This window comes from Streptomyces sp. SUK 48, assembly GCF_009650765.1.
Lineage (GTDB): Bacteria > Actinomycetota > Actinomycetes > Streptomycetales > Streptomycetaceae > Streptomyces.
Genome location: NZ_CP045740.1, coordinates 623,730 through 681,028, shown reverse-complemented (window position 1 = coordinate 681,028; position 57,299 = coordinate 623,730). Strand labels below are relative to the sequence as shown.

Genomic DNA, 57,299 nt, shown 5'->3' with positions numbered 1-57,299 from the left:
TGGATCAGCCGGCGCGCGTACGGCGCGACCGACTCGAAGTAGCGGCGCTGGGCCTCGGCGTAGATCGTGCCGAATGCCAGGGACGACTTCCCCGAGCCGGACACGCCGGTGAACACGGCCAGTACGTCACGTGGGACGTCCACGTCGACGCCCCGGAGATTGTGCTCACGGGCGCCGCGCACGCGGACGTAGGGATCATGGGGGCTGTGGTGCATGGAAGACACACCCTATCCGCCCCCGCCCGACCTGATCCAGACGAGAGTCCCTAAGGGCGCGGAGGATTGCCCGGGTCCTGCCGGGTGCCGAACTCGTCCCGCGCCTTGTCCTGAGCGGTGTCGACCTGCTTCTGGTACTTGTTGCCGGTGCGCTGGTCGATGTAGTCGCCACCCTTGTCGATGCCCTTGTCGGCCTGGCTTTCGTGGCCCTTGATCATGCCCTTGAGCTTGTCCATGAAGGACATGGCGGTCCTCCTCCTCGCGTGCGTTCTTGCCCTCCCAGGGTCACCGGCGCGGGCCCGCCTCGCATCTCGGGGCGCCGCCCCGGGGTCAGGGAGCGGGGGCGAAGAGCGCGGCCAGCGCCCGGTAGGAGTCCAGCAGCGCCGTACGGTCGTAGCCGCTGGTCGTGACGAGGACCTCGGCCGCGCCGGTCTCCTCCAGGATCGCCGCCAGCTCGTGCGCGACCTGGTCCGGCGTGCCCGCGAGCTGCCCGGCGAGCTGCGCCTCGTACGCCTCCCGCTCCCGCGCGGTCATGGCCCGTACCTCGGTCTCTTCGGCCGGGGCGAGCGGCGGGAAGGTGCCGTGCGTGCGGGCGTACGCCATCGACCACGCCTCCGGGACCAGCAGCCGCCGCGCGGCCTCCTCGGTCCCGGCGACCGCGACCGTCCCCGAGACCACCACGTACGGCTCGGCCGCCCAGGGGGAGGGGCGGAACCCGGCGCGGTAGCGCTCGACGCCGCGCAGCAGCCGCTCCCGGCCGCGCAGATCCCCGATGACCAGGGGCAGTCCGGCCCGCGCCGCGATCTCCGCGCCCTCGCCCAGGGCCAGCACGAACGGCGGCACCCGCAGGCCGTCCGCGGGCCGGGCGCGCACCCCCGTGGGGGACGCCCCGGAGAACCAGCCGAGCAGTTCGCCGAGCTGGGCCCCGAAGTCCTCGGCGTCCTCCTTGTCCCGGCCGAGCGCCCGGCGCACCCCGTCCGTGAAGCCCACCGAACGCCCGAGACCCATGTCGATCCGCCCCGGGAACAGCGACTCCAGCACCCCGAACTGCTCGGCGACGACCAGCGGCCGGTGGTTGGGCAGCATCACCCCGCCGGTACCCACCCGGATGGTCCGGGTGGCGGCGGCCACGGCGGCGGCCAGCACGGTCGGCGCGGAACCGGCGACCCCGGGCACACCGTGGTGCTCGGACACCCAGAACCGGTGGTAGCCGAGCGCCTCCGCCTCCCGCGCCAGCGCCACGGTGTCCCGCAGCGCCTCGGCGGGCGGGTGCCCCTGCCGGATGCGCGAACGGTCGAGGACGGAGAACCGGGTCCGGGCGATCACTGAACTGCTCACGTACGGTCCAACGCCCTGACCGCCCGCGGATTCCCGCGAGTGGCTAGGGTCTTGGTGTGAGCGACATTGGCGGGAGCGACGACAGCGCACGGCCGATCGCCGTGTTCGACCTCGACAACACCCTGGCGGACACCGCCCACCGGCAGCACTTCCTCCAGCGGCGCCCCAAGGACTGGGACGGCTTCTTCGGCGCCGCGCCCGCGGACCCGCCGCTCGCCGAGGGCGTCGAGCTGGCCCGGCGCAGCGCGCGGGACTGCGAGGTCGTCTATCTGACCGGACGTCCGGAGCGGTACCGGCGCGACACCCTGGACTGGCTCGCGGCGCACGAACTGCCCGCGGGGGAGCTGTACATGCGGGGCGACGCGGATCGCAGGCCCGCCCGGTTCACCAAGCTCGCGACCCTGCGCCGGCTCGCCCGGGGCCGCGAGGTGCGCTTCCTCGCGGACGACGACGCGATGGTGTGCGACGACGCGGAGCGCGCCGGATTCACCGTGGTGCGGGCCCGCTGGGCCGAGGAATCCGCCGCGCTGCGCGAGGCGCAGGAGAAGGAGGGCCGTACCTGAGACGGACCGGTCAGTCGCCGTCCTCGATGCGGAAGCCCACCTTCAGGCCCACCTGGTAGTGCTCGATCCGCCCGTCCTCGATCTGGCCGCGGACCTGCGTCACCTCGAACCAGTCCAGGTTGCGCAGCGTCTGGCCGGCGCGGGTGATGGCGTTGCGGATGGCCTGGTCGAGGCCCTCGTGCGAGGTGCCGACGATCTCGGTGACCCGGTAGGTGTGGTTCGTCATCGGGGGGCTCCTTGGGCCGGGGGACACGCCGTACTCCACGGTGCCGTATCCCGGCCCGCTCCGCGCGGCGTAGCGGGCGTCACCTCGCGTGATCGCCGGTAGCCCTTGACCTCGGCATTGGTCCATACCAAAATCCAGCCACACCCGTACGAGCCTGTGCGCTCGTCCCCCCACGTCGGGCCGTCACCCCTGTGCGCATGCGCCACGCCAGACAGAACAGGACCCCTCGTGAGATGTCGTCTGCTCGCCCTCGGCTGTGTCACCGGCTGCCTCGTCAGCGGCTGCGGGATGCTCCCCGGCACCCATCAGCGCGAGACCGTCACCGTGTGGCTGATGAAGGACAGCGCCTCGGCGGACTTCCTCGACCGCTTCACCAAGGACTTTGAACACACCCACCCGGACCTGCGCCTGGACATCCGGATCCAGGACTGGACCGGCATCGTGGCGAAGGTCCGCAAGGCGCTCGCCGAGACCTCCGCGGACGCGCCCGACGTGATCGAGGTCGGCAACACCCAGGTGCCGCTGTACGCCGACGGCGGCCGGCTCGCCGATCTGACCCTGGAGTCGATGCGCGACTGGGGCAAGGACAAGTGGCTGCCCGGACTCGCCGACCCCGGCAAGGACGGCAGCTCGCAGTACGGCATCCCCTGGTACGCCGCCAACCGCGTCGTCATCTACCGCAAGGACCTGTTCGCCCAGGCCGGTATCACCCGTCCGCCACGCACCCGCGCGCAGTGGCTCGCCGACACCGAGAAGCTCGACTCGGGCCCGGACCAGGGAATCTACCTCGCCGGACAGGACTGGTACACGCTCTCCGGCTTCATCTGGGACGAGGGCGGAGACCTGGCCCGCAAGGTCGGCGACTACCAGTGGAAGGGCACCCTGGACACCCCCGCCGCGCTGCGCGGCATGGACTTCTACCGGCGGCTCCAGGCGCTGGGCGACGGGCCCAAGGGCGCCGACGAGGAACACCCGCCCCAGGCCGGGGTGTTCGCCGGCGGCAAGGTGGCGCAGATCGTCGCCGTACCGGGACTCGCTCAGTCGATCGTGCGGCAGAACCCGGAACTCAAGGGAAAACTGGGCTACTTCCCGGTGCCCGGCCCGAACGCCTCCCGGCCCGGCGCCGTGTTCACCGGCGGCTCCGACCTCGTCGTCCCGCAGAACACCAAGGACCAGTTCGCGGCGACCGCCGTCATCGGGGCGCTCACCGGCGCCAAGTGGGACACCGAACTCGCCCGCACCATGAACTACGTGCCCAACAAGACCACGCTGGCCGCCGCCGTCTCCGGTGAGGAGGGGGTCGCCGCCATGGCCGCGGGCGCGGCACACGGCAGGGCGACCCCCAACACCCCTCAGTGGGCCGACGTCGAGGCCGACAACCCGATCAAGCAGTACATGACCAGGGTGCTCAACGGGGCCGACCCGGCGACGGAGGCCCGCCGGGCGTCAAAGCAGCTCACCGGGAAACTCACCCCGAACCTCTGAACCGTTCACCGTGCCGCCTGCTCGCGCGCCGCGCCGTCGCCTCACCGCGCCACGCTCAGCGACAGCGCGAACCGCTCCCGCGCGTCGGTCCACCAATGGGTCAGGTCGAGCCCGGCGGCGGCCAGTTCCCGGCTCACCCCTTCCTTGCGGAACTTCGCCGACACCTCGGTGCGCAGGTCCTCGCCCGGCGCGAACTCGACCGCGAGGCCCAGCGCGGGCACCTTCACGGTCTGGGCGGTGCGCGAGCGCAGACGCATCTCGATCCACTCGCGCCGGGCGTCCCACAGCGCCACATGCTCGAAGGCGTCCGGGTCGAAGTCGGCGCCCAGTTCGCGGTTGACGACGTTCAGCACGTTCTTGTCGAACGCGGCCGTCACCCCGGACGCGTCGTCGTACGCCCGCACCAGCACCTGCTCGTCCTTGACCAGGTCGGTGCCGAGCAGCAGGCCGTCGCCGGGTTCGAGCAGGGCGCGCACCGAGGCGAGGAAGGCGGCGCGTTCGGCGGGCAGCAGATTGCCGATGGTGCCGCCGAGGAACGCCACCAGCCGGGGGCCCGGCGTAGCGGGCAGGTCGAGCGGCGCGGTGAAGTCGGCGATCAGCGCGTGGACTTCGAGGTCCGGGCGTTCCGTGATGAGCGCCCGCCCGGCCTGGGTGAGGGCGCTCTCGCTGACGTCCACCGGCACGTACGCGGCGAGCGAGGTGAGGGCGTCGAGCAGATAGCGGGTCTTCTCCGAGGAGCCCGAGCCCAGCTCGATCAGCGTCCGGGCCCCGCTCGCGGCGGCGATCTCACCGGACCGGGCGGCCAGGATCTCCCGCTCGGCGCGGGTGGGGTAGTACTCGGGCAACTCGGTGATGCGGTCGAAGAGTTCACTGCCCCGGGCGTCGTAGAACCATTTCGGCGCCAGCCACTTGGGGTCGTCGGTCAGGCCGTGCTCGACATCGGCGCGCAGCGCGGCCTCCGTCGCGTCCTCGGGGAGGGTGCGGGTGACGTGCAGAGGGCTCACGTGCAGGTCTCCTTAGATGGTGCGGCGGCCGGTCGCGCCGCCGGGGCGAGCAGCACACCGGTGCTGTCCGCGGTGAGCACGGTGCGGTCCGGGACCTCCCGCCACAGCGGGTCGTCGTCGTAGGGCTCGGAGGCGACGACCGTGCCGTGGCCGGGCTCCGTGCGGTACCAGAGGCTGTCGCCCCAGGCGGTGGCGGCGATGGTGGTGCCGTCCGTCAGCAGCAGGTTCAGCCGGGAAGCGGGGGCGGCCTCCGCGACCTCGCGCACCGTCTCCGCCAGTGCCCGCTCCGGGGCGGCCCCGGTGCGCAGCCGGTGCAGCACCAGGGCCCAGACGAACGCCGAGTCGGTGCGCGCGGGCAGCGACAGCAGGTCGACCGGGGGCAGCGTGGCCACCAGCGGCGCCGCCGCGTCCGGCCAGCCCGGGACCGCCCCGTTGTGGCTGAACAGCCAGCGCCCCGCGGCGAACGGCGCCGCCGCGGCCTCCGCGTCCGCGCCCGCGAGGGTCGCGTCCCGTACGGCGGCGAGCACCGCGCCGGAGCGCACCACCCGGGCCAGGTCGGTGAAGGACAGGTCCGCCCAGATCGGCCCGGCCCGCCGGTAGCGGGCGGGCTCGGGGTCGCCGGACGCGTACCAGCCCACGCCGAACCCGTCGGCGTTGACCGTCCCGTACCGCTGCCGCCTGGGCGCCCACGACTGCCGGAACAGGCTGTACGGGGGCTCCGTCAGCAGCCGCCCCAGCGACGACTCGGGCCCCACGTAAGCGAGGTGACGGCACATCAGGCGCTCTCCGAACGGGCGGTGCGGAAGCCGGAGAAGATCTGCCGCCGGATCGGGTAGTCCCAGTTGCGGAAGGTGCCCCGGCAGGCCACCGGGTCCACGGCGAACGAACCGCCGCGCAGCACCTTGTGCGCGGAGCCGAAGAACACCTCCGAGTACTCCTTGTACGGGAACGCCTGGAACCCCGGGTACGGCAGGAAGTCGCTCGCCGTCCACTCCCACACGTCGCCGATCAACTGCCGCACTCCGAGCGGCGATTGCCCGGCCGGATAGCTGCCGGCCGGGGCGGGGCCCAGGTGCCGCTGGCCGAGGTTGGCGTGCTCCGGCCCCGGGTCGGCGTCGCCCCAGGGGTAGCGCCGGGAGCGGCCGGTGGCCGGGTCGTGCCGGGCGGCCTTCTCCCACTCCGCCTCGGTGGGCAGCCGGCGCCCGGCCCAGCGGGCGTACGCGTCGGCCTCGTACCAGCACACGTGCAGCACCGGCTCGTCGGGCGGCACCACCTCGGTGGTGCCGAAGCGGCGGCGCAGCCAGCCCTCGCCCTCCCGGCGCCAGAACAGCGGCGCGTCGATGCCGTGCCCCCGGATGTGCGCCCAGCCCTCCGGCGTCCACCAGCGCTCGGTGCCGTAGCCGCCGTCCTCGATGAACGCCTGGTACGCCGCGTTCGTCACCGGGGTGGTGTCGATCCAGAACGGCGCCACCTCCCGCGGATGCGCCGGGCGTTCGTTGTCCAGCGCCCACGGCTCGGCGGAGGTGCCCATGGTGAACGGGCCTCCGGGGACGAGGACTTCGGCCGGACCCGCGAACGGCGGACCCGGCTCCGGGGCCGGCGCGGTCAGCACCGCCGGGCCCGTGCGCAGCTGATGGGTGATCAGCATCGTCTCGTCGTGCTGCTGTTCGTGCTGCGCGATCATCCCGAAGGCGAACCCGGCCTCGGTCAGCCGGGTGCCCCGCAGCTGGGCGGACTCCAGCACGTCCATGACCCGCCCGCGCACCTCCGCCGCGTAGTGCCGGGCCTCCGCGGGCGGCAGCAGCGGCAGCGAGGGCCGCTCCGCGCGCGGATGCTCGAAGGCGTCGTACAGGCCGTCGATCTCGGGGCGCATCGCCTCCCGGCCGCCGACCGTCCGCAGCAGCCACAGCTCCTCCTGGTTGCCGATGTGCGCGAGATCCCACACCAGCGGGGACATCAACGGCGAGTGCTGCGCGGTGAGATCGGGTTCGTCCACGCACGTGGTCAGCAAGGTGGTGCGGTCCCGGGCGGTGGTGAGCGAGGCCAGCGCGCGCTCGCGCAGCGCCTCGGTGTCCGGCTCCGCGGTCGTGGCCTCGGCCTTGGGGGCGGTCATGAGGGGATGTCCTTCCTGCCCTGGGCGGCGGGGCCGCTCCCGGCCGGGGCGCCGCGGGTGCCGGGCAGCGCGTCCAGCAGATCATCGGCCGGGCAGCGGCCCCGGGCGACATAGCGCTCCAGGTACCCCGCCACGGCGTTCGTCACCTCGGCGCCGGCCCCGAGCCGGGGCAGCGCGTCGAGCGCCGCCGCGAAACAGGCGGCGGCCGCCTCCCGCAACTCCGGATCGGCGAGCCCGAGCCGGGCCGCGTCGCTCCACAGCGGATTGTGCGGGGCCGGCAGGTTCAGGGCCCGCTCGGCCAGGGGCTTCACACACCGGTAGGCGGTCTCGGCGGCCTGCGGATCGTCGAAGAGCGCCGCCGTCACCGCGAGCGGCACGATCCAGCCGTCCTCGCCCGGCTGCGCGTCGATCATCCGCAGCTCCAGATGACCACGCGGTCTGACCGGCGGGAACAAGGTCGTCAGGTGGTAGTCGAGGTCCGCCCGGGTGGGCGGCCGGGTCCCCTGCCCGCGCGTCCACTCCCGGAAGGTCAGCCCCTCGGGCACCTCCCAGGGCCCGCCGTCCCGGCGTACGCACATCACCGGGGTGTCCAGCACATGCCGGGCCCACGCGGACCGCGGCTCCTCGCCCAGCGGGGGCGCGCCCGCCCGGTCCGCGCCGATCCGCGCCCACATCAGCTGCCGGGTGGACAGCCAGCCGGTCGGCAGCCCGTCGGTCAGCGGGGAGTTGGCGAACGCGGCCACCAGGACCGCGCCCAGCTGGTGCGCGAGCCACCAGCGCCGCCCGTGCCCGAGCGGGCCCGGCTCCTCGTGGCCCGCGTCCACGCAGACCTGCACGGAGGCGGAGGCGCGCATCATGTGCCGCCCGGCCGGTCCGGTGCGGTCCAGGCAGGTCTCCATCGCGTCGTAGCGCGGCTCGCGCAGGAACCGGTCCGGGACGCGGAAGGGATCATGGCCGAGACCGACGAGGGCGAGGCCCTGCTCGTCGAGTACGGCGCGGACGGCCGCGAGGTCGGCGGAGACGGTGCCGACGCACTCCATCAGGGAGGCGGCGGGCGGCGAGCTCAGTTCCAGCTGGCCGCCGGGTTCGACGGTGAGCGCCGAACCGAGGGGTACGGCACGCACGGCGGCGTAGGCCGCGCGCAGCCGTTCGGGTGTCACGGGACGCTGTGGCAGGTCCCGCTCATGGATGAGCCACTCCAGCTCCACCCGAGGGTGCGGGGCGGCCCGGTCTTGAAGCAGATGCCCTGGACCAGGGCGTCCACCTCGGCCTCGGTGACGGCCGTACGGTGCTCCGTACAGTCGCCACCCTCGTCCTTCGCATCGGACATGTCGGGATCCTCCTGAGATTCCACCATGTCTGCGGTCCGGCGTTCCGTCGGCCGGACCGGCACTCGTCCCAGCCAAGACCCTCGGGCCGGATCGCACAAGAGCGCCCCTCGGGGCGGCCGGACCGGTCGTCCTCGTGACCGTGCGCGTCCGCGGCGGACTCCGGGGCCGGGAAACTCCGTTGCACCGCCCCACCAGCATCACCCAGGATGAGCGCATGAGCACAACGGGGGAGACCGCGCGGGCCGCGGTCATGGCGTCCACGGGGGTGGCGCCATGAGCGCGCGCCTGCGCGGTATCGCCGCGGAGACCGAACAGATCGTGGCCGCGGGCCGCTACCGGGTCCCGGGCGGCCGGGAGGTGTCCCTCGCGGACGCCATAGCGGCCGCGCGGACCGGCACCCGGATGTACGGTCCCGGGCCCGTCCCGCTGCCGTCGGCGCCGGGCCCGGACGCGGCGCCGGGCCCGGACACGGTCGTCGAGGTGACCGGCGAGAGCAGCATGGAGGCGGCCCGGCGGCTGGCCGACGCCCCGGTCGCCGTCCTGAACTTCGCCTCGGCGAGGAATCCCGGCGGCGGCTATCTGAACGGCGCCCAGGCCCAGGAAGAGGCGCTGTGCCGCGCCTCCGCGCTGTACACCTGCCTGCTGGGGGTCCGGGAGTTCTACGACCATCACCGTGCCGACCGGGACCCGCTCTACTCCGACCGGGTGATCCACACCCCCGGCGTCCCCGTCTTCCGCGACGATCACGGCCGGCTCCTCGCCGAGCCCTACCACGTGGGCTTCCTGACCGCCGCCGCGCCGAACGCGGGCGTCCTGCGGCGTACGGCACCCGAGCGGGCCGCCGAGATCCCGGCCGCCCTCGCGACCCGCGCCGAGCGGGTCCTGGAGACCGCCGCGGCCCACGGGTACCGGCGGCTGGTGCTGGGCGCCTGGGGCTGCGGCGTCTTCCAGAACGACCCGGCGCAGGTCGCGGGCGCGTTCCGGGAGCTGCTCGGCGCCGGAGGTCGATTCGAGCGGACGTTCGAGCGAGTGGTGTTCGGAGTACTGGACCGGACGCCCCGGGCGACGGTGCGGGCGGCGTTCGAGCGGGTGTTCGCTTCGGCCGCGGTGTGAGGCAGGGGGCGTTCCGGGGACGGGGCCGGTGGGCGCCCGTCCGCGACCTGACGCCCGCCACCCGGCCGGCGCCCGCCACCCGGCCCGCGGGCGTCAGGTCCAGCCGTACCGCTCGTGCAGCCGCTGCCGGACCAGGTTGAACCGCATCCGGTCCAGGGCGCATGCCTCGCGGCGCATGCCGTCCTCGTAGAGGCGCAGCACCCGGTCCACGTCGATCCAGGAGTCACGGCCCGAGCGGTCCCAGGGGCCGCTGCCGATGGCCACCCACTCCCGGTCGCCGTCGTGCTTCTTGCTGGAGAGCTGCACGGCCAGGAAGGTGCCCGCCGCCTCGCGGGCGACGACCAGTACGGGGCGGTCCTTGCCCCGGCCGTCGTTCTCCTCGAACGGCACCCAGGTCCATACGATCTCCCCGGGGTCCGGGTCGCCGTCGGGGGCCGGAGAGTACTCGGTGCGCACCCGGCCGACCTCGCGCGGGTCGGCCTCCGTGGTGGCGTGCGGGCCGCGGCGGCCGGGGACGTTCTCATCGGTGTCGGTAAACGTGCTCACGGGGGCACCCTAATGGCCCGTCCCGCAGGGGCAACGGGCGCCCGTCGTGCCCCGGTTGAGCCCTGTCCGGATCGGTCCGGATATGGGCCGGGACGGTCGGCGGGCCGGGGCGCGTCCGGGAGGCCCGTGCCGAGCACCCCCGTCCCCGGCGACGACCGGCGGCAGCACATCCAGCCGCAGCCCCGAGCCCCCGTCCCCGCGCGCCCCGGGGCCGCCCTGCTCACGCTCCGGCCCTCACCCGGCCGGTTCCGGTGGCCAGCGCTCGTACCAGCGCAACTCCGCCTCCAGCTGGGCCGCGAGCGACACCAGCAGCGGCTCGCTCCCCGCGGGCCCGAGCAGTTGCGCGCCCACCGGCAGCCCGTCCCCGGTGAACCCGGCGGGCACATTGACCCCCGGCCAGCCCAGCACGTTCCACGGCCACGCGTAGGGGCACGCGCCGATGATCGCCCGGTCCGTGGCCGCCCCGCCGAGCCCGTCCAGCGCGCCGATCCGCGGCGGGGGAGCCGCCGTGGTCGGGGTGAGGATCACGTCGTACGACCGGAAGAAGCCGCCGATCCGCCGTCGCAGCCCCGCCTCCGCGCGCCGGGCCGCCCGCAGCGGGGCCCCGCCGAGCAGCCGGCCGAGCCGGGCCGCGCCCCGCGTGCGGGCGTCGAGCAGCGCGGGGTCGGGGGCCTCGGCGACCAGTTCGGCGATCCCGGCGGTGGCGCGGGGCACGAAGGCCAGCCCGATCTGCCCATAGGGCGGGTCGTCCTCCGCCACCTCGTGTCCCAACGCGGCCAGTTGCCCGGCGAGTTCGGTGACCCGGGCGCGGATCTGCGGATGCAGCCGGGCCGGTACGGCGGTGAACGGCGGCTTCAGGGACAGCGCGACGCGCAGCCGGCCGGGATCGCGGCCGACCGCGTCCGCCACCGTCAGCGCGGGCGGCCGGTGCACGTCCCGGGCATGGCTGCCGCTCGCCGCGTCGAGCAGCAGGGCCGCGTCGGCGACCGTACGGGCCAGCGTGCCGTTGACCGTGATCCCCTGGAAGGGGTCGGGGCGCGGCCAGGTGGAGATGCGGCCGCGCTGCGGTTTGATGCCGATCAGCCGGGTCCAGGCGGCCGGTATGCGCACCGAACCCGCGCCGTCGGAGCCGAGCGCGGCCGGGACCAGACCCGCCGCCACCGCTGCCGCCGATCCGCCCGAGGAGCCGCCGGGGGTGTGCCCGGGATGCCAGGGGTTGCGGGTGTCGCCGAAGGCCCGCCCCTCCGTGAACGGCCACTGCCCCAGCTCGCAGGTGTTCGTCTTGCCGACGATCACCGCACCGGCCGCGCGCAGCCGCCGTACCGCCTCCCCGTCCTCGGCCGCCGGCGGGAAGTCGCCCGCGCAGCCGAACGCCGTCGGCTCGCCCGTCACGTCCGTGTCGTCCTTCACGGCGACCGGCACCCCGAGCAGCGGCCGGCGTCCGCCCGCCGCCAACTCCCGGTCGGCGGCGTCCGCTTCGGCGAGCGCGGCCTCGGCGCGCACGACCCGGAAGGCGTTCAGGAGCGGACCCCGGCCCGCCTCGATCCGGGCCAGGGTCCGCTCCACCAGCGTCCGGGAGGTCACCTCCCCGGCGGCGAGCGCGCGGGCGGACTCGGCGAGACCGGGGGAGCGGTCGGGCGTCATGGGCGAGTACCTCCGGGAGGCTCCGGACACGGGGTCTACCGAACGGTAACGTCAACAAGCGGGGGCTGGGGAGAGGGGAACCCTGCCGGGCCCCGGTCTCACCGCGCCCAGAGCCGCCGCAGCCAGTCGAGCCGGGCGGTGCGCGCCGCGCGGGACAGGGCCGCCTTCGGGGCGAGGGTGTCGAAGCCGTGGAACGCGCCCGGCCAGACGTGGAGTTCGGCCCGGCCGCCGGCCGCCCAGAGGCGGGACGCGTGGGCGACCGTCTCGTCCCGGAAGGTCTCCGCCGAGCCGACGTCGAGATAGGCGGGCGGCAGCCCGGACAGGTCGGCGGCGCGGGCCGGGGCCGCGTACGGGGAGACGTCCGGGCCGCCCCTGCGCGTGCCCAGCAGGGCCGTCCAGGCGGTCTCGTTGGCGGTGCGGTCCCAGAGTCCGCGGCCGGTCATCTGCCGGCCGGAGACGGTGTCGTTGCGGTCGTCCAGCATCGGGCTCATCAGCAACTGGCCGAGCAGGAAGGGGCCTTGCCGGTCCCGGGCGAGCAGCGCGGCGGCCGCCGCGAGTCCGCCGCCCGCGCTGGCCCCCGCGACGACGATCCGCCGCGCGGCGCCGCCGATCTCCGCCGCGTGGGCGGCGGTCCAGACGAGGCCCGCGTACACGTCCTCGACCGGCGCCGGGTGCGGGTGTTCGGGGGCGAGCCGGTAGTCGACCGACACCACCACCGCGCCCAGTTCGCGCGCCCAGTCCAGCGGGACCTCCACCCCGGCCCGGTCGGTGCCGGCCATCATGCCGCCGCCGTGCACGTGGTAGAGCACCGGCAGCGGGGCCGTCGTATCGGCCGGGCGGCAGACCAGCAGCGGGACCCCGGGGGCGCCCGGCGGTCCCGGTACCGCGTGCTCGCTCACCTCGAAGGCGCCGCCCAGGGTGAGGTCCGGTGCGGCCAGGGAGGTGCCGCGCCGGGCGGCGTCGAGGTCCTCCAGCCGGAAGCCGGGCGCGGCGGCGTCCCCGAGCGACTCCAGGCACGCGGCCAGTTCCGGGTCGAACGGGGGCGGGACCAGGGGCACGGCTTCCTCCTCGGGCGGCTGACGCGATCACGGCCGTACGGCCATCGTCCGCATACCCCTGACCGGCCCCGGAAGTCGAGCGCGACGCGGAGTCGTTCCCCCGGCTGCCCCAAGGGAACCGCGGGGGCCGCGAGGCCGAGCGGCCCCGAGGCGAAACCCGTAGGGGCCGGAGGCCGCTCGGCTCCGGCCCCTACGGGCGGTTCGGGTGGGGCTCAGGCGGCCGTCACCTCCGCCGCGGTGCCGTGCAGGCGCGCCACGACCTCGGTCAGCTGGGCGGCGACCTCGGTGTCGTCGGCCGGGTGGATCTCGGCGAAGCGGGTCATGGAGCCGGGGATCGAGAGCTTGATCTCCTCGATCACCCTGCCGCCGGCGATGCCGACCGCCTTGCGGGTGTCGTCCTGCGCCCAGACGCCGCCGTACTGGCCGAAGGCGGTGCCGATCACGGCGACGGGCTTGCCGCCGAAGGCGCCGGCGCCGTACGGGCGGGACAGCCAGTCGATGGCGTTCTTCAGGACGGCCGGCATGGTGCCGTTGTACTCGGGCGAGAACAGCAGGAAGGCGTCGGCGCCCTGGGCGGCCGCACGCAGGGCCGCGGCGGCGGCCGGGACGGCGCCCTCGACGTCGACGTCCTCGTTGTAGAAGGGCACCTCGCCCAGGCCCTCGAAGAGCACGACCTCGGCGCCCTCGGGGGCGAGCTTGGCGGCCGCCTCGGCCAGCTGACGGTTGTGCGAACCGGCACGCAGGCTGCCGACGAGCGCGAGGATACGAACAGACATGGGAAATCTCCAGGGGCTGAAACATCGCCGTTACGATCCGGACCAAGGTCCGTTTAAATTTCTACCACCCTAAACGGACCGGGGTCCAGTTCTGTTCCCGGTGCTTTACCCTGTCTTCATGTCCAGCGCGCCGCAGCCCTTCCCGACGCCGCAGGAGCCCTCCGACGCGCCACCCCTGCTGGAGCTCGGCACGGCTCCCGAGGAGCCCTGCCTGCGCGCCGACGCGGCCCGCAACCGGGCCCGGCTGCTGGAGGCGGCCGCCCGCCTGATCGCGGAGCACGGCGTGGCCGGCGTCACCATGGAGGCCGTCGCCGCCGCGGCCAAGGTCGGCAAGGGCACGGTGTTCCGGCGCTTCGGCGACCGCACCGGGCTGCTGACGGCCCTGCTCGACCACTCGGGCCGGCGACTCCAGGCCGACTTCCTCGGCGGACCCCCGCCGCTCGGCCCCGGCGCGCCGCCCCTGGAGCGGCTGCGGGCGTTCGGCATCGCGGTGCTCTACCGCTCGGCCGAGCAGCTGGAACTGCAACTCGCCGCCCAGCCCGAGGCGTGCCGCCGCTTCTCCCACCCCGCGACGCAGGCGCTGCGCACCCACGTCACCATGCTGCTGCGCCAGATCGTGCCGGACGCGGACTGCGAACTGCTGTCCCAGACCCTGCTGGCCTCCCTGGACCCGGCGCTCATCCACCATCTGACGCGGCAGCGCCAGATGCCCATGGCCCGCCTGGAGACGGCCTGGGTGGACCTCGTCGCACGGGTGACGTGCACGCGGCCGCCCGCCTGACAAGGGGTCGAACAGCCTGTGCGTGCACGGGAGTTGGTCCAAAAGCGAATCACATTCCCCCGCCCGCCACCCGCGCGGACGGCTCTGCCAAGATGCGGCTGTCATGGTGCAGATACCGAACACTCCCACGAGTGCCGATGTGGCCCGCCTGGCCGGCGTCTCGCGCGCGACCGTGTCCTACGTGCTCAACAACACCGACACCGTGCGGATCAGCGAACCCACCCGGCGGCGCGTCCACGAGGCGGCGCGAGAACTGGGCTATGTCCCCCACGCGGCCGCCCGCAGCCTGCGCGCGGGACACAGCCGTACCGTCCTCATGCCGGCCCCGGCGATCCCCTTCGGACCCCTCTACAGCGCGTTCCTCAACGAGGTCCAGAGCGCCCTGGGCCGGCTCGACTACACCGTCGTCCAGTACGGCTCCTTCGGCCTCCAGGGCGACGAAGCCGCCCGCGCCTGGGCCGAGTTACGCCCCGTGGCCGTCCTGGTGCCCGGCACCGGGATCGGCCCGCGCGGCGTCGCCATCCTCAAACGCTCCGGCGCCCGGGCGGTCGTCACCCTCGGCCCCGAACGCGTCGAGGGCGCCCACGCCCTGCTGATGGACCATGACGCCGTGGGCCGGTGCGCGGCCGCCCACCTGTACGAACGCGGCAGGCGCCGGATCGGGGTCGTCGTACCCGAGGCGCCCGGACTGGAGGTCTATTCCAGACCCCGGCTCGCCGGCGCCCGGCAGGCGCTGCGCGGCACCGGGGCGAGCGTCCTCGGCGTGCCGCTCACCTACACCGAGCAGGCCGCCGCCGAACTCGCGGCGGCGTGGCCCGATCTGGACGCGGTGTTCGCCTACAACGACGAGTACGCCATGCTGTTGATGCGGGCCCTCCAGGACGCGGGCCGGCGCATCCCCGAGGACGTGGCCGTGATCGGCGCCGACGATCTGATGCTCGGCCGGCTGCTGCGGCCCCGGCTGACCACCGTCCGCATCGAACTGCCCTCGGGCCGCGACCTCGCCGCCCTGGTCGACCGCGCGGTGCGCGACCCGGCCGGCGAACCCGAGGTGCACCGGGTCCTCGGCTCCTCGGTCGTACGGCGCGAGTCCACCTGAACGCGGGCCGCCCCCGAGTGAACCCGGGCCGCCCCCGAGGCGGCTACTGCGCCTGGCCCTCCTGGGCGGCGATGCTCTTGCGGACCTCGTCCATGTCCAGCTTGCGGGCCTGGCCGATGACGTCCGTGAGGGCCGCCTCGGGCAGCGCGCCCGGCTGGGCGAACACCGCCACCCGGTCCCGCACGATCATCAGCGTCGGGATCGACTGGATGCCGAACGCCTGCGCCAGCTCCGGCTGCGCCTCGGTGTCCACCTTGCCGAACACCAGGTCCGGATTCTCCTCGGCGGCCTTCTCGTACACCGGCGCGAACTGCCGGCACGGACCGCACCAGGACGCCCAGAAATCGATGAGCACGAAATCGTTGTCCGTGACCGTCTGGTCGAAGTTGTCCTTGGTCAGTTCCACGGTGCTGCTCATGGCCTGGTTCCCACTTCCTGGTCCGGGGGTGTGCCGACGGCGGAAACACGGCTGCTGGGCCGCCTATTCCGGGCCGAGCCCGCGCTGTGGCGGGCACTGCTGAGGCGCACCCGGATGCCTCTCGCGCACCGGGCGCCCGTGTGCGCGCTCGTACCCATGTGGCCGCAGCGCACACCACCCACCAGACTGACCCCATGACGGAAACGACGGAATCGGAAACCATCGCGTACGACGTCGTGGTGCTCGGGGCCGGGCCCGTGGGGGAGAACGTCGCCGACCGCACCCGCGCGGCCGGCCTCACCACCGCGATCGTGGAGAGCGAACTGGTCGGCGGCGAGTGCTCCTACTGGGCGTGCATGCCCAGCAAGGCGCTGCTCAGGCCGGTCATCGCCCAGGCCGACGCCCGCCGGCTGCCCGGCCTCGCCGGAGCGGTCCAGGGCCCCCTCGACACCCCGGCCGTGCTGGAGCGCCGCGACAACTTCACCTCCCACTGGCAGGACGACGGGCAGGTCGACTGGGTGGAGGGCATCGGCGCCGACCTCTACCGGGGCCACGGCCGCCTCACCGGGCCGCGCACGGTCGGCGTCACCGTGTCCGACGGCAGTGTCACCACGCTCACCGCCCGGCACGCCGTCGTGGTCTGCACCGGCACCCGCGCCCAGCTGCCCGACCTGCCCGGACTCGCCGAGGTGCGGCCGTGGACCAGCCGGGAGGCCACCAGCGCGGACACGGCCCCGGGCCGGCTGCTCGTCGTCGGCGGCGGTGTCGTCGCCACCGAGATGGCCACCGCCTGGGCGGCGCTCGGCTCCCGGGTGACCCTGCTGGTGCGCGGCAAGGGCCTGCTCGGCCGCATGGAGCCGTTCGCCGGGGAACTGATCGCCGAGGCGCTCATCGAGGCCGGGGTGGACGTGCGTACGGGCGCCTCCGTCACGTCCGTCACGCGGGAGAACGGCACCGTGGTGGCCCTCACCCGCACGGGTGAGAGGTTCGAGGCCGACGAGATCCTCTTCGCCACCGGCCGCGTCCCGCAGACCGACGACATCGGCCTCGGCAGCGTCGGCCTGGAGCCCGGTTCCTGGCTGGAGACCGACGACACCCTGCGGGTCACCGGGACCGACTGGCTGTACGCCGCCGGTGACGTCAACCACCGCGCGCTCCTCACCCACCAGGGCAAGTACCAGGCCCGTATCGCGGGCGCCGCCATCGGCGCCCGCGCGGCCGGCACCCCGCTGCTGGACGGCCCTTGGGGTCCGCACGCGGCCACCGCCGACCACGAGGCCGTACCGCAGGTCGTGTTCACCGACCCCGAGGCCGCCGCGGTCGGGCTCTCCCTCGCCGAGGCGGAGGAGGCCGGCCACCGGGTCCGCGCGGTCGACGTGGAGTTCTCCTCCGTCGCCGGGGCGGCCCTGTACGGCGACGGCTACAAGGGCCGCGCCCGCATGGTCGTGGACCTCGAGGACGAGATCCTGCGGGGCGTCACCTTCGTCGGCCCCGGTGTCGGCGAACTCATCCACTCGGCCACGCTCGCCGTCGCGGCCCACGTCCCGATCAGCCGCCTGTGGCACGTGGTCCCCTCGTACCCGACCCTCAGCGAGGTCTGGCTGCGGCTGCTGGAGGCGTACCGGGACAACTGAGGGGCTTCTTACGGCAGTTCGAAGCCGAGGGTGGCCGCCGCCGTGGCCGGGGTCGGCTGGGACCACAGGGCGGCTACCGCCTCGTTGGTGGACAGCGAGCGCAGCTCGGCGCGGTCGAGGTAGAGCATGCCGTCGAGGTGGTCCGTCTCGTGCTGCACGATGCGGGCGGGCCACCCGGTGAACACCTCGTCCACCGGGCGCCCCTGCTCGTCCTCGGCGCGCAGCCGCACCTCGGTGTGCCGGGCCACCACCGCCTGCCAGCCGGGCACGCTGAGGCAGCCCTCGAAGAACGCCACGCGTGCCGTGCCGACGGGCTCGTACGCCGGGTTGACCAGCACCCGGAAGGGCAGCGGGTGCCGGCCCCGGATCTCGGCGATCTCCCCCGGCACCGGCGCCGGGTCCTCCACGACCGCGATCCGCAGCTCCACGCCCACCTGGGGCGCGGCCAGGCCCACGCCGGGCGCGGCGTGCATGGTCAGGCGCAGCGCCTCGACGAAGCGGGCCAGCAGGGCGGGGCCGAGCTGGCCGTCGTACGCCTCGGTGGGGCGGCGCAGCACCGGCCGGCCTGCGGCGACGATGGGCAAGGGGCCGCCGGCGGCGAGGAGTTCCTCGACCCGTTCGGCGAGCGGTGCGTGATCATTTTCGGATGCCATCGCGCCAGGATGCCATGGTGGCCCGCCCGGGCACGAGGCGGCCCGGCTCGGGCAGGCGGCAGCCGTCGCCTCGGCGCCCGGTACCGCGGGAAGCCGCCCCCGGCGCTGCGGCACGCCCCCTCAGTGCTGCGGCACGCCGTCCCGGCCCTGCGGGAATTCGCCCGCGAGCGCCGAGGCGATCCGCAGATGCCGCGCCGCCTCCTCGTGCCGCGACTGCCGTTCGAGCGTGCGGCCCAGCATCAGCCGGGCGTAGTGCTCCACCGGGTCGCGTGCCACGATCACCCGCAACTGGTCCTCGGCCCGCCGCAGCTGCGCCGAGTGGTAGTAGGCGCGGGCCAGCAGCAGCCGGGGCCCGGTCTGCTCCGGCACCTCCGCCACGAGGGCGGCCAGTACGCGCGCCGCCCCCGCGTAGTCCTTGGCCGCGAAGAACGCCTGCGCGCGCTCCCAGCGCTCGGCCGGGGTGCCGTGGTCGTAGTACGTCTCCGTCGTTGTCTCCATCGGGTGCCTCCTTCGGTTCCTCCCCGGCGGGCACAACGGCACCAGGTAGTTCAATATTCCACTACCTGTCTCCGGGGGGCGCGCCCGCGTCGGACCCACCTCGGGCCGGGTCCCGGGCCCACCTCGGGCCGACCCCGGACCCCCCGGGCCGACCCCGGACCGACCTCCCAAATATGGCGAATTGATAGCCTGTCACCTCCCGCATTCCCTATCCGCAGTGCCGAAGGAGAATGACGCATGGGCGTTCTGGAGACGATCCACGGCCCGCAGGACCTGAAGAAGCTCGACGCCGCCGAACTGGGCACGCTGGCGGGGGAGATCCGCGCGTTCCTCATCGACGCCGTCTCCCGCACGGGCGGGCATCTGGGGCCGAACCTGGGCGTCGTCGAACTGACCATCGCACTGCACCGGGTCTTCGAGTCTCCGAAGGACCGCATCGTCTTCGACGTCGGCCACCAGACGTATGTGCACAAGCTGCTGACCGGCCGCCAGGACTTCGCCGGGCTCCGCCAGGAGGGCGGTCTTTCGGGCTACCCGAGCCGCGCCGAGTCGCCGCACGACATCGTGGAGAACCAGCACGCCTCCGCCGCCCTGAGCTGGGCCGACGGCATCGCCAAGGCCGACCGCCTGACCGGCCGGCGCGACCGCTCGGTGGTCGCCGTGGTCGGCGACGGCGCGCTCACCGGCGGCATGACCTGGGAGGCGCTGAACAACATCGCCGCCGACAAGACGCTCCCCCTGGTCATCGTGGTCAACGACAACGGTCACTCGTACAACCCCACCATCGGCGGCCTCGCCAGCCACCTGGCCGCCCTGCGCACCACGGACGGATACGAGCAGTTCCTGGAGCGCACCAAGGCCGTCCTCGACCGCACCCCGATCGTCGGCCGCTCGGTCTACGACGCGCTGCACGGCGCCAAGAAGGGTTTGAAGGACTTCATCGCCCCGCAGGGCATGTTCGAGGACCTGGGCCTGAAGTACGTCGGCCCGATCGACGGCCATGACACCGAGGCGCTGGAGTCGGCGCTGTCCCGGGCCAAGCGGTTCGGCGGGCCGGTCATCGTGCACTGCATCACCGAGAAGGGCCGCGGCTACAGCTTCGCCGAGGAGTCCGACGAGCGTTTCCACCAGGTGAAGGTGATCGACCCCGACACCGGCAAGCCGGTCGCCGTCGCGGGCGAGGACTGGACCGGCGTCTTCGGCGAGGAACTGGTCCGGCTCGGCGCCGAGCGCGAGGACATCGTGGCGATCACCGCGGCCATGCGGAGCTCCACCGGTCTCGCGCCCTTCGCCGAGCGCTTCCCGGATCGCTTCTTCGACGTCGGCATCGCCGAGCAGCACGCCGCCACCTGCGCGGCGGGCCTCGCCACGGCGGGGCTGCACCCGGTCGTCGCCGTCTACGCCACCTTCCTCAACCGCTGCTTCGACCAGCTCCTGATGGACGTGGCCCTGCACCGCTGCCCGGTGACCTTCATGCTCGACCGCGCGGGCATCACCGGCGTCGACGGCGCCTCCCACAACGGCATGTGGGACATGGCCGTCCTCCAGGTCGTCCCGGGCCTGCGCATCGCCGCGCCGCGCGACGCGAGCCAACTGCGCGCCCAGCTGCGCGAGGCCGTCGAGGTCGCGGACGGCCCCACGGTGGTGCGCTACTCCAAGGGCACCGTCGGTCCCGGGGTGGCCGCCGTGTCCGCCGTGTCCGGCATGGACGTGCTCCGGGGCTCCGCCGAACAGGGCGCCGACGTCCTGGTCGTCTCCGTCGGCGCGCTCGCCCCGATGTGCCTGGAGGTCGCCGACCGCCTCGCCGAGCAGGGCATCGGCGCAACCGTTCTCGACCCGCGCTGGATCAAGCCGGTGAACGCGGCCCTGCCCGGCATCGCCGCCCGGCACCGGCTCGTGGTCACCGTGGAGGACGGCGTGCGGGCCGGGGGCGTCGGCGGTGCCGTAGCCCAGGCCCTGCGCGACGCCGAAGTGGACGTTCCCGTACGGGACTTCGGCGTCCCCGCCGAGTTCCTCGGCCACGCCGAACGCGGCCGGGTGCTCGCCCGCGTCGGCCTGACGGCCGCGGACATCGCCCGCCGCGTCTCGGGCGTCTTCGCGAACCTCGGCCGCGACGAGATCCTCTTCCCGGGCTGACCCCGAGGTTCCCGCCCCCGGGCCTTCGGGCCCGGGGCGCGGGGTACGGAGGCCGTCGCCGGACAGGGGCTGCGCCGGGGGGTCGGGGCGAGGCGGGGTGGGTCCGTCGCCGGGGGCGCGGTGAGGCTGGATCTGGGCGCGGATGGAGGTGGATGGGGCCGGGGCCGGATGTGTCCGGGTGTTCGCCCGCGTCGGTCCGATGGCTGCGGACGTCGCCCGCCGCGTCTCGCGCCTCTTCGCGGGCCTGGGCCGTGACGAGATGCTCTTCTCCGGCTGCGTCGAGTTGCCGGCCTCCGAGTTCCGGCGGGCGCGGCCGGCTGTCAGCGGTGGATCGGAAGCGGGGTCGTCTCCACCAGCCGCCGTCCCGTGCCGCCCCACCGCAGGGCGATGACCTCCGCCATGATGGCCACCGCCGTCTCCTCCGGGGTACGGGCGCCCAGGTCGAGCCCGATCGGTGCGGACAGCCGGGACAGCTCCGCCTCGCTCATGCCCTCCTCGCGCAGCCGCCGCAGCCGGTCCTCGTGGGTACGGCGGCTGCCCATCGCGCCGATGTAGCGGGCGGGCGTGCGCAGCGCCCGCTGGAGCAGCGGCACATCGAACTTCGGGTCGTGGGTGAGGACGCAGATCACCGTGTTCTCGTCCACCTCGGTCGACTCCAGATACCGGTGCGGCCAGTCCACCACCAGCTCGTCCGCGTCCGGGAAGCGGCGGCGGGTGGCGAACACCGGGCGGGCGTCGCACACGGTGACGTGATAGCCGAGGAACTTGCCGATCCGGGCCACCGCGGACGCGAAGTCGATGGCGCCGAACACCAGCATCCGCGGCGGCGGCGCGAAGGACTCCACGAACACGGCGACGTCGTCGCGCCGCTCCTCGCCCGCGCGCCCGACCCGCACCACCCCGGTACCGCCCTGCGCCAGCAGCCCCTGCGCCCGCTCCACCACGGCGGCGTCGAGACGGGCGTCGCCGAGCGTCCCCCGCGCACCGGAGGGCGTGACGATCAGCTGACCGGCGGGCGCGGCCGTGGGATCCGGCTCCGCGCCGCCGCCCTCGTCCGGCAGCGGTGACACCACCGCCACCGGCCGCCCCGCGCCCATCGCCGCCAGCACCTCCGGCAGCCCCGGAAAGCGCCCCGCGCCCGCCGGACGGACCAGGATCTCGATGATCCCGCCGCAGGTCAGACCCACCGCAAGGGCGTCATCGTCGCTGACGCCGTAGGTCACGAGCGCGGGCTCGCCGCTCTCCAGGACCTCGCGCGCCAGCTCGTACACCGCGCCCTCCACGCAGCCGCCCGAGACGCTCCCGATCACCTCGCCGTCCTCGGCGACCGCCAGCGACGAGCCCGCCTGGCGCGGCGCCGACTTCCAGGTCCGTACGACCGTCGCCACCGCGAATCGCTTGCCCGACGCGCTCCAGGAGGAGAGGCCCTCCGCGATGTCCCGCATCCGTGTGCCTCCTTCGGCGGCGACCGCCACCGCCACACCCACCGCATACCCGTCCGGGCCGCCGCGCAGGCCGTACGACGGGCCGGGCCTCGGCGTCCGGGCCCTGGGCCGAACGCCCGCGGCAGCGGATTCACCCGCCCGGCGTCCGGATCATGCGAAGGCCGTCCGTCGCATGTCAACGGCAGCTTAAGTCTTCGCTTAAGTGACCGCGCCCTCCCTGCCGAGCAAGTTAAGCAAAGGCTTAAGCAGCGATTGACACCCCGCGCGGACGGAGGCGCAATGATCTTTGGACAACGGCGCCCGACGCGCCCGGCTGCCCGCCGGGCGAGACAGGGGAGTGCGGCATGCAGGTTCCCGCTCCGTTCGAGTACCAGCGGGTGGGCACGGTGGACGAGGCGGTCACGCTCCTGGACCGGCTCGGCGACACCGCCCGGCTGGTGGCCGGCGGGCACAGCCTCATCCCGATGATGAAACTCAGGCTGGCCAATTTCGAGTATTTGATCGATATCAATGAGCTGCACGACGAGCTGGGCTACATCCGCGCCGAGCCCGGTCTGATCCGCATCGGCGCGATGACCCGGCACCGCGAACTGCTGGAGTCCGACGAACTCGCCGCCGCCTTCCCGATCTTCCGCGACGCCGAACGGGTGATCGCCGACCCGGTCGTGCGCAACCGGGGCACCCTGGGCGGCTCCCTGTGCCAGGCGGACCCCTCGGAGGACCTGTCGGCGGTGTGCACCACGCTGGACGCGTCCTGCGTCATCCGCGGCATGGACGGCGAGCGCGTGGTCTCCATGGAGGACTTCCACCAGGGCCCGTACGAGACCGCCGTCGGCGACGCCGAGATCCTCACCGAGGTCCGCTTCCCGGTCCGCCCGCGCGGCTCCAGCGCCTACGAGAAGGTCGAGCGGCGCGCCGGGGACTGGGCGGTCGTCTCGGCGGGCGCGGCGCTCTGGCTGGACGGGTCCGGGCTGATCGCGGACGCCCGGGTCGGCCTCGCCGCCGTCGGGCCGAACACCGCCGGCATCCCCGGGATCGCCGACGCCCTGCGCGGCCGGCCGGCCGCCGAGGAGCTGTGGGCGCGGGCCGGCGATCTCGCGGCCGAGTCCTGCTCCCCGGTCACCGACCGGCGCGGCGGCGCCGAGTACAAGCGGCATCTGGCCCGCGAGCTGACGATGCGCGTACTGCGCCGGGCCGCGGCCCGGATCAACGGACAGGAGGTGTGATCGTGCAGGTCACCATGACCGTCAACGGCGAAGAGGTCACCCGGGAGATCGAGGGCCGGCTGCTGCTGGTGCACTTCCTGCGCGACCACCTCCAGCTGACCGGCACCCACTGGGGCTGCGACACCAGCAACTGCGGCACCTGCGTGGTCTGGCTGGACGACGAACCCGTCAAGTCCTGTACGGTCCTGGCCGCGATGGCGGGCGGCCACGAGGTACGCACCGTCGAGGGCCTGGAGCAGAACGGCGAACTCGACCCGATCCAGCGCGGGTTCATGGAATGCCACGGGCTCCAGTGCGGCTTCTGCACGCCCGGCATGATGATGACCGCCCGCGCCCTGCTCGACCGGCACCCGGACCCCTCCGACGAGGAGATCCGCGAGGCCATCTCCGGCCAGATCTGCCGCTGCACCGGCTACGCCACCATCGTCCGCTCGATCCGCTGGGCCGCCGCCGAACAGGCCGGCACCCGCACCACCGCCGAGGAGCCCGAGCGGACCGCCGTACCGGCCGACCCCCGTGAACAGCCCGTCGGACAGCCCGTCGAGCAGTCCGTCGCGTCGGCCTCGGGGAGCGCCTCATGACCACCGTCGCCGCCAACGGCCGCCGCACCGCCTTCGTCGACAACGACCAAAAGCCCAACGGCCACGGCCGGATGCTGCGCAAGGAGGACCCCCGCTTCGTCCGGGGCCGGGGCCGCTATGTGGACGATCTCCAGCTGCCCGGCATGCTCCACCTGGCGATCCTGCGCTCCCCGTTCGCCCACGCCCGCGTCCTCTCCGTCGACACCACCCTCGCCGAGGCCCACCCCAAGGTCCGTCTGGTGGTCACCGGCGCGATGCTCGCCGAGAAGGGCCTGGCCTGGATGCCGACCCTGTCGAACGACGTACAGGCCGTCCTCGCCACCGACAAGGTCCGCTTCCAGGGCCAGGAGGTCGCCTTCGTCGTCGCCGAGGACCGGTACGCGGCCCGCGACGCCCTCGAACTGATCGACGTCGAGTACGAACCGCTGGACCCGGTGATCGACGTACGCACCGCGCTCGCGCCCGGGGCGCCGGTCATCCGCGACGATCTGGAGGGCAAGGCCGACAACCACGTCTTCGACTGGGAGACCGGCGACGCGGCCGCCACCGACGAGGTGTTCCGGCGCGCGGACGTCGTCGTCTCGCAGGACATCGTCTACCCGAGGGTGCACCCGGCGCCCATGGAGACCTGCGGCGCGGTCGCCGACTACGACGCGGTCGACGGCAAGCTGACCCTGTGGTCCACCACCCAGGCCCCGCACGCCCACCGCACCCTGTACGCGATCGTCGCCGGACTGCCCGAGCACAAGATCCGCGTGGTCTCCCCGGACATCGGCGGCGGCTTCGGCAACAAGGTGCCGATCTACCCGGGTTACGTGTGCGCGATCGTCGGCTCGCTGCTCACCGGCAAGCCGGTGAAGTGGATGGAGGACCGCGCGGAGAACCTGATCAGCACCGGCTTCGCCCGCGACTACATCATGCGCGGCGAGATCGCGGCCACCCGCGAGGGAAAGATCCTCGCCGTCCGCACCAACGTGCTGGCCGACCACGGCGCGTTCAACGGAGTCGCCGCGCCCGTGAAGTACCCGGCCGGCTTCTTCGGCGTCTTCACCGGCAGCTACGACCTGGAGGCGGCCTACTGCAAGATGACGGCCGTCTACACCAACAAGGCGCCGGGCGGGGTGGCGTACGCCTGCTCCTTCCGCATCACCGAGGCGGTCTACCTGGTCGAGCGGATCGTCGACTGCCTCGCCGCCGAACTCCGCATGGAACCGGTCGAGTTGCGGATGAGGAACTTCATCCGCCCCGAGCAGTTCCCCTACCGCACCAAGACCGGCTGGGTGTACGACTCCGGGAACTACGCCCCGACCATGGAACTGGCCAAACAAATCGCCGGATACGACGAGTTGCGCGCCGAACAGGCCGAGAAGCGGGCCCGCGGCGAGATCATGGGCATCGGCGTGTCCTTCTTCACCGAGGCGGTCGGCGCCGGACCCCGCAAGGACATGGACATCCTCGGCCTCGGCATGGCCGACGGCTGCGAACTGCGGGTGCACCCCACCGGAAAGGCCGTCGTACGGCTGTCGGTGCAGACCCAGGGGCAGGGCCACGAGACGACGTTCGCGCAGATCGTCGCCGAGGAACTCGGCATCCCCCCGCAGGACATCGAGGTCGTGCACGGCGACACCGACCAGACCCCCTTCGGCCTCGGCACGTACGGCAGTCGCTCCACCCCGGTCTCCGGCGCGGCCGCCGCCCTGGTCGCCCGCAAGGTCCGCGACAAGGCGCGGCTGATCGCCTCCGGCATGCTGGAGGTCTCGGTCGCCGACCTGGAGTGGGAGAAGGGCTCCTTCACGGTGGCGGGCGACCCGAACGCCTCGGTGACCATCCAGGACATCGCGATGCGGGCGCACGGCGCGGGCGATCTGCCGGAGGGCGTCGAGGGCGGCCTGGAGGCGCAGATCTGCTACAACCCGGAGAACCTCACCTATCCGCACGGCGCCTACATCTGCGTGGTCGACATCGACCCGGGCACCGCGAAGGTGACGGTACGGCGGTTCGTGGCGGTGGACGACTGCGGCACCCGGATCAACCCGATGATCATCGAGGGCCAGGTGCACGGCGGGCTCACCGACGGCGTCGGCATGGCGCTGATGGAGATGATCGCCTTCGACGAGGACGGCAACTGCCTCAGCGGCTCCCTGATGGACTACCTCATCCCGACCGCCCTCGAAGTGCCCGACTGGGAGACGGGGTTCACGGTCACCCCCTCCCCGCACCACCCGATCGGCGCCAAGGGCGTGGGCGAGTCCGCGACCGTCGGCTCGCCGCCCGCGATCGTCAACGCGGTGGTCGACGCGCTCTCCCCGTTCGGCATCCGGCACGCGGACATGCCCCTGACCCCCTCCCGGGTCTGGGAGGCGATGCGGGGCCGGCCCCTCCCGCCGATCTGAGCCGATGGCGCGCACAGGAGACGGTGACGGAGTCGAGGAGGTGACCGGGGTGCCCAAGACGGTGAGCGCGCGAGCGCTCGAACTGGCCCAGCGGCGCGTGCCGTTCGTGCACGCCCGCGTGGTGCGCGCTCAGGCGCCCGCGTCCGCGCACCCGGGCGACGAGGCGATCGTGTACGGCGACGGCACGATCGACGGATTCGTCGGCGGGATGTGCGCCGAGGGCTCGGTGCGCACGGCGGCGCTCGGCGCCCTCAACGGCGGCGGACCGCTGCTGCTGCGGGTGCTGCCCGCGGGCGAGGTGGCCTTCCCGGACACCCCGGGCGCCAAGGTGGTCGTCAACCCCTGTCTGTCCGGCGGGGCGCTGGAGATCTTCCTGGAGCCGGTGCTGCCGCCGCCGCTGATCGAGGTCGTCGGCACCACCCCGATCGCGGAGGCGTTCATCGCCCTCGCCGACGTCCTCGGCTACGCCACCGCGCGCTCTTTGCCCGACGGGCCGCCCGCCGAGTACACCGGAGCGGTGATCGTGGCCGGGCAGGGCCGGGGCGACGCCGAGGCGCTGCGCGCCGCCCTGGACGCGGACGTCCCGCACATCGCGCTGGTCGCCAGCCGCCGCCGGGGCGCCGCCCTGCTGGACGAACTCGGCCTCGGTGAGGCGGAGCGGGCCCGCGTGCACACCCCGGCCGGTCTCGACATCGGCGCCCGCACGGCACCCGAGGTGGCGCTGTCCATCCTGGCGGAGGTGGTGGAGTCCGTACGCGCGCGCGACGCGCCACCGCCGACGGCCCTGCCCGAACAGCCGGCCCAGGTCGTCGACCCGGTGTGCGGGATGACGGTCACCGTCACCGCCGGCGCTCCGCATCTCACCGCCGGGGAGAAGGAGTTCTGGTTCTGCGGCACCGGCTGCCGGGACCGCTACGCGGCGGGGCTGGTGAGCTGAGGCGTGAGCGGACTCTTCCCTGACGCCGAGGACGTACGGCGCCGCCTCGCCGAGGTCGGCCACCTCGTGGACGAGGGCACCGCCACCGCCCTCTACCTCGCCACCGTCCTCGACCGCCCGCTGCTCCTGGAGGGCGAGCCGGGCGTCGGCAAGACCAGCGCGGCCAAGTCGCTCGCCGAGGCCCTCGCCACCCCGCTGATCCGCCTCCAGTGCTACGAGGGGCTGACGGCCGGCGAGGCGCTGTACGAGTGGAACTACCAGCGCCAGCTGCTCGCCGTACGGCTCACCGAGGCACGCGGGGAGCGCCTGGCCGACGCCGACCTGTTCACCGAGGAGTTCCTGCTGGACCGGCCGCTGCTGCGCGCCGTACGCGAACAGGGACCGCTGCCGCCCGTACTCCTGATCGACGAGATCGACCGCGCGGACGACGAATTCGAGGCGCTGCTCTTCGAGTTCCTGGGTGAGTGGAGCATCACCATCCCGGAGCTGGGCACCTTCGCCGCCGCCCGGCCCCCGGTGGTGGTCCTCACCTCCAACCGCAGCCGCGAACTGCACGACGCGCTGCGCCGCCGCTGCCTCTACCACTGGATCGACTATCCCGGCCCCGAGCGCGCGGCGGAGATCCTGCGCCGCTCGGTGCCCGCCGCGAACGAACCGCTGATCGCGTCCGCCACCGCGTTCATCGGCCGGGTCCGCGCACTGGACCTGGACAAGGCGCCGGGCATGGCGGAGACGATCGACTGGGTCTCCGCGCTCGCCGCGCTGCGCGTGTCCCGGCTGGCCCGCCGCGATGTGATCAGCACCCTCAGCGCGGTCGCCAAGAGCCCCGACGACCGCACCGCCATCACCGGGGCGCTCGGCGAGCTCGGCTACCCCGAAGAAGCGAGGAGACCGTAAGCCATGAAGATCGACAACGAGTTCCGGGTGGACGCGCCCCTGGAGCGGGCCTGGCAGGCGCTCACCGATCTGGAGAGCCTCGCCCCCTGCATGCCCGGCGCCCAGCTCACCGGGGTCGACGGCGATGTCTACCGTGGGAAGGTGAAGGTCAAAGTGGGGCCGGTGATCAGCCAGTTCCAGGGCACCGCCCGCTTCACCGAACAGGACGAGGCGAGCCACAGCGCGGTCATCAGCGCCGCCGGCAAGGACACCCGGGGCCAGGGCAACGCCTCCGCGACCGTGCACGCCCGGCTGCGGCCCGACGGCACGGGCACCGCCGTGAGCGTCAGCACCGACCTCAACATCAGCGGGAAACTGGCCCAGTTCGGCAGCGGCATGATCAAAGAGATCTCCGAGAAGCTGTTCGCGCAGTTCGTGGCGAACGTGGAGGAGCAACTGCTGCACAAGCCGGAACCGACGGCAGCGGGGGCACCGGAGACAGCGAAGACACCGGCGACATCGGAGGCACCGGAGGCACCGGGGGGCTCTGCGGGGACCACGGCCCCGACCGCCGCGTCCGCGACCTCGTCCGCCACCAACGCCGAGCCGGCGGCTGCCGAGGGTCCGGCCGCCGAGCGGACCGCCGGCGGGCCGGCCGACGCCGACGCTCCCGCCGTACGGCCCTCACCGCCCTCTCGGCCCGCGTCCGCCGCCGCGCCCCGCACGGCCACCCGACCGCGGCCGCCCGTAGCGGAGAACGAGCCCCTGGACCTGATGCAGTACGCCGGGAAGTCGGTGTACAAGCGGCTCGTGCCGGTGGCCGTCGGCGCGGTCGTCGTCGGTGTGGTGATCTACTGGGCGGTGCACTGAGCCCGGCGGGGCGGTGACACCGGAGCGCGTGCGATGACGCCGGCCGAGCCGTTCCTGCCCGCCGTCGACCGGGCCGCGTTCGCCGTGGCGCTCGCCGACCGGCTGCGGAGCCGAGGCGTGCCCGTGGGCCTGACCGCGGCCCGGGACTTCGTGCGCGCGCTGGCCGCCGCATGGCCCGCGACGCGGTCCGCCCTGTACTGGACGGCCCGGGTCACCCTGGTCCGCGACCAGCCGTACCTCGCCCCCTTCGACGAGGTCTTCGACGCGGTGTTCGGGGACGCCGTGCTGTCCCTGGACCCGCAGGCCCGCCGCACCGGCCGGGGCGCCGTGCCGCCGGCCGGGGACGACGTACGCGCCCCGCTGCCCGCGGGCGCGTCCGGCGACCCGGTGGAGGACGCGGGGCTGCCGTGGGTGACGCTGCCGCCGGTGGTGGGGGCGGCCGAGCCGGGCGAGGAGCACGTACTGACCGTGCCGCAGCGGCTGCCGACCGGGCTGGCCGCTGCCGTGGACACGCCGTTCGAGCGGCTGGGCGAGCGGGAGGCGGCGCTGCTCGGGCAGTGGCTGGAGACGGGGCTGCGGCAGTGGCCGACGCGCCGCTCCCGCCGGTACGCGCGGCGTCCGGGCGGCCCCCGGGTGGCGATCCGGGAGACGGTGGCCCGCTCCCGGCGCACCGGCTGGGAACCCGTGCGCCTGGTGCGCACCGGGCCCCTGGACCGGCCCCGGCGGGTGGTGGTGCTGTGCGACGTGAGCCGGTCGATGCAGGCGCAGGCGGTGGCGTATCTGCATCTGATGCGGGCGCTCGCGCTGACCACCCGGGCCGAGGTGTTCGCCTTCGCCACCTCGCTGACCCGGCTCACCCGGGTGCTCGCGCACCGCTCGGCCGAGACGGCGTTCGAGGAGGCGTCGCAGCGGGTCGCGGACCGGTTCGGCGGCACCAGGATCGCGCACTGCCTGGAGACCCTGCTCGCCTCCCACCACGGGGGCGCGCTGCGCGGCGCGGTCGTCCTGATCGCCTCCGACGGCTGGGACGGCGACCCGCCCGAACGCCTCGCCGCGGCCATGGCCCGGCTGCGCCGCCGCGCCCATACGGTCGTCTGGCTCAACCCCCGCGCGGGCGCGCCCGGTTACGCCCCCCGTACGACGACGATGACCGCCGCGCTCCCGTACATCGACCTGCTCCTCCCGGCGGACACGTTCGCCGACCTGCTGCGGGTGGCCCCGGAGGTGGCCCGGCTGAGCGGACGCGGCGGCTCTCGGCGCTCATAGGACCGGACCGTTCTGGACCGGACCTATGTGACATGTGCAGGAAAGGGAGGCCGTCGATGCCGGCCGCCGTTGTCGACTCGCCCGGCCGCCTCGCCGACGTCCTTGCCGTACGCGAGGTCGACGGCTCCGAGGCGCCCGGCGCGGGCGAGGTCGTGGTGCGCATGCCGGCGTCGACCGTCCACCTCTCCGACGAGGTCGCCGTCTCGGGCGCCTACGGGACCCGGACCTCGTTCCCGCCGGTCCCGGGGTTCGACGGCGTCGGTGTGATCGAGGCCGCCGGGCCGGGCGTGCCCGCCGTGACGACGGTCGACCGGTTCCGCCGGCCGGGCGTGCGCGCCGTGGTGGTCAGGGCCGCGACGTCGGCCATCGGCGGCCACCTGGCGGAACTCCTGACCGAGCGCGGTGTCGCGCCGGTCGGGGTGGTGCGCGGAACGCCGGGGCGGACGGTTGCCGAGCCGTCCCGGTGGCGGGCCGTGCTCCGGACGAACGAGCCCGGGTGGCGGGAGCGGCTGCGGGCGCTGACCGGACCCCGGGGGACCGACGTGACGTACGACCGCGTCGGCGGCGAGTCGGGCGCCGACGTGTGCGCGCTCACCTCGGGCGACGGCGTGTTCGTCCACTACGGGCTGCTCTCGGGAACGCCGCTGCCCGCGCACCGCTTCACCGAAGCCGGGGGAGCGCGCGTGGAGTTGTCCCGGCTGCGTGCCACCGTCCATGGGGACGGCCGGTGACGGCTGCCCGAGCTGTTCGCCCCGGTCTTCGGCCAGCCGCGCCGGGGCCGGCCGCGCACGGCCGTCGCGCACCGCGTCGGACCCGGCGCGCTCGCCGACCATCTCAGGGCTCCCGCCGCCGGGCGCCCGGACGGGAAGATCCTGATCGAACCGCGGCGGTGACGCCGCGGCTCAGCTCCACAGCGTCACATGGATCGCCGGACGGAACCGGCCCGCCGTGACCCCCGCGCCGCGCAGCATCGCCTGGGTGGCGCGCGGAGTCGTGACGAAGCGGCGGAGTTCGGCGGCGGCCGGCGGGGCCTCGCGGTCGCCGAGGGCGAGGAGGTTCCAGGAGCCGCGCGCGGGCAGTTGGGGGCCGCCGATCTGCCGCAGGTCGCCGTCGGCGAGGTCCTTGCCGACCGCGAACGTCACCGCGAGCGCCACCCCGGCGCCGTGCTTCGCCTCGTCCACCGCCGCGGTGTGGCTCTGGAAGATCCGCTGGCGGTCCTCGGGGATCTGGAGCCGCCGCAGTACGGACGGCACTATCCCGGCCCGCCCCACCGCCGAGGGCCCGAGCAGCCAGGTCTGCTCGCGCAGCTCCGCCACCCCGGCCGGGCCGGTGCGGGCGGCGAGCGGGTGGCCGGCGCCGACGACCGCGATCATCTGGTAGTTGAGGAAATGCGTACAGCTCATCGTGGCGTCCACGGTGGCGGGCCGGGGCCCGATGGCCACGTCCACCGCCCGTTCCGTCAGCAGCAGCGGGAAGCGCTGCGGATCGTGCACGCTCAGTTCCACGTCGAGGTCGTCGGCCCGCCCCGCGAAGAGTTCGATCAGACCGGGCGCCGCGTACTCGGCGAACAGGCTCGACGTGGCGACCCGCAGCAGCCGCCGCCCCGAGCCGGCCTGCTGCACCTCCAGCACGGTCTGGTCCTGGAGGCCCAGCATCTGCGCCGCGCGGCTGGCGAGCCGCAGCCCGCCCGGGGTGAACGCCAGCCCGCTGCCCGTGCGCGTGAACAGCTTGTCGCCGAGCTCCCGGCGCAGATGGGCGATGTGCAGCGAGACGGCGGCCTCGGTCACCGCGAGGTCCGCCGCCGCTGCCTTCACGGAGCCGAGCCGGACGGTCGCCGAGAACGCCCGCAGCTGTGCCGGGGTCAACCAGAACCTCCCCTGATCACCACGGATCGCCTGTGCCTGTGCGGTGGGTGTGACCTGCGTCTCACTGCGTCTCAAACTACCGCACAGATCGTTCCGGGGCCACGAAACCGGCCGATTCCCCAGGGCCTCCGCCGTGCCCCTGCCGGCAGGGGCACGGGCGCCCCGTCCATGGGCCGTCCGGCCCCGAAATCCCGCCCGACAGGCCCCTGTGCCCGGCGCCCGCGCATGACGATGATCGGCGCATGCGAGGAAGGGAAACCCAGGAGTGATCGCCGTCGTCGGACATCCGGATCTCACCGTGCCGACGCTGGCCCTCCTGGAGGAGGAGCTGTGCTCGCGGCTGGCCGACCGCGCCCGCACCGGCCGCGCCGGACTGGTCCGGGCCGGCAAGGGCCTGCCCGTGGCGTTCGGACGGGCCGCGCGCGCGGCGGGGCTGGCCATGGTGACGGTGCTGCCCTCCCGCAGGGGGGTGCCCGCCGGCGTCCCCGAGCCGGACCGCACGGCGGCCGGCGAACTGCTGCTGCTCTCCCAGCTGGTGCGCCTGGTGGAGTACGACCCCGCCGACCGCGCCTCCTGCATCGGCGCGGACGAGGCCCTGGTCCGCTCCTGCGCCCGGGTGCTGGCCGTCTGGGACGGCTCACCCTCCAACGGCCGTGACGCCACAGCCCACTTGGTGGCCTACGCCCGCAGCCACGGCGTCGACGTGGAGGTGCTGTGGCCGCGCGGCGCCGCGCACCGGACCGCCCGGATCGACGTTCCTGCCGGAGGTCCGGATCTCGGACAACATGCCGGAGCCCAGGGCCGGTTCAGGCCCGCTTGACCTTCAGCGCTTGACCACCTCACGGTGTCGCAGTCGTCTGCACAGGGGATCGGCCGGTAGCTCGGTCGGTGCTACAGGGGCAGGGTGATCCAGATGCTCTTGCCCTCGCCGTCGGCGTCCGCGCGGACCACCGCGGTGCCGCCCAGCTGGAGGACCAGCTCCATCACGGTGGCCAGGCCGCCCGCTCCGGTGAGCGCGGTGCGCAGCTGCGGCCGGTGGGGGTGGCGGTCGTGCACGGCGAAGGCGAAGCAGTCGTGGGCCGCCGCGTAGATGACGGTGACCTCGGGGGAGACCTGGGCCGCGTGCCGGACGCTGTTGGTGACCAGCTCGCTGAGGATCAGCAGCGCCGGGTCCACGGCGCGGTGGCGCAGCCCGATGCCCCACTCCACGAGGGCCTGTTCGGCGGTCTCCCGCGCGACGCGTACCGCCGTGGGGACGGCGGGCAGGGTGAGCACATGGCGGTGGGGAAGGGCCTGAAGGGCCTGGGACATCATCGCTCCGTCGGGCCTCGGTGGTGGTCTGCCGTGTCGGCCGTCCCGTTCACCGGACGGCTTCCCCGCCGGTCGCCGGGGCGGCCGGCCGCGCGGGCGGCGCGGGCACGACGCCCGCCAGGTGGCCGCGGGCCGCCCGGATCGCCTCGGGGGTGGTGGCGAAGTCCCGGCCGTCGGGCCGCAGCAGCTCCAGCGCGCCGACCGAGTCGAGGACGCGCAGCTGTCCGGGCCGTATGCCGGAGGCCAGGACGACGATGCCGCGCCGGCGCAGCTTCTCCACCGCGTCCTTCAGCACCAGGGCGCCGGTGGCGTCGATGGTCGACACCCGCGACATGCGCAGGATCACCACCCGGACGTCGGCGACCTCGGTCAGCTCCAGCAGGAAGCGGTGCGCACCGGCGAAGAACAGCGGCCCGTCGAGCCGGTACGCCACGATGTGCTCGGCGAGCAGCGCGTGCTCCTCCGCGCTGTGGTCGCCCCGGTCCAGCGGCACCCGGTCGAGGCGGGCCTGTCGGGCCACGGCCCGCAGCGCGAGAACACCGGCCGCGGCGAGACCGATGATCACGGCGTGGACGAGGTCGAGGGCGAGGGTGGCGACCGAGGTCAGGGCGAGGATCACGGCGTCCGAGCGGGTCGCTCCGGCCATGGCCCTCAGCGAGCCGACCTCGACCATGCGCACCGCGGTGGCCAGCAGCACCCCCGCGAGGGCGGCCAGCGGGATCTTCGCGACCAGCGGCGAGGCGGCGAAGACGATCACCGCGAGGACCACGGCATGGGTGAACGCGGCGGTGCGGGAGCCGGCTCCGGTCCGTACGTTGACCGCCGTACGCGCGATCGCGCCGGTGGCCGGTACGCCGCCGAACAGCGGGGCGGCGATGTTGGCCAGCCCCTGGCCGAACAGCTCGCGGTCCGGGTCGTGCCGCTGCCCCACGGTCATGCCGTCCGCGACCGACGCCGACAGCAGCGACTCCAGGGCGGCCAGCGCGGCGACGGCCACGGCGGGCGCCACCAGGGAGCCCAGGTCGCCGAGGTGGAGGAAGGCGAGGGAGGGCGCGGGCAGCCCGGACGGCAGGGCGCCGATCGGCTCGGCCGCGTCCAGGCGGGCGAGCCGGGCGACGACGGTCGCGGCGATCACGGCGAGGACGGAGAAGGGGACCGTGGGCCGCCACCGGGCGCCGAGCAGCATCACCGCGGCCACGCCGAGCGCGAGACCCACGGCGGTCCAGTTCGGCGCCTGCGCGAACTCCTCGACCGCCCGCCAGGCCACCACCAGCACCTTGTCGCCCTCGGGCGGGGGCACGCCGAGCGCGTGCGGCACCTGCTGGAGCCCGATCACACAGGCGATGCCGAGGGTGAAGCCCTCCACGACGGGCGCGGGCACGTACCGCATGTACTTCCCGGCGCGCAGCGCGGCCAGCGCGATCAGCAGGACACCCGCCATCAGGCCGACGGTCAGCACCCCGGTGGGCCCGTACCGGCCCACGATCGGCACCAGGACGACGGTCATGGCGCCGGTCGGCCCCGACACCTGGAGGTTCGAACCGCCGAACACGGCCGCGACCGCGCCCGCGACCACCGCGGTGGCCAGGCCCGCCTCGGCGCCGAGCCCGGAGGAGACGCCGAAGCCGAGGGCGAGGGGGAGCGCGACGATCGCGACGGTGAGGCCCGCGAGGAGGTCCCGGCGCGGATCGCGCCGTACCGCCACGAGGTCGGCGCGGCCGGGCAGCAGGGAGGTGATCCGGGTGCGCACGGCCCGTGCGCCCCGGGTGAGGGCGCTGCTCATCGGGCGGAGACCTCGGCTTCCCGCAGTTCGGCGAGGAGTTCGTGCTGCCCGGTGAGCATCTCGGTGAGGATGCGGCGGGCGGCCCGCATCAGGTCGGCCACGTCACCGCCGGACAGCTGGTAGACGACCGTCGAGCCCTCGCGGGTGGAGGTGACGATCCCCGAGCGGCGCAGCACCGCCAGCTGCTGGGAGAGGCTGGAGGGCTCCACCTCTATGGCGGCGAGCAGCTCGCGGACCGGCCGCGGCCCGTCCTGGAGCAGTTCAAGGACCCGTATCCGTACGGGGTGGCCGAGCATCCGGAAGAACTCGGCCTTCGCCTGGTACAGCGGAACCGACACGATCCCTCGACTTCTCCTCGGCGAATACAACGAACATAGCATCTAACCAATTGCGAACTTTCGCAATTCTGCTATTCGGTTCGCCAGGGGTGCAGGTGTTCGCCGGGGGCGCAGGTGGTCGCCGGTTCTGGTGGGAGCGTCAGAGCGTCGGCGGCCCCGCCTCCACCCGCCGCAGCACCGGCTCCAGCCGGTCCAGATCGGGCCCGTCGGCGAACTGCCGCTCGTCCCACCAGGTGGCGCCGGCGTCCCGCAGCGGACCGAGCACGTCCCTGGCCCCGGCCGGGTCCGCCGGGGTGACCCCGCCGAGGACGAACTCGAAGGGGCGGTCGCCCTCGGCCGTACGATGCTCACGCACGTAGTCGATCAGCTCCCGCACCTCGGTCACGTCCGGGGCCCGCCCGTGCCGGGCGTTCTCGAAGAGCGGCGCGGCGCCGTCCCAGCGCGCCGCCCGGCGCATGGGCGCGCGGCGCGGCCAGAACCCGCCGATCCAGACGGGCGGGCGGGGCCGCTGGACGGTGGCGGGCAGCAGGGTCACGTCCCGGGCTGTGTAGTGCGGGCCCCGGTGGTCCACCGGCTCGCCGGACCAGAAGCGGGCCAGCAGTTCCAGGCCCTCGTCCAGCCGCCCGGCCAGCTCGCGCGGCGCGGCGGTGTCGCCGAAGCTCTCGTACTCGTCCTCGACCGGCCCGCCCAGACCCGCCCCGAAGATCACCCGTCCGCCGCTCACCTGGTCCAACGTGGCTACCTGCCGGGCCAGTTGCTGCGGACGGTACCGGGGCACCGGCGTCAGCAGCGTGCCCAGGCGGAGCCGGGAGGTCGCGAGGGCGGCCGCCGTCAGCAGCATCCAGGGGTCGCCGAAGGGCCGCCCCTGGTGGCGGCGGTGCAGCACGTGGTCCCAGACGAACAGCCCGTCCCAGCCCGCCTGTTCGGCGGCGACGGCCACGGTCGCGACGGCACGGGGGTCGGCGAAGTCGCCGAAGTTCGGTACGTTCACGGAGAAGCGCATCCCGACATGATGAGCAGCGCGCCGCCCCGCGGCAATCACCCCGGCCCGGGGCGCCGTCTCGGATGCCGGGCGCGACACCGGGCCGAACCGCTTCGCGCTATCCTGGTGACGCGGCGCGACCTCGGTCCCCGCACGGCGGTGGGTCCCGCCGTACCCAACCGCGGCAATGTCGCCGCCAATGGTCCCTCCTTATGACGAAGTGCGCCCTGGCATGCCCGGGCGTCCTGTACGAGGAGGCCCATGTGGCAGAGCGGACCGCGCTGAACGAAGCCACCGAACGCGATGCGGCCGGCCTCGTGCGGCCCGCACGGGCGCGTCGGCGCCTGCCGTGGCGCACCCAGGGACCCGTTCTCGCGGCCATCGCCGTCGGCGGCGCCCTCGGGGCCTGCGCCCGCTACGCCACCGCGCTGCTGTGGCCGACCGCGACCGGCGCCTTCCCGTGGACCACGTTCTGGGTGAACGTCGGCGGCTGCGCCGTCATCGGCGTCTTCATGGTCGTCATCACCGACCTCGGGGCCGGGCACCGCCTGGTCAGACCCTTCTTCGGCACCGGCGTGCTCGGCGGGTTCACCACCTTCTCCACCTACACCGTGGACATCGAGCGCCTGACCGACACCGGCCGGGCCACCACCGGCCTGCTCGACCTCGTCGCGACCGCGCTCGGCGCCCTCGCGGCCGTCTGGACCACCGCGCACCTCACCCGGCGCGTCATCGAGTGGAGAACATCATGACAACGACCGTTCCCGGCGCCCGGCTCACGGTCCTCGTCGGCGAGGACGACATGTGGCACCACAAGCCCCTCTTTGCCGAGATCGTGCACCGCGCGCACCGGGCGGGGCTGGCCGGCGCCAGCGTGTTCCGGGGCGTGGAGGGATTCGGGGCGACGTCCCTGATCCACACCAGCCGGCTGCTGTCCCTCAGCGAGGACCTGCCGGTGGCCGTGGTCATCGTCGACACCGAGGAACGCGTCCGGGCCTTCCTGCCCCAGCTCGACGAGCTGGTCGGGGAGGGCCTCGTGACCGTCGACCACTGCGAGATCGTGTGCCCGGGCGGCCATGACGAGAAGGAGAGTTCGTGAACTGGCTGCTGGTCATCGCCGGAGCCGTGGTCGGCGCCCCCCTGCGCTACCTGACCGACCGCACCGTGCAGTCCAGACACGACACCGTCTTCCCCTGGGGCACCTTCACCGTCAACGTCGTCGGCAGCCTCGTCCTCGGCCTGATCACCGGGGTGGTCGTCGCGGGCGGGGTGTCCTCGGACTTCCAGCTGCTGATCGGCACCGGGCTGTGCGGGGCGCTGACCACGTACTCCACCTTCTCCTACGAGACGCTGCGGCTCGCGGAGGACGGGGCGCGCTTCTTCGCCGCCGCCAACGTCGTCGCGAGCATCGTCGCCGGACTCGGCGCGGCCTTCCTGGGCGCCGCCCTCGCCCAGTCCTTGTGGGCCTGATGCGACCCTCCGCTCCGACATGGTGTTTTAGAGTGTCTGGCGCCCCGTTCGGACGACAGGACCTGTGAGGTATCCGCGAACATGTCGACGCAGACGTTTGAGTTTCAGGTGGAGGCCCGTCAGCTGCTCCAGCTGATGATCCACTCCGTGTACTCGAACAAGGATGTCTTTCTGCGCGAGCTCGTCTCCAACGCGTCCGACGCGCTGGACAAGCTGCGCCTGGAGAAACTGCGGGACGACGCGCTCGACGTCGAGGTGTCCGACCTGCACATCGAGTTGGACATCGACAGTGACGCCCGCACGCTCACGGTGCGGGACAACGGCATCGGTATGTCGTACGACGAGGTCGGCCGGCTCATCGGTACCATCGCCAACTCCGGCACCGCCGAATTCCTGCGCGAGCTGCGGGAGTCCAAGGACGCGGCCGGTGAGGAGGGGCTCATCGGCCAGTTCGGCGTGGGCTTCTACTCCGGCTTCATGGTGGCCGACGAGGTGACCCTGGTGACCCGGCGGGCCGGCGAGAGCCAGGGCACCCGCTGGACCTCGCGCGGGGAGGGGACGTACACCCTGACCAGCGTCGAGGACGCGCCGCAGGGCACCTCGGTCACCCTGCACCTCAAGCCCGCCGACCCGGAGAACCAGCTCCACGACTACGCCTCCCCCTGGAAGATCAGGGAGATCGTCAAGCGGTACTCGGACTTCATCACCTGGCCGATCAGGATGAACGCCCAGGGCGCGGGCGACGACGCCGAGCAGGCGCCCGAGACCCTCAACTCCATGAAGGCGCTCTGGGCCCGGCCGCGCGACCAGGTCACCGACGACGAGTACCACGAGCTGTACAAGCACATCGGCCACGACTGGCGCGACCCGCTGGAGACCATCCGGCTCCAGGCGGAGGGCACCTTCGAGTACCAGGCGCTGCTCTTCGTGCCCGAGCACGCACCCCACGACCTGTTCACCCGGGACTTCCGGCGGGGTGTACAGCTCTACGTCAAGCGCGTGTTCATCATGGACGACTGCGAGGCGCTGCTGCCGCCGTACCTCCGCTTCGTCAAGGGCGTCGTCGACGCGGCCGACCTCTCGCTCAACGTCTCCCGCGAGATCCTCCAGCAGGACCGCCACATCGAGATGATGCGGCGCCGGCTGACGAAGAAGGTCCTCTCCACCGTCAAGGACCTGACGGGCGAGGAGTCGGACCGCTACGCCACGTTCTGGCGGGAGTTCGGCACCGTCCTCAAGGAGGGCCTGGTCACCGACGCGGAGAACCGCGAGGCCCTCCTCGCCGTCTCCTCGTTCGCGAGCACGCACCACGAGAGCGAGCCGACCACGCTGGGGCAGTACCTGGAGCGGATGCAGGACGGCCAGGACGACATCTTCTACCTGACCGGCGAGTCCCGCCAGGCCATCGAGAACTCCCCGCACATGGAGGCGTTCCGCGACCGCGGCATCGAGGTGCTGCTGCTCACCGACGCCGTGGACGAGGTGTGGGTCGACGCGGTCGGCGAGTACGAGGGCAAGAAGCTGCGCTCCGTCGCCAAGGGCGAGTTCGACCTCGACGCGAAGAACGAGGACGAGGGCGCCGACGAGGAGCGGGAGAAGCGCAACGAGGCGTACGCCGGTCTGCTGGAGTGGATGGGCAAGCGGCTGGAGGACGACGTCAAGGAGGTCCGGCTGTCCTCCCGGCTCACCGTCTCCCCGGCCTGCGTCGTCTCCGACGCGCACGACCTGACCCCGGCCCTGGAGAACATGTACCGCGCCATGGGCCAGGAGGTCCCCCGGGCCAAGCGCATCCTCGAACTCAACCCCGGCCACGCCCTGGTCAAGGGCCTCAACGATGCGTACGCCGAGCAGGGTGACGGCGCCGAACTCGCCGACACCGCCGAGCTGTTGTACGGCCTCGCGGTCCTCGCGGAGGGCGGCCAGCCGAAGGAGCCGGCCCGCTTCGTGAAGCTGATGGCGGAGCGGCTGGAGAAGGCGCTGTAGGGGACGTACGGGGAAGGTGACGGGGGAGAGGGCGACTGCCGCGCCGTCCGCGGCCGGTGGTCGCCCTCGTCTCCCGACGGCCCTAGGGTCTTTCGTTTGGATCAGGCCGGATCAGGGAGCGGGGTCTGGTGCCGTGGGTCGCAAGGCGGAGGAGGGCGACATGGCGGAGCCATGGCAACCGACGACAACGCCGCGAGGCGCGGTGCCAGGGCCCGCGAGCCCGGCATGATCCACACGAGAGGCCCTAGGCGTACGGGGCGAAGTGCGCCGGAGTGTGCGTGACGGGGAGTTCGGGGCGCCACGCGGTGAGGATCTGCGCGCTGCACACGAACAGGCCGTCGGGCAGCCCGTCCAGGGGGTACCAGGCCCAGTCGCCGACCCGCTCGTCCGGCTGGGTGGCCGGCTCGCCCCGCCACGCGGTGACGAGGGCGCCGACGGTGACGCGTACGACGTCCTCGACATGGTCGACCAGCGTGCCCAGGAGCCTGACGTCCTCGGTGCGCACGCTCAGCCCGGTCTCCTCGGCGAGCTCCCGTACGACGGTCTCCTCCAGGGACTCCCCGGGCTCCACGGTGCCGCCCGGGAGTTCGAGGGTGCCGCGCTGGTGGCGGCCGAGGAGGACGCCCCGCTCCCCGAGGACGATCGCGCCCACGCCGAGTGCGGCATGGGGGACGGGGGGCTTGGCGGAGCGTTCGCGGCTGGTGCGGGTGTCGGCGTCCGGTGCGGGCACGGGGAACTCCTGGGTGCGGGGGCGTGAGGACGGCACCTGCTGGGGTGCGGGGGCCGTCCTCATGGTTCTAGCAGTTCACCGGGTCGCCGTGTGGTCCGGACCGTCCTCGAACCGGCCGTCCTCGAACTGGGCCGGATAGAGGGTCGGTTCGTCCAGCGGCAGCTTGAGCCAGGCGATCATCTGCCGCAGCTGGTGGTACGCCCGCAGCCGCGCGTCGTCGCTGTCCTGCCGCTCCGCCTCGGCGATGGGCTCCCACAGCCGGTGCACCATCACCGGCCCCACCTCCAGCAGTCCTCCGCTGCCGCCGGTCGCCCAGCGCGCCAGCACATAGCGGGCGAGGGCGCCGACCGGGATGTCCAGGTTCTCGGCCATGCCCCGCAGGGTGGCGAGCGGATCGAGCCGGCCGTACAGGACGACATCCGACTTGAAGTTGGCGTGCGGGTCGTCGTCCGGCCAGTCGGCGTCCCAGCGGTGCAGCCGGATCACCGGCACCTCCTGCGTCCCCGGCACCTCCTGCGTCCCCGGCTCCTCGTGCGGCTCCGGTTCCCCGTGCCCCTCGTACTCCTCGTGCGGCCTGGTGGTCATCCGCCTCGGCCTCCCTCTCGGCGTCGCTCTCGGTCTCGCTCGCGGACTTCGGGCAAGGCATACCCTGACGCACCATGACCCTCCTCATCATCGGCGGCAGCGGCTTCCTCGGCGGGGAACTGGTCCGGCGGGCGGTGGCGGCAGGACACGCCGTCACGGCGACGTACGGCACCCGCCCGGGATCTCTCGCGGGGGCCGACTGGCTACCCCTGGACATCCGGCAGCCGGAGCAAGTCACCTGCGTGGTCCGCCGGTTACGGCCGACCATCGTGATCAACACCGCCTCCCGGACGTCCGACTGGGCGACGACGGCCGAGGGAGCCGTCCGGGTCGCGGCGGCCGCGCGGCGGCAAGGGGCGCGGCTGGTGCATGTGTCCAGCGACGCCGTGTTCTCCGGCGACCGGGTCCACTACGACGAGTCCGCCGCCCCGGATCCGATCACGCCCTACGGCGCCGTGAAGGCCGCCGCCGAGACCGCGATCCGCGTGCTGGTCCCGGAGGCCGTCGTCGCGCGCACCTCACTGATCATCGGCGACGGCGGCTCGCCCCACGAGGCGTTCGTGCACGAGCTGTCCGCCGGCCGCCGCGCCGGAGCGCTGTTCACCGACGACGTCCGCTGCCCCGTCCATGTCGCCGACCTCGCCCGCGCGCTGCTGGAACTCGCCTTCTCGGACCACTGCGGCATCCGCCATGTCGCCGGGCCCGACGCCGTCAGCCGGTACGAACTCGGCCTCCTGATCGCCCGCCGCGACGGACTGGACCCCGCCACCCTGCCCGCCGGCCGCCGTGCGGACTCGGGCGTCCCCGGAGCCCTGGACGTCCGGCTGGACAGCGGTCGTACCCGTGGCGCCCTGCGTACGGCGGTGCGCGGGGCCCGCGAGTTCCTCACCGCCGCACCCATGTCAGGCACCGGACTCCGCGAGCCTCCCCTGGAGTTGTGACCCCCTCCCGTAGTCGGGCAGCTCGATGTTCCCGGCCTTGGCGAACTGCGCCGCGAGCAGGTTCCGCATCGGCCGGCGGGTCATCTGCCGCATGGAGAGGTCCCGCAGCCGGATGCCGAGGCGGCTCGTGGGCGCGTATCCGGAGGCACCGCCCGGCGGGAGCCGCTGGGCCTGGTCGACGTACGGGCGCATGACCTCGTCGTAGCGGCGCAGCGCGGCCCGGTGGTCGCCCCCGGTTCTGGCCAGCTCACCGGCCAGTACGTACGCGCCGACCAGCGCGAGACTGGTCCCGAGGCCGGTCAGCGGGGTCGCGCAGTACCCGGCGTCGCCCAGCAGCGCGACCCGGCCGCGCGACCAGCCGTCCAGGCGGACCTGGCCCATGGAGTCGAGGAAGAAGTCCGGGGCGGTGCGCATCGCCCGCAGCAGGCGCGGCGCCTCCCAGCCGACGTGGGCGAAGCGCCGGGCCAGCAACTCGTGCTGGGCGGCGATGTCCCGGCGGTCGTAGGCGAGGGGCGCCGAGCGGAAGCTGAGGCCCGCCTTGATCTCGCCGGGCAGCCGGCCGGGCCGGGCGGAGGCGACCAGACCGGGCGGCGCGTTGTGCATCAGGTACCAGCCGTCGAGGTCCAGGTCGCCCGTGGCGGTGAACCAGGCCGTGTAGAGGCCGAGCGGACGGACGAACTCCCGCTCCGGGCCGAAGGCCAGCGCGCGCACCACGGAATGCGGCCCGTCCGCGCCGACGACCATCCCGAACCGGCGCGGCGCGGCCCGCTCGAAGGTGACCGTGACCCCGTCCGCGTCCTGCTCCAGCGCGGTGATCGTGTCGTCGAAGAGGTACTCCGTGCCGGGCAGACTCGCCTCGTACAGCAGGCGGGCGAGGTCGCCGCGGAGGATCTCGATCTCGGAGACGATCCCCTCGCCGCCGAAGCTGTCGGCGGGCAGCGCTGCGGTGACGCGGCCCGAGGCGTCGACGAGGGCGAGCCCGCGCTGGTCGACGCTCTCCGCCCTGGCCCGGTCCATCAGGCCCATGCGTTCGATCACGGTACGGCCCGCGCCGCGCAGATCCACGGTCTGCCCGCCCGGCCGGGGCGCCGGTGCCCGCTCCACGATCGTGACCGTGAAGCCCCCCTCGCGTAGCCAGTACGCCAGCGCGGGCCCCGCGATGCCGGCGCCGCAGACGAGTATCTCGTTGTCGGTCATGGTGGGAATGTACGGCGTACGCAACCGAGTGCGCAAGCGCCAAATCGCCTGCTGGTCAGGGGAGTTGCGGATCAGTGCACTAGTACGTACGGGCGTTGGAGTGGGGTCTTGCCGCCGTATCGCCCGGCGTCGCGGGCTTACGATGGCCGCCTTCAGTGCACTAGTGCGGAGGATGGCGATGAGCGGACAGGCGGTGTCGCGCTCCGGGCAGATCGCCGGCGAGTTGCGGCGGCGGATCGAGACCGGTGAACTGGCGCCGGGCGAGCGCGTGCCCTCGACCCGGGAGATCACCCGCCAGTGGGGGGTCGCCATGGCGACGGCCACCAAGGTGCTGACCGAACTGCGCCGCGAGGGGCTGGTCCACGCCGTACCCGGCGTCGGCACGGTCGTGACACCTCCGGCCCGCCCGGCGCGGCCCCCGCGCCCCGCCACCACCCACCAGGGTGGTCGGGGGGCCGACGCGGCCCCGGCCCCGTCGGCGCTCACCCTCGACCGGATCGTCACCGCCGCGGTCGCGGTCGCCGACGCGGAGGGGCTGGCGGCGGTGTCGATGCGCCGGGTGGCCGCCGAACTCGACGTGGCGACCATGTCGTTGTACCGCCATGTCGCCGACAAGGACGACCTGCTGACACGCATGATGGACACGGTCCTCGCCCGGCACCCGCTGCCCGCCGACCCGCCGCAGGAGTGGCGCGCGGCGATCGAACTGGCGGCCCGGCGGCTGTGGGACCAGTTCCGCCGCCACCCGTGGCTCGCCCCGGCCCTGTCGGTGACCCGCCCCCAGATGGTGACGTCGGCCCTGCCGTACAGCGAGTGGATGCTCCGCGTCCTGCACTCCCGCGGCCTGGACCTGCACACCGCCTTCACCGCGCACCTGATGCTGCTCAACTACGCCCGGGGCATCGCCGTGAACCTGGAGTCGGAGCGGGAGGCCGAGGCGTACAGCGGCCTCGACAGCGAACAGTGGATGGACACCCAGGAAGCCGCGCTCCTGGACATCCTGTCCACCGGCCGCTTCCCCGCCCTCTCCCGTCTCGCCGCGGCCGGCTACGACCTCGACCTGGACGCGCTCTTCGAGTTCGGACTCCAGCGGCTGCTGGACGGGGTGGCGGCACTGGTCGAGCAGGGCTGATCGCGCTCGCGCTCGCGCCGCACCGTGCCGGGCCCGTGCAGCGCGGTGCGGCCGTTCCGGCCCCGCGTCACAGCAGCCGCTCCTCCAGCAGGAGCGTGGCCAGTCCCGCCGGGCCGAGGATGTGCAGTGCGGGGCCTGAGGCGATGGTGCCGACGGCCAGTGCGTGGACCGGGGCGCCGGTGAGGAGGGTGTGGCGGAGCTCGCCGGTCAGCGGGTCCCAGAGGCGGATGCCGCTTCGGCCCGCGGAGGCGATCAGTGTCCGGCCGTCCGACAGGGGCACCGCGGCCAGCGCCAGGGTGTCGGAAGCTCTCCAGTGGGTGAGGAGAGAGCCGTCGGCCGTGTCCCAGACGAAGATCTCGGCCGATGTGGTCGCGACCAGCACCACCCCGTGGTGGCCGCGGACAGCGCACGCGTGCCGGAACTGCGACCGGTGATGGGCAGACCGTCTCAGCGTGGTGACGACGCGACCCGAGAACAGGTCGACGACTTCGATGCCGGCCATGCCCACCACGGCGATCAGGGTGGTGCCCGGCTCCCGCGCGGGAACGGGTGTCAGGAGGCGCGGCTGATCGGTGGCCGACCTGGGCAGGGCGCCGGTCTCGGGGCCGTCGACCGGACCCCACACCACGGAGCTGCGGCTTCCTCGCCCCTCCAGCCGGACCAGCAGCGGCACACCGGCCGCCGTCGTGACGACGCAGGACCGCTGGAGGCCGGAGCCGGTCTCCTGCGCGGGACGCACCTCCGTGCCGGACACCAGGTCCCAGACCGACCAGGAGCTGCGGTCCTCGACCATGACGTACGCGCCGCCGGGAGGCGACGGCAGGGGCTCGACCTTCCTGACCCGCCCGGTGTCCAACCGCTTCACCAGCCGCCCCGTCACGGCGTCGTGGACCTCCAGTCCGACGCGGGTGCCGAGCACGAGGACGTCGTCGGCTCCGTCGGGGCCCGGGCATCGCGTCCTGCACAGCGGCCACGGCTCCGCGGGGTACGACCCGAGGGGCGCCCGGTACAGCGTCTCCGCCAGACCGTCCCCGTGCAGCGTCGGCTCGTGGCCGGGTTGCCACAGCCTGATCCCCTGGGGACCGGCGGAGACGACACGCGGGCCGTTCGGGTCGTCCAGGACGGCGAGGGCGTCGATGGACGGGAGGTCGGCCTCGAAGGAGTTCTCCCGGTCGCTGTCGATGTCCCGCACGACGATGCGGTTGAGCCGGGTGTAGGCCACCGCCGTGCCACCGGGCAGCGCCGCCAGAGGTCGCCCCCGGAGCGCGGGGCAGGGAGCGGGTTCACCCCGGAAGGGGTCCCAGAGCCGCCATCGGACAGGTGCTCCCATCCGTACGACGAGCAGGTCGTCCTTCCCGGGTCTGGACACGGCGAGGGCCACGTGCGCCCGGTCGCCCCCGAACGGCGGATGCGGGGTCAAGCCCGAGAACGGGTCCCAGAGGCGGATGCCCTCCGGCGTGGGGAAGGCGACGAGCGCGTGTCCGCTCGCCCGTCGCACCACGGCCGACGTGCTGCGGCGGAAGACGGGGCCCGACCCCGGAAAACCCTCGGCCTCGACGACGCGGCTCTCGTCGACGCCGTGAGCGTTCGGCCGCCACACGAAGGCGCTCTGCGCCGTGATGACGAACAGCTTCCAGCGCGCGGCGCCGTCCTCCAGGACGTGCACGTCGTCGACGGCCGGCAGGGAGAGGGCGGTGATGGGCTGGGCCGAGCCGGGGTCGTACAGGGTCACGCCCCTCCTGTGCCAGGTGACGAGGAACGTCCGGCCCCCGGTCGCCCGGATGGTGCACAGGCCACGGACGGGAGAGCGGGTGTCGCCGAGCTCGGACACCAGGCGGCCGGTCGCCGCGTCCCAGATCCGCACGGACCCGGCCTCCGACAGCACCGCGACCAGTGCCCGCCCGTCCAGCGTGGGCAGGACCTGGAGGCTTCTCGTCCCCCCCTTAGTCGGGGCGAGAACGTTCACGCGCGCCGACCACCGGCCCCAGGCCAGGGTGGCCGGCAGGCCGGTCGGCGCCTCCCACGGCTCGCCCCGCACGCCCCGTTGGAAGACGATGCTGCCCAGGCGCGAGGCCGGGTCCACGGTCGCGTCGAGGTAGGGCTCGACCACCGCCGCCGCCGTGAGCATCCGGCGCCGCGGGTCCGCCGCCGGAAGCGGCAGCCCGAGGCGGGACCGCAGCGTGCCGGAGGTCTCCTGGGCCAGCAGTTCCAGGGGTACGTCGGCATCGTTCAGCATCTCCCCGAGGGTCGCGTGGTGGAGGAAATGCCTGCGGACGTACGGGTGCGGGTGCCGGGTTCGGGAGCGCCGGACCACAGCGGCCAGCTCGGCGGCGATCGAGGCGTGGGCCGCGGTGAACCGCTCCGCCGGGGTCGGCGCCTGCCGTGAAGGACCGGGCGGGACCGGCGACCGGGGCAGCAGCAGCTCGTGGTTGGTGAGCAGGAGGTCGGTCAGCCGCTGGTGGACCGGACGGTAGACCGTGCGGGCATCCTCCTCGGCCATGGCCAGATAGCCGGTGAGGCGGCTGTGGCGGAGGGTCCGCAGGGCGTGGTCGACGGCCTCGGTGCCGTGACCGTATCCATTGCCCGGCCGGGCCAGGGCGGCGGTGACGGCCGGCCAGACATCCGCCCAGGGCAGACCGGCGCCCGGCGCGAACGCGGTCGCGCGCAGCGCGGCGACCAGCAGGGTGTCCGGGACGCCGGTGCTCAGCGAGACGGCCCTGACGTCCTCACGGAGCAGCCCGGTGGTCCCGTCGGCGAGACGTGCCGGCCACCCGCCCTCGGCCATGTCCTGGCGGGTCTTCGCCCGCCGCAGCTGGTCGGCGGCGATCCGCGCGTCCAGGAAGGACGGCGCGACCGCGTCCGCGATGATCGTGGCGGCTTCGGCGGCTGCCTCCGACGCGCCGCGGTAGGGGCTGTCGGCCGGTGCGAGCAGCAGCGTGGCGGCGTAGGCCGCGATGTCGTCGGCGCAGTCGGGCCCGTCACTGCGCAGCACCCCGGGCAACAGGCCCTCGTCCTTCAGCGCCTCGGTCAGCCGCAGCAGCAGATGATCCGCGCGCTCGTCGAGCAGGGACCCGCCCGACGGGTATGCCACGTCCGGGGAACTGCGGACGCCGAGGAGGAGACGGACGAGACGGGCCCCGCCCGGACCGCGCAGGCGGGCGAGGGGCAGGACGACGTCGTTGAAGACGGCGAGGGGGTCACTGGCTTCGTCCAGCGCGTCGACGACCACGGTGACCGGCCCCGCGGCGGCGTCGGTCCGCCTGCGCACCTGTCGCAGCAGCGTCGGCAGCGGCAACTCCTCGGCCTGTCCGGGCGACGGCTCCTCGCGCCCGGGGCCGAGGCTGGTGACGAGGTCCTGGACGACCGCCCCCGCGGACTTGTTGCGGGCCAGCACCGCGACGTCCACCGCCCCGGCAGCCGGCCGCAGCCGTTCGGGAATTCCCGCCACCATGGCCGCGTACGACGGATCCGCGGCGAACCCGGGGTCGGAGAGGGTCACCAGACGGGCCAGGAGCGCGGACTTGCCGGAGCCGGCCGCGCCCGTGACGACGAGCACACCCTCGCCCGTGCGCAGGAAGTCGGTCAGTCGGCTCATCAGCTCGGCCCGGCCGCTGAAGTACCAGCCCGGGTCGTCGGCGGCCGCCCGCCCCGAGGCGCGCTCCAGCCAGAACTCGTCCAGGGCGCCCGGACTCGTGCCGGTGTCCGCGGACCGGGTCAGGGCCAGTTGGCGCAGTGCCGGGCGGGCCGCGGCGACCGGAGCCCGGTACCGCGGATTGGGCAGACAGGCGCTGGGGGCGCGCCTGCGCGAGTGCGGGACGATCCACTCGGCACGGACCAGATCCTTTTCGACGCCCCGGTCGTCCCATCCGACCTCGTCCAGGAGCTGCTCCCACTCCTGGAAGGAGAGATACGGGGCGGTGTACCCGGCCGTCTCGTCGCGCATGCGCTCGCACGCCAGCGCCACGCGCTCGGTGAACGAACCGACCAGCGGCCGCTCCTCGTGATTGCCGGCGGTGACCACGGCCGCTCCGTCGAACCCGTGGCGCTCCGCGGACAGGGCTTCGAGCAGGCTGGTCAGTTCCGTGCGCAGGGTGCCGGAGAAGCAGGAGTCGACGAGGACCAGCACGTGCTCGGACCAGCTGTCGAGCACCGCGGTGATGAGTTCGCTCGTCGGGAACGCCGTGGCGAACAGGCGATCCGGGTCGGTCTCGGCGAGCGTCAGGAAGTGGCGGGGCGCGACCCGGCGCATGCCGTGGCCGGTGATGTAGACGACGACGGCTTCCCGGTACCTGGCCGCGGCCAGATTCTCCTCGCGCAGAAAGTCGCGCAGTTCGCCGACCGTACGCACCGACGGCGCCCGGGTCACCTCGAAGCGGCGGGCGTCCTCGATGTCCGGGTCCGCCAGCCATCCCGTGATCCGTGCGACCTGGGCGTCGATGGCCTCGTCGAACCCCGGGGGGCTGTCCTTGTAACCGTCCAACGCGATCACGATCAGCCGCCGCCGGACGATTCCCGTCGGCTCTTGCGCGTCCACAGCTCTCCCCCCGCTCCGCGCGCGAGGTGCGGCGCACGGCCCGGTCAGCCTATCCGGAGCGGCCGGCCCCCCGCCCGCGGCTACGATCGGCCGGGCAGCAGCCCTAGTGGCGAACGAGGAGGGGGCACGGTGAGCGCACTGCGGATCATCGGGGTGCACGGCATCCGGCAGGGGGCTTCGGCCACGACGGAGGCGCTGAGCAGGAGCTGGCAGGAGTCCGTGGACGACGCGCTGGCCTGCGCGGGGCTCGCGGAGGCGGCCGGTCCGGTCGGCCTCACCGTCCCGTCGTACCAAGGTGTGTACCCGAAGACGGCCACCCGGTACATGCGGCTGGGCCCGGACGCCGCTGGTGCGGCCGAGGACGCGCCCGTGGACGAAGAGGAAGAGGACTTCATCCTGGAAGCCCTGGCCGCTTACGCCCCGTCCGCGGTGGCGGAGGAGCAGGACTCCCCGATGGCCGGCCGGACTCTGGGGGCGGGCCGGCTCACACCGCGGATCCTCAGACGGGCTCAGGCCGTGGACCGGGTGGCCGGCAAGGGAGTGACCGACCGTCTGCTGTGGCTGATCCGCGAAGCCCATGGCTACCTGCGGCAGGAGCGGACGGCGGCCGCGGTCCGCGCCGTGGTCCGGGAGGCGCTGGTCACCACGGGCGCCCGGATGGTCATCGCCCACTCGCTGGGCACCGTCGTGTTCTACGACATGCTCACCCGGGGCGAGGTTCCGCCCGCGCCGGACGGCGGCCCGGCGGTGGCGTCGCTGATCACCTGCGGTTCGCCGCTGGGCTGGCTCGCGGTGCGCAAGGGCGTTCACGCGGCCGGTGAACCGCTGTCCGTCCCGGCCGGGGTGGAGTGGACGAACCTGTACGCGGCCAACGACCCGGTGAACAAGGGCAAGGGCCTGTCCCACCTGGCGGTCGGGGTCACCGACGTCAAGGTCGACAACGGCAAGCTCAACGCCCACGACGTCCGCCGCTATCTCGACAAGCCCGCGGTCGCCGAACGCATCGGCAAGGCCCGAGGCCGCTGAACCGGCCGTCTGGGCCCCCACGTCGGCCCGAGTCCGCCGCCCCCTCCCCCAGAACCGCAGCCGACTCTGCTCACACCGCTGCGTCTTCTTCCCTGGGGAGCGTCGGCGCGTGGCGGCAGGCTGCTGGGAAAAGACGGCTGGGAGGCGACAGTGACTACAGGCCCGGCCCCTGCGGGGGCGCCGAACGACGTGGACGCCCGGACGGTGTCCTTCGCGCAGCGCCGGCTGTGGTTCATGGACCAGCTGGCGGGCTCCTCCAGCGGGTCGATGCTGCCGCTGGTGCTGCGCCTGCGGGGGCGCCTCGACGCCGACCGGCTGGAGCGGTCGCTGGGCGGGATCGTGGACCGGCACGAGGTGCTGCGCACCCGGTTCACCGCCGTGGACGGGGAGCCGGCGGCGGTCGTGGACGCGCCCGCCGCCTTCACCCTGCACCGGGTCACGGCCGACGGACCGGCCGATCTGTACGCCCGCTGCCTGGGCCGTCCCGTCGACCTCGCCGAGGAGCACCCGGTCCGCGCCACCCTCGCCCGGATCGCCGAGGACGAGCACCTGCTGCTGGTCGAGGTCCACCACATCGCCGTGGACGGGTGGTCCTGGGGCGTGCTGCTGACGGAACTGGCCGCCGGATACCGGGGCGAGGAGGTCGCCCCGCCCGCCGTGCAGTACGCCGCACTCGCCCACGCGCAGGCCGAACGGCTCTCCGGCGCCCGGCTGGAACGGCTGCTCGGGCACTGGCGGGAGCGGCTGACCGGGCTGACCCCGCTGGAACTGCCCACCGACCGGCCGCGGCCCCGGGTCTGGGACGGCTCCGGTGACGTCGTCCGCTTCGACCTGCCCGCCGACCTGGTCGCCGTCGTGGACGGGCTGGCCCGGTCCCGCCGCGTCACCCGCTACATGGTGCTGCTCACCGCCTACCAGGCGCTGCTCGGCCACTGGTCCGGCCGTACCGACGTCGCCGTGTGCAGCACGCTCGCCGACCGGGCCCAGCGCGGTGCCGCCGAGCTGATCGGCCCGCTGGTGAACACCGTCGTGCTGCGCACGGACCTGTCCGGGCGGCCCGCCTTCGAGGCCCTGCTGGAGCGGGTACGGCGCCGGGTGCCGGCCGATCTGTCCCATGCGGAGGCCCCCTTCGACCTGGTGGTCGGCGCGCTCGGCGGCTCCCGGGACCTGTCCCGGCACCCGCTCGCCCAGGCGTCGTTCACCCTGCTCAACTCCCCGATCCGGCCGGTGCGGATGGCGGACCTGGAGGTGGCGCTCGTCGAACCGCCGCTGACCGAGACCCCGCTGGACGTCTTCCTTGACCTGACCCTGCGCACGGACGGCAGCATCGCCGCCATCCTCCAGTACGCCACCGCCCTGTTCGACGCCGCCACGATGCGCGCGTTCGCGACGGCGTACACCGCCCTGCTGCGGGCCGTCATCGCCGAACCCGCCACCCCCGTGCACGAGTTGGCGCGCGCCCTGCCCACCGGACCCGGCGCGCCCGCTCGGCCCGGGAGCGACTGGCACCACGCACCCGACCGGCCCGCGGCTCCCGCCGACCCGGTCGCCTTCACCGGACGGCCCGAGGCGCTCGCGCTGCGCTGCGGCGACGACAGTGCCACCTACGCGGAACTCGATGCCATGTCCGGCGGACTCGCCGCCGCACTGCGCGCCGCCGGAGTCGGCGCGGGCAGCCCGGTCGGTGTCGTCCTGCGCCGCGGCCTGTGGTCGGTCGCCGCCATCGAGGGGATCTGGCGGGCGGGCGGGGTGTATGTGCCGCTCGACCCCGAACTGCCCGCGCAACGGCTCGCGTTCATGGCGGAAGAGGTCGGGCTCGCCTGCGTCGTCACCGCACCGGCCACGGCCGGCGCCGCCGCCCCGCTCGCGCCCGTCGCCGTCGACGTCACCGCCGTCACCCCGGACGCGGACGGGCCCCGCCACCGGCCCGACCCCCGCCAGCTCGCCCACGTCATCTTCACCTCCGGGTCCACCGGACGCCCCAAGGCGGTCGGCGTCGAACACGCCGCGCTCGCCTCGCACGTGGCCGCCGCCCGGCAGCGCCTCGGCATCACCGCCGCCGACCGGGTGCTGGCCTTCGCCTCCTTCTCCTTCGACGCCTCCCTCGACCAGGTGCTGCCCGCCCTCACCTCCGGCGCCACCGTCGTCATGCGCCCCGAGGAGCCCTGGCTGCCCACCCAGGTGCCGGAGATCGTCCAGCGGCACGAGCTGACCGTGGTCAATGTGCCGCCCACCTACTGGTCCGAGCTGGCCCTCTCCCTCGACCGCCGGCTGGCCGCCGCCCTCGCCCCGCTCAGGCTGCTGGTCCTCGGCGGTGAGGCGGTACCGGCCGACACCCTGGCGGTCTGGCGGGCCACCGTACCCTGGGTGCGGGTCTGCAACGCCTACGGGCCCACCGAGACCACCGTCACCGCCACCACCCACGACGCCGGGGAACCGCTCGCCGACAGCGTGCCTATCGGCCGTCCGCTCGGCGACCGGCGGGTGTACGTGGTGGACGCGGACGACGAGCAGGTGCCCGTCGGCGTCTCGGGTGAACTCCTCATCGGAGGCACCGAGTTGGCGCGCGGCTACCTCAACCGCCCCGCGCTGACCGCCGACCGCTTCGTACCGGACCCGTACGGGCCGCCCGGCGGGCGCCTCTACCGCACCGGCGACGTCGTGCGCTGGACGCCCCGGGGAGAGCTGGAGTTCGTCGGCCGCCGCGACGACCAGGTCAAGATCCGCGGCTTCAGGGTCGAACTCGGCGAGGTGGAGGTCGTGTTGCGCGCCTGCCCGCTGGTCGCCGCGGCCGCCGTCCGGCCCGACCGTGCCACCGGACAGACCCTGACCGGCTATGTCGTACCCGCCGCGGACGCCCCCTCGGCGCCCGAGCGGGCACAGCTGCGGACCTGGTGCGCCCGCTATCTGCCGCACTACGCCGTCCCCGCCGACTTCGTCGCCCTGGACGCCCTCCCTGTCGGTGTCTCCGGCAAGCTCGACCGGAGCGCCCTGCCCGACCCCGACCGGGGCCGCCCGGCCGACGACGCGGGCTTCGCCGCGCCCCGCGACGAGACCGAGCGGATCGTCGCCGAGGTGTGGGCCGATGTGCTGGGCCTGGAGCGGATCGGCATCGACGACAGCTTCTTCGACCTGGGCGGGCACTCCCTGCTCGCCACCATGGCGGTCTCCCGGATCGCCGGACGGCTCGGCCGGGACATCGAACTGCGCACCGTCTTCGAGTACCCGACCGTGCGCGGCTTCGCCCCGCGCGTGGCCGGCGCCCGCACCTCGGGCAGTGCCGAGGTGGTGCCCGTCGACCGCGCCCGCCCGCTGCCGCTGTCCTTCGCGCAGGAACGCCTGTGGTTCCTCGACCGCACCTCCGACCGCGGCGACTCCTATCTGCTCTGGTACAGCTGGCGGGTCCGCGGCGGGCTCGAACGCGCCGCCTGGCAGCAGGCGTTGGACGATTCCGTGGCCCGGCACGAGGTGCTGCGCACGGCGCTGACCGAGTCCGACGGCCGCCCCGTGCAGCAGGTGTGCGATCCGGTGGGCGTGCCCCTGCTCTGGGAGGCGGCGCCCGGGGGCGTGGACGAGGAGTCCCGCCTGGACGCCGTACGGCAGCGGGCCGCGGCCCTCGCCACCCGCCGCTTCGACCTCGCCCGGCCGCCGCTGCTCCGGGCCGGGGTGTGGGAGCTGGCCGACGACGACCACGTGGTCGTGCTCGCCCTGCACCACGCCGTCACCGACGGCTGGTCCAAGGGCGTCCTGCTGGACGAGCTGGCCCACCACTACGCGGCCCGGCGGGCGGGCCGGGCGGCCCAGCTGCCACCGCTGCCCGTCCAATACGGCGACTTCGCGGTGTGGCAGCGTGAACGCGCCGAGAGCGGCGCGCTGGAACCGCAACTCGCCTACTGGGAAAGGGTGCTGGCGCGGACGCCCGCGCTGGAGCTGCCCACCGACCGGCCCCGGCCGGCCGCGTTCACCGGACGGGGCGGCGCCGTCGAGATCGACCTGCCCGCCGAGCTGGTGCACCGCGTGGACGCCTTCGCCCGGGAGCGCGGCGCGACCCGGTTCATGGTGCTGCTGGCCGCCGCCCAGGCCGTGCTGGCCCGCTGGTCCGGGCAGACCGACGTGCCGGTCGGCACACCCGTAGCCGGGCGCGACCGTCTCGAACTGGAGCCGCTGGTCGGCTTCTTCGTGAACACCGTGGTGCTGCGCACGGATCTGTCCGGGCGGCCCACCTTCGCCGGGCTCGTGGACCGGGTGCGGGAGGTGGTGCTGGGCGCCTTCGGCCACCAGGAGGTGCCGTTCGAACGGGTCGTGGAGCGGCTCCGCCCCGCCCGCGACCTGTCCCGCAACCCCCTGTTCCAGGTGATGGTGGACGTCCAGGACGCCTCCACCGGCGGCTCGGGGCTGCCGGGGCTCGACACCGGTGACTTCCGGCTCCCCTGGGAGTCGGCCAAGTTCGACCTGACGGCCACCTTCGTGGTGCGCCCGGACGGGTTCGCGCTCAACGTCGAGTACGCCGCCGACCTGTTCGAGCCGGCCACCGCCACCCGGTTCGCCCGCCATGTCGGACGCCTGCTGGACGCCTTCCTCACGGAGCCGGACACCCGGGTCGACGCGGCACCGCTGCTGTCCGCGGGGGAGCGCGACCTGCTGGTGGCGACGGCGGGGCGAAACGTGCCGGCCGCACCGGCGTTCCGGGTGGCGGGCCGCCCCGAGGACCCCGCCGTGGTGTGCGAGGGTGCCGGTCTCGACTACGCCCGGCTGGACGCCCTGACGGGCGGACTGGCCGCCGGCCTCGCCGCCGGGGGAGTGGTCCCCGGCGACCCCGTCGGCGTGTGCGTCGGGCGTGGCGTCTGGTCCGTGGCCGCGATGCTCGCCGTCTGGCGGGCGGGCGGAGTCTACGTCCCGCTCGACGCCCTGCTGCCCGAGGACCGGCTCCGGTACATGCTCCGGGAGGCCGGGGTGCGGCACGTCGTGGCCGACGCGCGCACCGGCGCCAGGGTCACCGCGCTCGGGGTGCGCGCCACCGCCGTGGAGGACGTACGACCGCTGCCCGACGGCCCCCGCCACACCCCCGACCCGGACGACCTCGCCTACGTCATCTTCACCTCGGGCTCGACGGGCCGCCCCAAGGCCGTCGGGGTCGAGCACCACGCCCTCGACGCCCATGTGGCCGCCGCCCGCGAGCGGTTCGCGCTCCGGGCCGAGGACCGGGTGCTCACCTTCGCGTCCACCTCGTTCGACGCCTCGCTGGAGCAGATCCTGCCCGCGCTGAGCACCGGCGCCACGGTGATCGTGCGCCCGGACGAGATCTGGGCGCCGGAGGAACTGGCCGCCCGGGTCGCGGCCGAGCGGGTCACGGTCATGGAACTGACCCCGTCCTACTGGGCGGAGCTGGTGTCCCACCTGGACCGGCTCGCCCCGCGGCTCGCCTCGCTGCGGCTGCTCGTGACCGGCGGCGAGGCGCTGCCCGCCGACCCGCTCACGCGGTGGTTCGGGCACCTGCCCCAGGTGCCCGTGCTCAACACCTACGGGCCCACCGAGTCGGTGATCTCGGCCACCGCGCACACCGTCGACGGCGCCCGCGGCGGCCGGGTACCCATCGGCCGGCCCCTGGGCGGACGCCGTACCTACGTGGTGGACGCGCTGGGCGAACTCGTCCCCGAGGGCGTGCCCGGCGAACTCCTGGTCGGCGGGCACGAGTTGGCCCGTGGCTATCTGGGGCAGCCGGCGCTGACCGCCGAGCGGTTCGAGCCCGACCCGTTCGGGGCGCTCGGCGGACGGGTGTACCGCACCGGGGACGTCGTACGCCGACTGCCCTCCGGTGAACTGGAGTTCCTCGGCCGCAACGACGACCAGGTGAAGATCCGGGGCTTCCGTGTGGAGCCCAAGGAGACCGAGGCGGTGCTGCGCGGGCACCCCGGGGTGCGGGGCGCGGCGGTCGTCGTGCGCACCCTGCGCGGCGAGGCCGCCCTGGTGGGCTACGTCGTCGGCGACGGATTGTCGGAGGAGATCCTCCAGACACACTGCCGGGCCCAACTGGCCCACTACCTGGTGCCGTCGGCGTTCGTCCTGCTCGACGCGCTGCCGCTGACGGTACAGGGCAAGCTGGACACCGCCGCCCTGCCCGAGCCCGCGGCGCCCGAGCCGGAGACCTTCGTGGCGCCCCGCAGCCCGGCCGAGACGGTCGTCGCACAGATCTGGTGCGAGGTCCTCGACCTGCCCCGGGTCGGCGTCCACGACGACTTCTTCGCCCTGGGTGGCCACTCCCTGCGCGCCGTCGCCGTCGCCTCCAGACTGCGCACCGCGTTCGACTGCCCGCTCCAGGTCCGGGACCTGTTCGAGCATCCCACGGTGGGGCGGCTCGCCGCCGAGGTGGAGCGCCGGCTGCTGGAGCTGATCTCGCAGATGAGCGACGACGAGATCGACCTCTCCCTCACCGCCGATTTCTGAGGGCCTCCCGCCCGACACCTGCTTCCTCCCCATGAGTTCAGATCGGAGTGCCCTCATGACCACATCCGACGTGCGCCCGGGACCCGCCGCCCCGTCCGCCGCCCTGTCCCCGGCCGCCCGGCGCCTGCTGGAGCAGCGGCTGCGCGGACTGACCGGCGCCCGCGACGACGGTCCGGTCCGCATCAGCCCGCGCCCCGACCGCGTCCCGCTGTCCCCCGCCCAGCAGCGCCTGTACTTCCTGGACCGCCTCGACCCCGGCGCCGCCACCTATCTGCTGCCCGCCGCCTGGCGGTTCACCGGCCCGCTGGACGTGCCCGCGCTGCGTGCCGCCGTCACCGACCTCACGGCCCGGCACGAGCAGCTGCGCGCGGTCTTCCCCGAGCACGAGGGCCTGCCGTACCAGCGGATCCTGCCGCCCGACCCCGGCTGCCTCGACGTGGTGGACGCCGCCGCCCCGGCCGGCGCGGACCAGGAGCTGCGGCTGGCGGCCACCGTGCACGCCGCCGCGCTGCGCCCCTTCGACCTCGGCCGGGAGCCCGCCTTCCGGGCCACCCTCGTCCGCGCCGGCGACGACGATCACGTGCTGGTCCTCGGCATGCACCACATCGTCTCCGACGGCTGGTCCCTCGGCCTGATCGTCCGCGACCTGACCGAGCTGTACCGGGCGCGGACCGGCGACCGCCGCGCCGAACTGCCCGAACTCCCCCTGGACTACACGGACTACGCGATCTGGCAGCGGAGCGGCGACCAGTC

At 74.0% G+C, this 57,299-nt stretch carries 48 protein-coding genes and 2 pseudogenes (2 of these 50 cut by a window edge); 25 read left to right on the top strand and 25 right to left on the bottom strand.

The genetic code is table 11. The features are described from left to right. The 3 genes from GHR20_RS03035 to GHR20_RS03025 form a co-directional block, all read right to left on the bottom strand. A protein-coding gene (locus GHR20_RS03035) for an excinuclease ABC subunit UvrA (protein ID WP_153812102.1) crosses the window boundary here: on the bottom strand, positions 1–215 show its 5' portion. Its footprint begins 2,119 nt before the window's first position; only the first 215 of its 2,334 coding nucleotides appear in the window; its start codon is at positions 213–215; its stop codon lies off the left edge, out of view. Between the two features lie 50 nt (positions 216–265). Beyond that, positions 266–460 carry an antitoxin gene (locus GHR20_RS03030; protein ID WP_111584986.1) on the bottom strand — a complete coding sequence of 65 codons (195 nt, stop codon included), beginning with the start codon at positions 458–460 and terminating at the stop codon, positions 266–268. A gap of 85 nt (positions 461–545) precedes the next feature. Next, on the bottom strand, positions 546–1,553 hold the full coding sequence (locus GHR20_RS03025; protein ID WP_153812101.1) for an LLM class flavin-dependent oxidoreductase: 1,008 nt from the start codon (positions 1,551–1,553) through the stop codon (positions 546–548). Positions 1,554–1,618: 65 nt separating this feature from the next. Here GHR20_RS03025 and GHR20_RS03020 point away from each other — a divergent pair, with 65 nt between their 5' ends. After that, positions 1,619–2,116, top strand: coding sequence for a hypothetical protein (locus GHR20_RS03020; protein ID WP_153815802.1), 498 nt, complete (start codon positions 1,619–1,621; stop codon positions 2,114–2,116). Between the two features lie 10 nt (positions 2,117–2,126). Here GHR20_RS03020 and GHR20_RS03015 read toward each other — a convergent pair whose 3' ends face one another. Beyond that, positions 2,127–2,342: a dodecin gene (locus GHR20_RS03015; RefSeq protein ID WP_111584988.1), complete on the bottom strand. Its 216-nt coding sequence runs from the start codon at positions 2,340–2,342 to the stop codon at positions 2,127–2,129. Between the two features lie 228 nt (positions 2,343–2,570). Here GHR20_RS03015 and GHR20_RS03010 point away from each other — a divergent pair, with 228 nt between their 5' ends. Continuing rightward, the gene (locus tag GHR20_RS03010) at positions 2,571–3,827 is read left to right on the top strand and encodes an extracellular solute-binding protein (protein WP_153812100.1); all 1,257 of its coding nucleotides are present in this window, start codon (positions 2,571–2,573) and stop codon (positions 3,825–3,827) included. Positions 3,828–3,868: 41 nt separating this feature from the next. Here GHR20_RS03010 and egtD read toward each other — a convergent pair whose 3' ends face one another. From egtD to egtA, 4 genes and pseudogenes are all read right to left on the bottom strand, one after another. Beyond that, entirely contained in the window at positions 3,869–4,831 is a 963-nt protein-coding gene (gene egtD, locus GHR20_RS03005) for an L-histidine N(alpha)-methyltransferase (RefSeq protein ID WP_153812099.1), read from the bottom strand. Continuing rightward, positions 4,828–5,607 (bottom strand): ergothioneine biosynthesis protein EgtC, encoded by a 780-nt coding sequence (gene egtC / locus GHR20_RS03000; protein ID WP_153812098.1) that lies wholly within the window; start codon positions 5,605–5,607, stop codon positions 4,828–4,830. Before egtC ends, egtD begins: the two co-directional genes overlap by 4 nt. Continuing rightward, the gene (egtB, locus tag GHR20_RS02995) at positions 5,607–6,944 is read right to left on the bottom strand and encodes an ergothioneine biosynthesis protein EgtB (RefSeq protein ID WP_153812097.1); all 1,338 of its coding nucleotides are present in this window, start codon (positions 6,942–6,944) and stop codon (positions 5,607–5,609) included. Before egtB ends, egtC begins: the two co-directional genes overlap by 1 nt. Then, positions 6,941–8,274: pseudogene (gene egtA, locus GHR20_RS02990) on the bottom strand (ergothioneine biosynthesis glutamate--cysteine ligase EgtA). Before egtA ends, egtB begins: the two are co-directional and overlap by 4 nt. Positions 8,275–8,548: 274 nt before the next feature. Here egtA and GHR20_RS02985 point away from each other — a divergent pair. Then, positions 8,549–9,388: a TIGR02452 family protein gene (locus tag GHR20_RS02985; protein ID WP_153812096.1), complete on the top strand. Its 840-nt coding sequence runs from the start codon at positions 8,549–8,551 to the stop codon at positions 9,386–9,388. Positions 9,389–9,481: 93 nt separating this feature from the next. Here GHR20_RS02985 and GHR20_RS02980 read toward each other — a convergent pair whose 3' ends face one another. The 4 genes from GHR20_RS02980 to GHR20_RS02965 form a co-directional block, all read right to left on the bottom strand. Beyond that, positions 9,482–9,934, bottom strand: coding sequence for a type II toxin-antitoxin system PemK/MazF family toxin (locus tag GHR20_RS02980; RefSeq protein ID WP_153812095.1), 453 nt, complete (start codon positions 9,932–9,934; stop codon positions 9,482–9,484). A gap of 234 nt (positions 9,935–10,168) precedes the next feature. After that, complete coding sequence (locus GHR20_RS02975; RefSeq protein ID WP_153812094.1) at positions 10,169–11,578, bottom strand: amidase; 1,410 nt, start codon at positions 11,576–11,578, stop codon at positions 10,169–10,171. 98 nt (positions 11,579–11,676) lie between these two features. Continuing rightward, a complete protein-coding gene (locus GHR20_RS02970; protein ID WP_153812093.1) occupies positions 11,677–12,636 on the bottom strand; it encodes an alpha/beta hydrolase in 960 nt (319 codons plus the stop codon). A gap of 212 nt (positions 12,637–12,848) precedes the next feature. Further along, on the bottom strand, positions 12,849–13,412 hold the full coding sequence (locus GHR20_RS02965; protein ID WP_153812092.1) for an NAD(P)H-dependent oxidoreductase: 564 nt from the start codon (positions 13,410–13,412) through the stop codon (positions 12,849–12,851). A gap of 100 nt (positions 13,413–13,512) precedes the next feature. Between GHR20_RS02965 and GHR20_RS02960 the strand changes: the two genes are divergently transcribed. Beyond that, positions 13,513–14,193: a TetR/AcrR family transcriptional regulator gene (locus tag GHR20_RS02960; protein WP_187279188.1), complete on the top strand. Its 681-nt coding sequence runs from the start codon at positions 13,513–13,515 to the stop codon at positions 14,191–14,193. A gap of 103 nt (positions 14,194–14,296) precedes the next feature. Then, positions 14,297–15,292, top strand: a complete 996-nt coding sequence (locus tag GHR20_RS02955; protein ID WP_153812091.1) for a LacI family DNA-binding transcriptional regulator — start codon at positions 14,297–14,299, stop codon at positions 15,290–15,292. Between the two features lie 43 nt (positions 15,293–15,335). Here GHR20_RS02955 and trxA read toward each other — a convergent pair whose 3' ends face one another. Then, a complete protein-coding gene (trxA, locus tag GHR20_RS02950) occupies positions 15,336–15,710 on the bottom strand; it encodes a thioredoxin (RefSeq protein ID WP_111585000.1) in 375 nt (124 codons plus the stop codon). Positions 15,711–15,904: 194 nt separating this feature from the next. On the opposite strand from trxA, the gene GHR20_RS02945 reads away from it, so the two are divergent. Continuing rightward, a complete protein-coding gene (locus tag GHR20_RS02945) occupies positions 15,905–17,344 on the top strand; it encodes an NAD(P)/FAD-dependent oxidoreductase (protein WP_153812090.1) in 1,440 nt (479 codons plus the stop codon). Positions 17,345–17,352: 8 nt separating this feature from the next. Here the strand turns inward: GHR20_RS02945 and GHR20_RS02940 are convergent, their stop codons facing one another. Beyond that, entirely contained in the window at positions 17,353–17,997 is a 645-nt protein-coding gene (locus GHR20_RS02940) for a peptide deformylase (protein WP_153812089.1), read from the bottom strand. A 120-nt stretch (positions 17,998–18,117) separates the two neighbouring features. After that, on the bottom strand, positions 18,118–18,495 hold the full coding sequence (locus GHR20_RS02935) for a tetratricopeptide repeat protein (RefSeq protein ID WP_148025458.1): 378 nt from the start codon (positions 18,493–18,495) through the stop codon (positions 18,118–18,120). A gap of 237 nt (positions 18,496–18,732) precedes the next feature. Here GHR20_RS02935 and dxs point away from each other — a divergent pair, with 237 nt between their 5' ends. Next, on the top strand, positions 18,733–20,631 hold the full coding sequence (gene dxs / locus GHR20_RS02930; protein WP_153812088.1) for a 1-deoxy-D-xylulose-5-phosphate synthase: 1,899 nt from the start codon (positions 18,733–18,735) through the stop codon (positions 20,629–20,631). Positions 20,632–20,951: 320 nt separating this feature from the next. Here the strand turns inward: dxs and GHR20_RS02925 are convergent, their stop codons facing one another. Next, entirely contained in the window at positions 20,952–22,076 is a 1,125-nt protein-coding gene (locus tag GHR20_RS02925) for an XdhC/CoxI family protein (RefSeq protein WP_153812087.1), read from the bottom strand. A 344-nt stretch (positions 22,077–22,420) separates the two neighbouring features. Here GHR20_RS02925 and GHR20_RS02920 point away from each other — a divergent pair, with 344 nt between their 5' ends. The 8 genes from GHR20_RS02920 to GHR20_RS02885 are packed head-to-tail and all read left to right on the top strand — an operon-like array spanning position 22,421 to position 30,956. Beyond that, positions 22,421–23,302 (top strand): xanthine dehydrogenase family protein subunit M, encoded by an 882-nt coding sequence (locus GHR20_RS02920; RefSeq protein ID WP_153812086.1) that lies wholly within the window; start codon positions 22,421–22,423, stop codon positions 23,300–23,302. After that, on the top strand, positions 23,299–23,883 hold the full coding sequence (locus tag GHR20_RS02915; protein ID WP_275549590.1) for a (2Fe-2S)-binding protein: 585 nt from the start codon (positions 23,299–23,301) through the stop codon (positions 23,881–23,883). Before GHR20_RS02920 ends, GHR20_RS02915 begins: the two co-directional genes overlap by 4 nt. Continuing rightward, positions 23,880–26,276, top strand: coding sequence for an aerobic carbon-monoxide dehydrogenase large subunit (locus GHR20_RS02910; RefSeq protein ID WP_153812085.1), 2,397 nt, complete (start codon positions 23,880–23,882; stop codon positions 26,274–26,276). Before GHR20_RS02915 ends, GHR20_RS02910 begins: the two co-directional genes overlap by 4 nt. Positions 26,277–26,280: 4 nt before the next feature. Then, on the top strand, positions 26,281–27,213 hold the full coding sequence (locus tag GHR20_RS02905) for an XdhC family protein (protein ID WP_148025454.1): 933 nt from the start codon (positions 26,281–26,283) through the stop codon (positions 27,211–27,213). A 3-nt stretch (positions 27,214–27,216) separates the two neighbouring features. After that, on the top strand, positions 27,217–28,110 hold the full coding sequence (locus tag GHR20_RS02900; RefSeq protein WP_111585009.1) for a MoxR family ATPase: 894 nt from the start codon (positions 27,217–27,219) through the stop codon (positions 28,108–28,110). A 3-nt stretch (positions 28,111–28,113) separates the two neighbouring features. Next, positions 28,114–28,959: an SRPBCC family protein gene (locus GHR20_RS37240; RefSeq protein WP_153812084.1), complete on the top strand. Its 846-nt coding sequence runs from the start codon at positions 28,114–28,116 to the stop codon at positions 28,957–28,959. A 33-nt stretch (positions 28,960–28,992) separates the two neighbouring features. Next, positions 28,993–30,225 carry a VWA domain-containing protein gene (locus GHR20_RS02890; RefSeq protein ID WP_153812083.1) on the top strand — a complete coding sequence of 411 codons (1,233 nt, stop codon included), beginning with the start codon at positions 28,993–28,995 and terminating at the stop codon, positions 30,223–30,225. 56 nt (positions 30,226–30,281) lie between these two features. Next, positions 30,282–30,956, top strand: coding sequence for an alcohol dehydrogenase catalytic domain-containing protein (locus tag GHR20_RS02885; RefSeq protein ID WP_243877882.1), 675 nt, complete (start codon positions 30,282–30,284; stop codon positions 30,954–30,956). A 171-nt stretch (positions 30,957–31,127) separates the two neighbouring features. Here the strand turns inward: GHR20_RS02885 and GHR20_RS02880 are convergent, their stop codons facing one another. Then, positions 31,128–32,090: a LysR family transcriptional regulator gene (locus GHR20_RS02880; protein ID WP_148025450.1), complete on the bottom strand. Its 963-nt coding sequence runs from the start codon at positions 32,088–32,090 to the stop codon at positions 31,128–31,130. Between the two features lie 265 nt (positions 32,091–32,355). Between GHR20_RS02880 and GHR20_RS02875 the strand changes: the two genes are divergently transcribed. Continuing rightward, positions 32,356–32,910, top strand: a complete 555-nt coding sequence (locus GHR20_RS02875) for a hypothetical protein (protein WP_243877880.1) — start codon at positions 32,356–32,358, stop codon at positions 32,908–32,910. Positions 32,911–32,981: 71 nt separating this feature from the next. Here the strand turns inward: GHR20_RS02875 and GHR20_RS02870 are convergent, their stop codons facing one another. The 4 genes from GHR20_RS02870 to GHR20_RS02855 all read right to left on the bottom strand — a co-directional run bounded on the left by GHR20_RS02870 (position 32,982) and on the right by GHR20_RS02855 (position 36,525). Next, complete coding sequence (locus GHR20_RS02870; RefSeq protein WP_111585015.1) at positions 32,982–33,401, bottom strand: ATP-binding protein; 420 nt, start codon at positions 33,399–33,401, stop codon at positions 32,982–32,984. A gap of 49 nt (positions 33,402–33,450) precedes the next feature. Continuing rightward, entirely contained in the window at positions 33,451–35,184 is a 1,734-nt protein-coding gene (locus GHR20_RS02865; protein WP_153812082.1) for a SulP family inorganic anion transporter, read from the bottom strand. After that, positions 35,181–35,522, bottom strand: a complete 342-nt coding sequence (locus GHR20_RS02860; RefSeq protein ID WP_153812081.1) for a metalloregulator ArsR/SmtB family transcription factor — start codon at positions 35,520–35,522, stop codon at positions 35,181–35,183. Before GHR20_RS02860 ends, GHR20_RS02865 begins: the two co-directional genes overlap by 4 nt. 139 nt (positions 35,523–35,661) lie before the next feature. Then, the gene (locus tag GHR20_RS02855) at positions 35,662–36,525 is read right to left on the bottom strand and encodes an LLM class flavin-dependent oxidoreductase (RefSeq protein WP_153812080.1); all 864 of its coding nucleotides are present in this window, start codon (positions 36,523–36,525) and stop codon (positions 35,662–35,664) included. A gap of 191 nt (positions 36,526–36,716) precedes the next feature. Here GHR20_RS02855 and GHR20_RS02850 point away from each other — a divergent pair, with 191 nt between their 5' ends. From GHR20_RS02850 to htpG, 4 genes are all read left to right on the top strand, one after another. Continuing rightward, complete coding sequence (locus tag GHR20_RS02850; protein ID WP_153812079.1) at positions 36,717–37,256, top strand: CrcB family protein; 540 nt, start codon at positions 36,717–36,719, stop codon at positions 37,254–37,256. Next, positions 37,253–37,603 (top strand): DUF190 domain-containing protein, encoded by a 351-nt coding sequence (locus tag GHR20_RS02845; RefSeq protein WP_111585020.1) that lies wholly within the window; start codon positions 37,253–37,255, stop codon positions 37,601–37,603. The genes GHR20_RS02850 and GHR20_RS02845 overlap by 4 nt, the downstream gene beginning before the upstream one ends. Beyond that, positions 37,600–37,974: a fluoride efflux transporter CrcB gene (crcB, locus tag GHR20_RS02840; protein ID WP_153812078.1), complete on the top strand. Its 375-nt coding sequence runs from the start codon at positions 37,600–37,602 to the stop codon at positions 37,972–37,974. The genes GHR20_RS02845 and crcB overlap by 4 nt, the downstream gene beginning before the upstream one ends. Positions 37,975–38,055: 81 nt before the next feature. Then, the gene (htpG, locus tag GHR20_RS02835) at positions 38,056–39,957 is read left to right on the top strand and encodes a molecular chaperone HtpG (protein ID WP_153812077.1); all 1,902 of its coding nucleotides are present in this window, start codon (positions 38,056–38,058) and stop codon (positions 39,955–39,957) included. 244 nt (positions 39,958–40,201) lie between these two features. On the opposite strand, the pseudogene GHR20_RS02830 reads toward htpG, so the two are convergent. Further along, positions 40,202–40,660, bottom strand: a pseudogene (locus GHR20_RS02830) (NUDIX hydrolase); the annotation flags it as partial. Between the two features lie 102 nt (positions 40,661–40,762). Beyond that, positions 40,763–41,272: a DUF6027 family protein gene (locus GHR20_RS02825; protein ID WP_243877878.1), complete on the bottom strand. Its 510-nt coding sequence runs from the start codon at positions 41,270–41,272 to the stop codon at positions 40,763–40,765. 74 nt (positions 41,273–41,346) lie between these two features. On the opposite strand from GHR20_RS02825, the gene GHR20_RS02820 reads away from it, so the two are divergent. Beyond that, the gene (locus GHR20_RS02820) at positions 41,347–42,213 is read left to right on the top strand and encodes a sugar nucleotide-binding protein (RefSeq protein WP_153812075.1); all 867 of its coding nucleotides are present in this window, start codon (positions 41,347–41,349) and stop codon (positions 42,211–42,213) included. Here the strand turns inward: GHR20_RS02820 and GHR20_RS02815 are convergent. Continuing rightward, positions 42,175–43,410 (bottom strand): FAD-dependent monooxygenase, encoded by a 1,236-nt coding sequence (locus GHR20_RS02815; protein ID WP_153812074.1) that lies wholly within the window; start codon positions 43,408–43,410, stop codon positions 42,175–42,177. The genes GHR20_RS02820 and GHR20_RS02815 overlap by 39 nt on opposite strands. 178 nt (positions 43,411–43,588) lie before the next feature. Between GHR20_RS02815 and GHR20_RS02810 the strand changes: the two genes are divergently transcribed. Then, entirely contained in the window at positions 43,589–44,542 is a 954-nt protein-coding gene (locus GHR20_RS02810) for a TetR/AcrR family transcriptional regulator C-terminal domain-containing protein (protein WP_153812073.1), read from the top strand. A 67-nt stretch (positions 44,543–44,609) separates the two neighbouring features. Here GHR20_RS02810 and GHR20_RS02805 read toward each other — a convergent pair whose 3' ends face one another. Further along, on the bottom strand, positions 44,610–49,076 hold the full coding sequence (locus GHR20_RS02805) for an AAA family ATPase (protein WP_153812072.1): 4,467 nt from the start codon (positions 49,074–49,076) through the stop codon (positions 44,610–44,612). Positions 49,077–49,205: 129 nt separating this feature from the next. On the opposite strand from GHR20_RS02805, the gene GHR20_RS02800 reads away from it, so the two are divergent. From GHR20_RS02800 to GHR20_RS02790, 3 genes are all read left to right on the top strand, one after another. Then, positions 49,206–50,102 carry a hypothetical protein gene (locus GHR20_RS02800; protein WP_153812071.1) on the top strand — a complete coding sequence of 299 codons (897 nt, stop codon included), beginning with the start codon at positions 49,206–49,208 and terminating at the stop codon, positions 50,100–50,102. Between the two features lie 150 nt (positions 50,103–50,252). Then, on the top strand, positions 50,253–56,546 hold the full coding sequence (locus GHR20_RS02795; protein WP_153812070.1) for a non-ribosomal peptide synthetase: 6,294 nt from the start codon (positions 50,253–50,255) through the stop codon (positions 56,544–56,546). Between the two features lie 55 nt (positions 56,547–56,601). Next, positions 56,602–57,299, top strand: the beginning of a protein-coding gene (locus GHR20_RS02790) for a non-ribosomal peptide synthetase (protein ID WP_153812069.1). 6,592 nt of this gene lie beyond the right edge of the window; only the first 698 of its 7,290 coding nucleotides appear in the window; it begins with the start codon at positions 56,602–56,604; its stop codon lies off the right edge, out of view.

Bases quoted from the DNA above. Each gene is read 5' to 3' on its own strand.
- GHR20_RS02905 (WP_148025454.1), top strand. From the start codon at position 26,281: ATGGCGCGCACAGGAGACGGTGACGGAGTCGAGGAGGTGACCGGGGTG.
- egtB (WP_153812097.1), bottom strand. From the start codon at position 6,944: ATGACCGCCCCCAAGGCCGAGGCCACGACCGCGGAGCCGGACACCGAG.
- GHR20_RS02865 (WP_153812082.1), bottom strand. From the start codon at position 35,184: ATGAGCAGCGCCCTCACCCGGGGCGCACGGGCCGTGCGCACCCGGATC.
- GHR20_RS02845 (WP_111585020.1), top strand. From the start codon at position 37,253: ATGACAACGACCGTTCCCGGCGCCCGGCTCACGGTCCTCGTCGGCGAG.
- GHR20_RS02810 (WP_153812073.1), top strand. From the start codon at position 43,589: ATGAGCGGACAGGCGGTGTCGCGCTCCGGGCAGATCGCCGGCGAGTTG.
- GHR20_RS02825 (WP_243877878.1), bottom strand. From the start codon at position 41,272: ATGACCACCAGGCCGCACGAGGAGTACGAGGGGCACGGGGAACCGGAG.
- GHR20_RS02935 (WP_148025458.1), bottom strand. From the start codon at position 18,495: ATGGAGACAACGACGGAGACGTACTACGACCACGGCACCCCGGCCGAG.
- GHR20_RS02965 (WP_153812092.1), bottom strand. From the start codon at position 13,412: ATGTCTGTTCGTATCCTCGCGCTCGTCGGCAGCCTGCGTGCCGGTTCG.
- GHR20_RS02870 (WP_111585015.1), bottom strand. From the start codon at position 33,401: ATGTCCCAGGCCCTTCAGGCCCTTCCCCACCGCCATGTGCTCACCCTG.
- GHR20_RS02890 (WP_153812083.1), top strand. From the start codon at position 28,993: ATGACGCCGGCCGAGCCGTTCCTGCCCGCCGTCGACCGGGCCGCGTTC.
- GHR20_RS03030 (WP_111584986.1), bottom strand. From the start codon at position 460: ATGTCCTTCATGGACAAGCTCAAGGGCATGATCAAGGGCCACGAAAGC.
- GHR20_RS02940 (WP_153812089.1), bottom strand. From the start codon at position 17,997: ATGGCATCCGAAAATGATCACGCACCGCTCGCCGAACGGGTCGAGGAA.
- htpG (WP_153812077.1), top strand. From the start codon at position 38,056: ATGTCGACGCAGACGTTTGAGTTTCAGGTGGAGGCCCGTCAGCTGCTC.
- GHR20_RS02945 (WP_153812090.1), top strand. From the start codon at position 15,905: ATGACGGAAACGACGGAATCGGAAACCATCGCGTACGACGTCGTGGTG.
- GHR20_RS02975 (WP_153812094.1), bottom strand. From the start codon at position 11,578: ATGACGCCCGACCGCTCCCCCGGTCTCGCCGAGTCCGCCCGCGCGCTC.
- GHR20_RS02920 (WP_153812086.1), top strand. From the start codon at position 22,421: ATGCAGGTTCCCGCTCCGTTCGAGTACCAGCGGGTGGGCACGGTGGAC.
- GHR20_RS37240 (WP_153812084.1), top strand. From the start codon at position 28,114: ATGAAGATCGACAACGAGTTCCGGGTGGACGCGCCCCTGGAGCGGGCC.
- dxs (WP_153812088.1), top strand. From the start codon at position 18,733: ATGGGCGTTCTGGAGACGATCCACGGCCCGCAGGACCTGAAGAAGCTC.
- trxA (WP_111585000.1), bottom strand. From the start codon at position 15,710: ATGAGCAGCACCGTGGAACTGACCAAGGACAACTTCGACCAGACGGTC.
- GHR20_RS02910 (WP_153812085.1), top strand. From the start codon at position 23,880: ATGACCACCGTCGCCGCCAACGGCCGCCGCACCGCCTTCGTCGACAAC.
- egtC (WP_153812098.1), bottom strand. From the start codon at position 5,607: ATGTGCCGTCACCTCGCTTACGTGGGGCCCGAGTCGTCGCTGGGGCGG.
- GHR20_RS02925 (WP_153812087.1), bottom strand. From the start codon at position 22,076: ATGCGGGACATCGCGGAGGGCCTCTCCTCCTGGAGCGCGTCGGGCAAG.
- GHR20_RS02955 (WP_153812091.1), top strand. From the start codon at position 14,297: ATGGTGCAGATACCGAACACTCCCACGAGTGCCGATGTGGCCCGCCTG.
- GHR20_RS03015 (WP_111584988.1), bottom strand. From the start codon at position 2,342: ATGACGAACCACACCTACCGGGTCACCGAGATCGTCGGCACCTCGCAC.
- GHR20_RS02985 (WP_153812096.1), top strand. From the start codon at position 8,549: ATGAGCGCGCGCCTGCGCGGTATCGCCGCGGAGACCGAACAGATCGTG.
- GHR20_RS02850 (WP_153812079.1), top strand. From the start codon at position 36,717: ATGACGAAGTGCGCCCTGGCATGCCCGGGCGTCCTGTACGAGGAGGCC.
- GHR20_RS02820 (WP_153812075.1), top strand. From the start codon at position 41,347: ATGACCCTCCTCATCATCGGCGGCAGCGGCTTCCTCGGCGGGGAACTG.
- GHR20_RS02885 (WP_243877882.1), top strand. From the start codon at position 30,282: ATGCCGGCCGCCGTTGTCGACTCGCCCGGCCGCCTCGCCGACGTCCTT.
- GHR20_RS02855 (WP_153812080.1), bottom strand. From the start codon at position 36,525: ATGCGCTTCTCCGTGAACGTACCGAACTTCGGCGACTTCGCCGACCCC.
- GHR20_RS02815 (WP_153812074.1), bottom strand. From the start codon at position 43,410: ATGACCGACAACGAGATACTCGTCTGCGGCGCCGGCATCGCGGGGCCC.